The following is a 57,671-nucleotide window of genomic DNA, read 5'->3' as shown; positions in this document are numbered from 1 at the left end:
ATAATTGTACCGCTCTAATGAGCTGATATTCAGTCACTTGTTTGGTGCCAAACAAAATATTGTCGCGGATAGTACCGTGAAACAAAATGATATCTTGAGGCAAATATCCTATATTTCGACGCAAGTCGCTAGGGTGGATCTGCTGATGATTTAATCCATCAAAGCGAAGATTGCCAGAAGTAGCCTGATATAGACCCAGTAGTAATTTTGCTAAGGTGGTTTTACCAGAACCATTGCGCCCTATTATGGCTATTTTTTCACCTGCTTTGATATCCAGTGACATAGATTGTAAAGCACTGTTTTTTGTATCTGGGTAAGTAAAACTAATACTTTCTGCACTAATATTTCCAGACAGTTTAGGACGACTTGCAAGGTGGCCTTTATCCTCAAATTCGCCCTCTTGTTCCATTAAGCTATCGAGTTGTCTCAAGGCGCTAACGGTTTGATTTGAGCGTGTCATCAAACCGGCTAATTTTGCTACCGGTGAAATCGCGCGACCAGTTAACATCACCGCGGCGATAATGCCCCCCATAGAAATTAAATTGTCGGATACTCGGTAAACACCTAACACGACAACACCTATGATTGAAATTTGCACGATAAAACTAGCGAAATTGATCACCGAATTAGTGATCATTTTAGACTTAAGCAACCAACTGGAAGTATGTCCAATCATCTGTTGCCACGCATTTTGCACCACACCTTCTGCACCGTTGGCCTTAATGGATTCAATGGCTCCCAAACATTCAATTAGGTGACCATGTCGAAGACTTGAGAATTTATTACTTTCCTCGATGGCAGCGCGAAGTTTAGGTTGTGTATAAATGGTATAACCAATAATGAGCACGGAGGAAACTATGGGGAACAAAACCAAATCACCAGCGACGAGCCAGATACAAAACATAAATAACAAAGCAAAAGGCAAGTCAACCAATGCAGTAATGGTAGCCGAAGAGAAAAACTCCCTGACGTTGTCAAACTCAGTGATTTGTTTGGCCATGCCACCGATACTTGGCGCACGTTTCTCTAACGGAATTCCCATTACCTTTGCAAATAACTTCGAAGAAACTTCTATATCCACCTTTTTACCGGCCACATCAATTAAGTAACCACGTAATTGTTTTAGAATAAAATCAAAAATGTAGGCAACGCCGGCACCAATAGCCAATACCCACAGCGACTCAAAAGCTAAGTTAGGGACAACTTTATCGTAAATATTCATCACAAAAAGTGGCGAAACCAGAGCAAAAATATTTACCATGATCGAAGCGATGATGACGTCTCGGTATATTGGCGTTGCACTTTTAACGTGTTGCCATAACCAATGTTTTTTGGAGTCATTGATATGTACATCAAAATTTCTGTCGCCACGATATTGCTGCTTAATTAGAAACAAATAACCAACAAAGCTGGATTCTAATTCTTCAATCGTAAGCTGTTCTTCGCCGCCAGTTTCCGGCAAGGTGACAATGGCCTTGTTTTCTTCGAGGTCCAATTCCTGTAATACACAGGCATTTTTGTCTTTGAGCATCAAGACACAAGGCAACAACATCGAAGGTAATTCGTTTAAACCTTTTCGCACTAACTTTGCGCTAAGTCCAGCACGAGAAGCGGCTTGAGGTAGGAGTTCGGGGGTCAGATGACTGCCAGTTAGAGGAAGACCAGCCGTTAATGCTTCAGCAGAACAAGGATTGCCAAAGTGTTCGGTTAATAACACTAAACTATCTAATAAAGGATCTGAGGTTAAACGCTGCGACGCGTTTATTGTCCACTGAGTAGTCGCTTGAACCGAGGATTGCACTTAGTTTTATATTCCTTCAAACAAAACACAGCAAACATAACACAATCAATAAAGATATGACTGTGTTATGTAAAATTGCACACTAAGCGAATCCTACTATAACAATTCCGCCGAGTCGAATTCAGCAATAGGTGCGCTTGTGGCTGCAGCGTGATCACTTAATATGGTGCCGCCTCCCTCCAATAACCCATTAGTCACTGTTGCCGAAGAACTGAACTCTTGGTCGCTGTGCTCTTTTGCCAATACCTTCGCGTCATCCAAAGGCGAATCTTTTTGTGAACTGCTAAGCTCAATATTGGCTTTAGAACTGTTATCTTCTCCGATTGCAGCTAAATATGTCTCAAGTCCGTCAGTGTTTGCTTCGGTTAAAATATCGCTTAAGCCGTCTAAGTCTGGTGAGAATTTAAACGCAAGCTTGTCAGCCTGTAGTGCCACTTTTGCATCAAATGTAGTGTCAATAGTGGTGCTTGTTTGTTGGAAATCTAAATCCAGTTCATTGGATAATGGTTCTGGTGCAACAGGTTTTTTAATGTTGATAGTTAGATCCGCTGAATCTTCTTCTGGATTAACTACGTCTCCATCTTGAATTGTGTAAGTAAATACTAAGTTCATATCGGCATCAGGTATTTGCATACCTGTCGGAGTAACAAAATTATATGCCCCAGAGCTGTTGATTGTTAGAACTCCAAAACCAGTATCAATAGCATGTGAACTGACAGTATCACTAAATTGAAAAGTGCTTCCATTGTATGCCACTTGGGTGATAATTGGAGTTCCAAATCCATCAACAGATGTATCGGCATTATCACCAGTACTACCTGTAGTGACTACGTTTCCTTTAACGCCATTACGATTAGCTGTATCTGTATCACCTAGCTGTGTCAGTTGAATATAATTTACGTCATCGATAGCATCAGGTGCATAGTCAATTACGTTAATTGTAACCTCACCTATGTCAGAATCGATACCGTCACTTAAAGTATAGTTAAAACTAGGGGGCGCTGTACCCAGCACATAACCACTATTATTGTAAGTAAAACTACCATCTGCTTTGATCGATAAAGTACCGTCTTTAATCGCCACTGTCGCGGCACCTGTCGTCGCATCAAACACTAATGCGACGCCATTAACATGAGTGACACTCAAAGCTCCGCCATCGCCACCGTCAGTATCAACTGCACCATCACCATCATTATGAGTAATAACATTACCGCTTACACTGTTACCTTCATCCACGCTGAAGATATCGTCCTCAGCAACAGGTGGTGCATTCACGTTTGCCACATTGACCGTCACCGTGGCGGTATCTGTGTCGCCGTCTGCATCGGTGATCGTATAAGTGAAGGTGTCGGCGCCCACAAAATTGCTCGCTGGCGTATAACTAAAGCTACCGTCTGGGTTCACATTGACCGTGCCACCATTGACTGATGTCGCATCAAAGGCCGTCACTGTGGTCGGGTTATCACCCAAGTCATCATTGCCTATCACGCTGCCAGTTAATTCGGTATTTTCATCGACATTAAAGCTGTCGTTGACCGCATCAGGTAATAAGTTCACGTTAGCCACATTCACTGTCACCGTGGCGGTATCTGTGTCGCCGTCTGCATCAGTAATGGTATAAGTGAAGGTGTCTGCACCGACAAAGTTGCTCGCTGGCGTATAACTGAAGCTACCGTCTGGGTTCACATTGACCGTGCCACCATTGACTGATGTCGCATCAAAGGCCGTCACTGTGGTTGGGTTATCACCTAAGTCATCATTGCCTATCACGCTGCCAGTTAATTCGGTATTTTCATCCACATTGAAGCTGTCGTTGACTGCATCGGGTATGGCGTTAAGGTTAGCCCCGAGGACAGCAACACTCACTGTTGCAGTACTGCTATCTCCATTTGCATCGGTAATCGTATAGGTAAAGGTATCTGTACCTACAAAGTTTGAAGCCGGGGTATAGGTAAAATTTCCAGAGCCGTTAACATTGACCGTACCGCCATTGGCAGAGTTGCTATCAAATGACGTTACTGTAGTTGGGTTATCACCTAAGTCATCATTACCCAGTAAAGTTCCGGTTAATTGGGTGTTCTCATCCATTCTAAAGTTGTCATTAACCGCATCGGGCAGTAAATTCACGTTAGCTACATTGACCGTCACGGTGGCGGTACTAGTGTCGCCGTCTGCATCGGTAATGGTATAAGTGAAGGTATCTGACCCCACGAAATCTGTTACTGGGGAGTAAGTAAAATTACCCTCAGCGTCAACGCTTACGGTGCCACCATTGGTTGATGTACTGTCAAAACTCGTTACTGTTGTGGCTTCATCACCTAGATCATCATTACCTAGTAGACTGCCGCTTAGCGGAGTATTTTCATTTATGTCGAAGACGTCATCTACAGCTTCTGGCAGGTTATTTACGTTGGCGATATTCACTGTCACAGTGGCAGTACTTGTGTCGCCATCTGCATCGGTAATGGTGTAGGTAAAGGTATCCGAACCTACAAAATCCGTTACTGGGGTATAGGTAAAATTACCTTCTGCGTCTACTGTTACAGCACCTCCATTTGTTGAGGTGCTGTCAAATTCCGTTACTGTGGTCTCTTCGTCACCTAGATCATCATTACCTAAAAGAGTACCCGTTAACTGGGTGTTTTCTTCCATTTCAAAAGTATCATCAACGGCCTCTGGTAACTGATTAACGTTTGCAATGTTTACAGTCACGGTCGCTGTACTCGTGTCGCCGTCGGCATCAGTAATGGTATAGGTAAAGCTATCTGAACCTACAAAATCGGTTACTGGGGTATAAGTAAAATTACCCTCGGCATCTACAGTTACCGCCCCACCATTTACTGAAGTGCTGTCAAAATCGGTTACCGTGGTATCTTCGTCGCCTAAATCATCGTTACCTAAAAGAGTACCAGCGAGTTGCGTATTTTCATCCATTGCAAACTCATCATCCACGGCCTCTGGCAACTGATTAACGTTAGCAATATTCACCGTCACAGTTGCGGTACTGGCGTCTCCATCAGCATCAGTAATGGTGTAACTAAAGGTATCAGTGCCTACAAAATCTTCGACAGGGGTGTAAGTAAAGTTACCCGAACCATCAACTGCTACTTCGCCACCGTTACTAGAAGTACCATCAAATGCGGTTACTGTTGTTGCTTGGTCGCCCAAGTCATCATTACCTAAAAGAGCGCCCGTTAACTGGGTGTTTTCATCCATAGAAAAAGTATCATCAACGGCCTCTGGCAATGCATTGGAATTGTCAATTGGATCAACCAATGTAGGGACTTCTGCAATACCAGCCGCATTGTCTAGTTCAGTTGTATCGTAACCCGCGCCAGCCAATAATTGATTGCCATCTCTGGCTAAGGTGACAAAACTTGTTCCTTCGTTATTGGTTAAACCACCAGCTGCGGTATCTGGCACGTCAACCTCATCTCCTGATTCTATTAGTGCTTGAATAGCATCGATATCAGCTTGCTCGTTATCAGGTGACACCTGATTTGAGACTTGGTTTTGCTCTTGTGATACCGCAGATAGCGTATCTTGTTGCATAGATTGAACGTCAGCAATCTGTATCTCGCCAAATTCACTGCTCAATTTTTGCTGTGAACCATCTGCAAAAATTAGAGTGATTTCACTACCTTCAGAAAAAGATAAAACGGTACCAGATGTAAGATTGTCGCCTATTTGTAATCCTACACTTTCGGCCAACTCAATTTGAACGAGTCCGGTTATATCGACTATTTTTGCATCTTTTGAGGTAGTAAAATTTTTCATAGATAACATTCCTAGTAATTTACTTTCATCGCTGGTTCGCGCGAGTCACTATTTGATTTAGCAACTAAAACTACATCAGCCACAAACCGGCTCTGCCTAGTCGTTAAATTTAGTATTTAAATATGTTAATTTATCGGAATTACAGTAACAAAAAAACCGAATTATCTTTAGTACTATATGACTGTATAAGACAATATAAGGTATATTGTCTTATACATAAGTATCGGCTTTAAGGATATTTGAAAGGCTTTGTAGAATTTAAAAAGCCTGAATTTTAGTTTTTAAGTCGACGAACACTAACTAGGCCAAAAATCGCTAATGCAAAAATAGCAAGCGTTGCTGGCTCGGATACACTAACGCGTTTGAATACATAGTTAACGTAATCACCCGCGAAAAAAACACGGTCATCTACCCAAGCGGATCGGTCAGTTTGACCATTAGCAAATACACCTTGAGTATAAAAACCATCACCATTTCCATCTGCTACTATGTCTTCACTAAACATACTAATAGCAACTCCAGCCCCATCATACCAAGCCATATGATTTACTAGTTGATCACCGGTTGAAACCAAATCAAAATCAAAATCAATATCAAATGCTGCGATAGCGATATCTGCCAAAGGTAGATTCGTTACTCCAGATGCAACTGCGGCTTCTAAACCATTGTACGCTGCAGGACTATCAGAAGGCCAAGAAGGGCCATCAATCATGTCATAACTACCTACGTACTCCCAGATTAAATTTTCAGAGTCTAAATAATTTTCACCCACAATCAAACCTGCGTTAGCTTGACCAAACGCCCCTATTGACATGACAACTGCAAAAATCACTTTTAAGAATTTACTACTCATAACATTCTCCAATTATTAACATCGCTTCGTGATGCGACTAACCTTGCGGTTTAACAAGGATTTGACCGAAATAGTGGTCTTACTAAAAGTTGGCTTACTGGTTATTTTACATACTTATCGAATTTTAATCACAATACAACAGATAAATCACTGGTAATGTATAACTGTACAAAACATCTTACCGTATTGGATACTATACATTAGTATAAAACCTAAAATTGAATATTGATTAGCTTCAATTTAATTCATCGTTAAATTACAACCTGTTGTGTTATTACCAAGTCAAATAGATAATAACGAAGCCAGCTTAGATGAAACAAAGCAACATGCATGCCATCATTAAAAATCATTTTAAATCATAATGTTACATAACAATAACAATTTAACTTATCTGAACTTGTTAAAAATACTGACATAATTTCACCTTCAAGACCGCGCGATCAACTCATGTACTTCTTTTAATGAAGGCAACCTAAAAGTTTCTTGATAAAACAATCGATTGAGTCTACCCAACAAGTTAACAGCACGACTGGGATCATGAGATTTACGCCTAGAATCGCTTGAGTCTTGTAAAAACTCCCAAGGTTTTAGATTCCAATCAAGTATCTGCTGATTTGATATTTGTTGTTCCGCGATACAACTCAATATACGTTCGGTTTTGCTTTCTTGGATATTAATCGCAACATTGTGATAGGTGTTATTTAGCGGCGCACTAACGGCCTCAATTGCGTGATCAATGCCACGCCAAATTTCATCATGACTAGGGTGTTCACCTTTTGGCGCATAATAACCCATCACTTCCCATTCTATCTCAGCATTATGCTTGGCTATGGAACTGTCAACTAAGGGAGAAAATGAAAGATCCGGCCGAGCACCTATATTATATGCATCAACCGACAAGCCTATATTGATGGCAATATCACCAATAGCTTTTTTACTTAAATAGATGGCTTCGAATGCTGCGCGTTTTACCCCCATCCAACCATAAACGACTGGAGGTAAACTAGCGAATTGGCGCACTTCATCAGGTAAGTCTTCACCATACTTTTCGATAAATAACGGGGTAGGATCTAATTGCACATTTTCATCTGGCACCCAAACTTCATATTCTTGCCTGTTGTCGCCTTTACCACGACTTTTAATGCCATAAGAGAGATTGCGTGGTCTGCAGATACTTCTGTCTTCATTATCTCTATGAAAAAACTCTGAACGAAAACGTTTAATGAAAGGTGCATCTAAATTCGCTATAGCTGCGGTAGGGTAGCGAAATCCAATATCGCTATTATTCACTATATAAAACCCAGGAATTTCTCGCTGCAACACATTCTTAACCCCTGCAAAGGATTGATAGTTTTGTACTATCAAACTTCTTTCAGGCTCAATGGTTAGTCTGCGTCCATCAGCTGTGATGAATTTTGGAGTCTTGTGATACACATAGTCGTTGAGGCCAAGACTTTGCGCATAAGAATTTCGCGCCATAGCCAGCTCGCTAAAAAGCGCGTTGTGATCTCGAATATGTCTAAAAAGTGGCCTGTGCTTAACCATTAATGTCTACTAATTTGTCTAGTGTTATCAATTACTAATTATTTATATGAGGTTGCACAATAAATTACAAGCATTGTAACCACTTAGCGTCACAAAAAGAAAAGTCGGGATGTACCCGACTTCGATAGTAAACACCTAAAACTACGATGCTTTTATATGAAATTTACCGACATCAGCTTCTACTACTTGTACCTTAGTACCAGACACTAAATGTTCAGTGGCTATTAGTTTCCAGTCAATACCAGAATACCGGTAAATAGGCGTTAATTCAGGCGCCACATCTTCAACCAATACAAAACTGTGGCCCACCAGATCACCTTTGGCTTTGGTGTTATCTACCTGGGTTTGCATGCTCTTTAATGGTTTCCATAACAACACTGCTAATAATGCTGTCAAAATACCAGTGCTTAGCATGGCCGCCAACATAGTGTCAGGGACGATACCGAGATATAGTAAAGCGGCGGTAATCACCGCTGCACAACCAACAAAAAACAGCACAAACGTGGAGAAACCTAACACTGCCACTTCGATCACCAACAAAAGAATGCCAAGGATGAGCAAACTTTCAGCTAAATTATTGAATGCCCAATCCATACGCTAACCCTTGTTTAACTGATTGATGATAGTCATGGCCTGTGCAACCACGCCAGATGCTTCGGTAGCGTTATCTGGTAACAACACAACTGAAGATTCTTTCGCTATGGCCTGCTTTGCCTCAATTGCTTTAGTTGCTAAGTCAAGCTGTATGGCTTTTTGTCCTTCTTCGGTTGCCGCAGCTTCACCCACTTGGCGCAATGCTTCTGCCTGAGCGGTTGCTACAGCCACTATCGCTTTCGCCTCACCTTCAGCAAGCAATACTTGTTCTTCTTTGTCGGCTTCTGCGGCCAACACTACCGACGCTTTTTGACCTTCAGCGCGGTTTATCGCCGCTTGTCTGTCACCTTCGGATTCTAAAATTTGCGCCCGTTTCACCCTTTCGGCCTTCATTTGCGCTTCCATGGCTTCCATCACAGATTGTGGCGGCACGATATCTTTGATCTCATAACGGAGTACTTGGATACCCCAAGGACCTGCGGCATCATTGATTGATGTCACAATATTAGTGTTAAGCATATCCCTTTCTTCAAAGGTTTTATCAAGTTCCATTTTCCCCAGCTCAGAACGCATCGTTGTTTGTGCAAGTTGCGTCACCGCAAACACATAGTCGTCTACCCCGTAAGTGGCTTTATAGGGGTCAAGTACACGGAAATATAATACACCGTCGACATGCAGAGAAATATTGTCTTTAGTAATAGCGCTTTGTTCGGGCACATCAACAGCCTGCTCTTTCAAGGAGCGGTCAGCAGAAATTCGGTCGATAAAAGGTAAAATAAAATTAAGGCCGGCTTCTTTACTTGACTGGTATTTACCAAATCGTTCAATGACATAAGCGCGGTTTTGAGGAACAAATTTAATAGAGGTTTTAAGTAACACCACAACAAATACTAAGATCAATGTTTGTGCAGTAAAAATGTAATCGAGTAATACTTCCATAACAGACTTCCTTATTCGACACGGCTAAACTTGCCGCAAGTTAAGATATATGACCTATGGACACAATTATCAAGCTTTATCGGCGCCCTAGTTTAACCACGCGTAACTAAATTTCATAAATACTGAACGCTGATTTTTGGTCAAAGTTGTTAACACATCATCTTGGTAAGCGGAGTCTGAATAACCCACAAAAAACTTGGTGAGAGGATTGAGTTTATAGGAATACAAAAGCTGCGTGCCCAGTCCTTTGCTGATAGCGTCAACATCAAAGCTATAGTTTTGTTGATTACGTTCAATATCAGAATACACCAAAATTAATCGCAAAAATTGACGCTGGTCAAACTGGTAAGTAGCTCGAAAATCTGAAAGGTTTGCAGTAAATAGTTGCTGATTATCCACATCAAGATTTTGATAAGTATGACGAAGATTAAGCTGTAAACTTTTTCCTAAATTCCAATTGATGGTTGGACGCACCAATAATAGTTTACCCAATCTATTATTATCAAAATCGATCTGATCGCCGATTCGAGAAAATGTACTTAGATACCAAGTTGAGGTAGGGCGCATTTCAAAATAAAAACTCAACATTTTTTCAGTAAACAAGCTGGTGTTGTTAACAATACTCAGTTTGCTTGGATCGTCCCGCAAACCAACCCTATCGCGCTTTAACAATCCTATTTCAAAATAAGATTGCATTCGACCGTTCATACTCAGATAAGCTTCCGCTTCTTTTTCAAGAAACGCTCCATCATCATTATGGCTGATATCCCAATCACCCGAGAGTCGAATTTTGTTCCACCAAGTATTTTCACTAAACCAATTGTACCCGCCACCAATAACCGATTGATGACGATCCGCCAAAGAACCAAAACCTAAATCTGTACGAATGCCTGCTCCACGGCTATTTCGATATAAAGAAAAATCCCAATTGCGCTCATCATGATCATAACTAACGGTATAAGCTTTGCCACTAAAAGCCTCGCTATTATTCAAGCGCAGCGCGGTTTCTGAATAGTCCTGTGGCTGTTCACAGTTATCGTCACAAAATTCTTTATATAAATCTATTGGGTATTGGGTGTCAGTCCTCAATATTTGGGCACGAAAGGTGTCTTTGTCTGTCAATTGATATTTAGCGTCAATACCGTTTACGTAGTTGTAATAATCCTGTGCATCTCGCAGAGTGCTAGTCCAGCCTACTGACAAATTTTCAGATAAATCATAGCGATAACGCAGTGCGACATTGGTCGACTCTTCTTCAAAAGAAGCAATACTTGAACCTAAGTTACCCGGCACTAAAAAAGTGGTGGATTCGTCGTTAGCCACAAACACACCAAAAGTATGTTGGTCAATTCGACCGGTTACTTTGGCACCATAGTCTGGGGCGCCGACATTGCGGGTATAAACCAAATCATAATTACTTGAAAAATAGTCAGAATTCTCTAAGAAAAAGGTACGCTTTTCGTCAAAAAACAGTGCAAAGGTATCATTGATACTTAGTTGAGCAACATCAGCTTCGACTTGGGAAAAATCAGGATTAAGGGTTGCCTGTAAGGAAACTTCAGGAGTAATTCCCCATTTCAGGTCCAAACCCAACTCTTTATTGTCTGAATCTTCCCAGACCATACTATCTTCTGGCTCACGACTCTGCCCTTTACCCAAGACTAACGTTGGGATCAATGCTAAATTTTTACCTTGCTTAGCCTTTTTAAAGCCAGAAATCGCGCCCATCTGACACAAATCACATGAATTGTTTCTGTCCAGAGGCATATTTGAAATACGTAAACGATCTGTTCTCGGAAAAAAACGAACCAATTCAGCCCCCCAAACCTTGTGTTTGCTCCCCTCTTCAAAATTCAGAATACGCAACGGAATAGCAATTTCCACTTGGTATCCAGTCGCTACAATTTTACCCGCAGACTGCCAGATACCGTCCCAACTGTCGCTTTCACTACCAGTCATTTCGTTTTGAATTGAATCTGCTTGAATACCTAATGGGTTAACAAAAAACTGATATGCCAAGCGACTATCGTTAAACGTATCAAGCTTAATCCCAACTAAATCATCACTCCAGATCCCGTCTCTATCTCTATAAAACGCATTGATGTTTTCTACCTTTGGATCCTGCGCAATAAATGCCACAAAAAGAGTATGACCATTTTCAAACATTTTAACTTTAGTGGTTACCGGGGGACGGGTGTTTTCAAATGGGCTAGTTACGTAATTGAGTTCTAGTTCTTTTGCTTGTTGCCATTGTTCTTCGTCAAGCTCCCCATCAACTTTGATGTCTGCAGTTATGTTGGGAATGTCTAATAAAGCGAAATGAGGAGGCTTGGGCTTGTTTTGTTTAGCAAGCGCTACATTTACGCCGCCAATAAGCAGCAGCAGACAAATCAATAAGTTTGGCATTGACAATAGGTTCCAGTAACAGCTAGATATCCAAATTGGCGTTTTTGGACAAAAATTTGCAGAAGGGTAGTCTAATAACGCAACAAAATCTTCTTTATACGTTCAAATAACGAGTTACTTAGACGAGCTACATTTTATTCCTAGCTCCCGATACAATCTGAATCTGACGAAGCAGTAACAACCCGATTTCGACCAGCACGTTTCGCTTCATATAAGGCTTGGTCTGCAATTGCAAAGGTATGACTACTCGACCTTTCACAATGGAATTGTGCAACACCAATACTCACAGTCACAGGCCCCACTGTCGTAAAGTCATGCTGCTCTACTTTGTGTCTTATTCTTTCGGCTAAGGTTTCAGCGCTTGATAATTCAGTTCCATTGGCAATAACTAAAAATTCTTCACCTCCCCAACGGCCAAATGTATCTTGAGGGCGCAAGCTTTTCTGAATACATTCAGTGAGTTCCCGCAAAATATCGTCACCCACCAAGTGCCCATGAGTGTCATTAATGATCTTAAAATGATCCACATCTACCAATAACAACGACACCGCAGAGTAGCTCGTTACCACAGTATTTAGCTGATGTTGTAACATCCGTCTGTTACCTATTCCCAATAATCCGTCGATATTGGCGGCTTTCTCCATTTTTTGAGCATGTAAGTCTGATGCATCCTTGGTCATTTTAAGTTTGATCACACCAAACAAACAAAAAATACATACACCCTGTGATAAAGCGGCATTAAGCAATAAAGCTTGCAACACAGTATTTTTGAGCTCAAATACATCTGCATGAGCCAAATATAATAAAACCAACATTAAGCAATAAATGAATATCGCACTTATGATTGCCTGCTTATTGGACAAAAATAAAAACGAGACAAGATAAATAAGAGGTACCCACAACAAAGTGGAAGCCATAGTGTATATATTGCCGGTATTAGCCGCTTGCAAAAACGTGATGACTAGAAGAAAAAGAAGGTATGACGTTAGATAGATAAAAGTAGCAATACGAGCAATACGCGCTTTTTTAGCAAAAGTACTCAACCCAAAACATGCCGCTAAAGCCAAAATACTCGTTATATAACCATAACGATCGTAGTCAAAAATAACCTCTAGCGTTTCCTCAACGGCCCAAACAAAACAAACAGCAGCGATGACCACCAACAATACAAGATTGAAGATTTTATCACTGTTATCAACTAGCTTCTTCAGCTTATCTAAAACCAAGCGCTTACCTCTGTAGCTAGAAAAATTTGAGCTATAAAAGTTAGTTCAAATTAAACTCGCGAGTCATGTTTTCGTTTCTGTCACGATGCACTATTACATTGTCTTCAATTCGTATACCGCCAAAAGGACGCATTTTATCGACTATATTCCAATTGATGTATTTGGACTGTTCACTGCTTTTTAGATCGGCCAACAAACTATCAATAAAATATAATCCAGGTTCAATGGTAAAAACTTGTCTGGCCTCAATAGTACGAGTATTTCGCAAAAATGGATGAGCCTCAGGACTCGGCTTGGGTGTACCTCTGTCATCAGAAACATGGCCAGCTACGTCATGTACCTGTAAACCCAAGAAATGCCCTATGCCATGAGGGAAAAACGTATTAACTATTCCCGACTCAAAAACATCACTCGCAGCCAAATTCACAATACCGGCATCGCTTAGCAGCGCGGCGATTTGCTTAAACGCACTGCAATGAATCTGCACATAGGACACACCAGGTTTTAACTCGTCAACACATTGCAGGGTAATTTGATGCACCGATTCTATTAAATCTGCGAACATACCCGGCTCTCTAACATAAGTTCGGGTGATATCAGCCGCATAACCGTTAAAGTTGGCTCCTGCGTCAATTAAAAATGAACGTGAATCCGCAGGCACATCGGTAGCAACATTGGTGTAATGCAAAATCGACGCATTTTCATTGAGCGCAACGATATTGTTGTAAGGCACTTGATTGTCACCCTGCCTAACTGCGCAAAGGTAAGCTAGATTAATATCAAACTCACTCAAGCCCTGTTCAAATGCGATTTTAGCCGCGCGATGCCCATCAACTGCAATGCTATTGGCTTGTCGCATACAAATTAATTCGTAATCGGTTTTGTAAGCGCGTTGGTAATGTAGGTAATGCATTACCCTATCTGGATTCACTAAATCAAAACCTAATGCCTTAGCCACTTCTATGTATTCACCTATGTAAGCGTACTTAGTTTTATCAAAGGGTAAGTGTTTCTCTACTGCATCGGCTTGGGTTAACAAAACAATATCAAACTGCTGCGCCCAAAATTCATTGGGTTCATCTGGAACTTTGTGCCAAAAATCTTTAGGTCGATAGAACACTAACTTGGGTTTATCTACTCCATTAACTATCAACCAACAATTTGGGTTATCAATTACGGGCAGCCATGCCTTAAACTGAGGGTTCACTTTAAAAGGATAATTGTTGTCGTCTAAAAACAAACGTTTACTTTGTCCAGAGTGGATGATCAGTCCGTCAATACTCTCTCGCTGAATGGCTTCACGAGTGCGACTTTGTAACTCGAAAATATGTTGTGGATAGGTTTGTTCAATTTGGTTTAGAAGTGACATGCCAGATACTCATCAAATAATATAACGATAGAATAACATAAGCTTAAAAACTCTTGTGTTTGGATATCGCGCCAAAATATTGCTAACTCTTCGGCGCTATTTGCATAGTGGCAAGATCTTTAAACAAATTCTCGCTCCCTCCTAATTGTTGACGATATATTTGTTGGTAAGCTAAAACTGCTTTGACGTAGTTACGAGTTTCTTTATAGGGAATAGTTTCTATCCATAAGTCCAGAGGTACACTCTCTTTTTCTGGTAGCCACTGTTTCACCCTGCGCCAACCAGCATTATATGACGCAGTAGCTAGAATAGGATTATTGTCCATTTTATTCATCAGGTAACGCATATACTGGGTACCTAGTTCGACATTGATACCAGGATTAAACAAACTATTTCTATTGATTTTTTTCTTTGCCAAATAGTGAGCAGTTCCAGGCATCATTTGCATTAACCCTAGTGCCCCCGCATGCGAAGCAGCATCTGGCATAAAAGAACTTTCTCGTCTTACAATGGCGTATGCCCATGCAACATCGATATTGTTTTTCTTGGCATTACTTTGCAATTGACTATCGTATGCCATGGGAAAACGCCTGCTCAAATCATCTAAATAACCGGATTTAGAAAAACCAAAAATAGCTTGGTCGTGCCAATTTTGCTGGCTAGCCAACACCGCGGCTGTTGCTTTTTGCTGTTGGGTTAATTGGCTTTGCAAAAAAATCCATTCGCGTCTGGCACTAAGATTTCGACCCAGCTTTCTAAATTCAAAAGCTCTTTGCGCTGCCGGCATTGCCGCCATTTCATCTAAGTCTGCTTGGGCAACCAGCAAAGGATTGTCATTTAAGCTTGCCATTTCAGATAACTGTCCGCTTGCCAAAAAGCCATAGTAATGACGCTGTTTAGCAAGTGTTTTTAATCCTTTATCGGACAATTCTTTAGCTCCAACTTTTGCGTAAGCACGGGCTTGCCAATATTGAAACACATTCTCATAGGAAACATCTTTAGGGACAAAATCAATGACATCCAAGGCGTGCTGCCAGTTTCGTTTCCGTAAAACATGGGCTAAATGCCAACGCATTAATTCAGCATCAGGCTCAAAATCCATAGCCTTTTCTAACCAAACCTCAGCCTTTTCATGGTCTGCGAGGGCTAAAAAAATAGCAAAGCGATGCGTGATTTGTTTTAGTTGTGAATCTGAAAAAATAAACCTGCTAGAGAGTTTTTCCCAACTACGCAATGCTAAATCTCTGTTGCTGCTTATTAAACGCTTTAAGCCGTATACTTGTATCTCAGTTTCTTTTTCTGGAAATTTTCCCGGGAAATTTGATAGCCGAGAAACTTGGCTAGATGACCGTCGCACTTTTAACCACAGATCGGCTAAGTATTGTTGTTCTTTAGGCATTAAGGTTTTTAAGTAGGGGATAAGTGTGTGATTGCCGCCATCAGCAGCTAAAGACAACCGTTTCCATACTAGTTCCGGTGTGCGCTTACCGGCTTTGCTCCATTTTCTAAATAAGAGATCGCATTCCTTAGGCTGCGATTTACCCACCACCCAAAGCTCTTCAGCCAAATTAAATGCTTGAGTATCTATCGGATCTTGCTGCAACAGTATTTCCGCGTACTTGCAGGCTAGAGCGGCGTTGCCCATATATCGATAAAAATGCCTAAAGAGTTCTGGTTGCTGCTGTTTGCTCAAATACTGCAACCATTTTTTGCGCAGAGGCCTATCTAATGGCGTCGATTCATATTCGGACAAAAAACTCTGTATTTGATTTTTGTTCGCCATAAATGGAAATTTTTTTAAGGTTTTTAATTCAACATAAGGTTTAAGAGGATAACCGTCGAGTTGCTGCATTAATTTTTTAAATACACTGCTATTAGGATTGTGCGCTAACCTCTCAGCTTCAACAAAAAGCTTTCGTTGCTGCTCACGGTCAAGGGCAGGTGCGGCCAGTACAACTTGAGTTAACAAGATACTAGTAATTGCCAGATGAAGAAAATAACGAATAGTCACAAATTCCACTATATCAAAGAAACGCTAGATAAGATGATAGACCTGATACTAGCAAACTTGTTTACGGATAAATGCGAGTATTTAAAATAAATTACCACTTTAACTGGAATGACCAGTTGAATTAGCGACATTTACCCGCATGTTAAGACTATGACTGATTTTGTTGAAAGTTGTTAAAACTAGGTTGCTCTTTTAATTAGTTTTAACAACAATTCACAGGAACTACATTCGGAGGCCGATGGCCTGCTCCCAACCCACGCTTTGGCGATAGCCATAGGAGATGATGATGATATACGAAGGTAAAAGCCTCAAGGTTAATTTACTACAAGATGGCATTGCTGAATTAGTATTTGATGCCCCAGGTTCGGTTAACAAGTTTGATCAACAAACAGTGGCAGACTTAGATGCAGCGACTCAGGCCTTAGCAGCCAACTCAGACGTAAAAGGTGTAGTAGTTCGATCTGCAAAATCCACCTTTATTGTAGGTGCTGATATTACCGAATTTACAGGTTTGTTTGATTTGCCAGATGAAGAAGTACTGACTTGGGTAGCGAAAACATCCCAAGTATTTGACCGTTTTGAGGATTTACCTTTTCCTACCATCGCAGCGGTTAATGGTTTTGCGCTAGGCGGCGGTTGCGAAATGGCTTTAGCTTGTGATCTGAGGGTGGCAGACACCTCGGCCAGCATCGGTTTACCAGAAGTGAAACTAGGTTTAATGCCTGGTTTTGGCGGAACAGTACGTCTGCCTCGTCTTATCGGTGCCGACAATGCATTAGAGTGGATGACAACAGGACGCGACCGTAAAGCTGCGAAAGCCCTTAAAGAAGGAGCAGTTGACGCTGTTGTCGCGCCAGAAAAACTATCAGATGCAGCAATTAGCATGTTAAAAGACGCCATTTCAGGTGACTTGACATGGCAAGCCCGCCGCGATGAAAAAAAGGCTCCTCTGCAACTTAATCAAAACGAAGCCATGATGAGTTTCTCAACGGCTAAAGCCATGGTAGCAGCACAAGCTGGCAAACATTATCCAGCACCACATATGATGGTAGAAACGATTTCTAAAGCCGCAGGCTTAGATAGAGACGGTGCACTTAAACTAGAAAATCAAGGCTTTGCGATATTAGCTAAAACCGACGCAGCTAAGGCTCAGGTCGGCATATTTTTAGCGGATCAACTAGTAAAAGGGAAAGGCAAAAAACAAGCTAAAGCAGCCCAAAAAGCGATCAAACAAACTGCCGTTTTAGGTGCAGGAATTATGGGTGGCGGTATTGCCTATCAGTCTGCTGTAAAAGGCACGCCTGTCATCATGAAAGATATTAATCAGGCAGCGCTAGACCTAGGCCTAAAAGAAGCGGCGACCATTCTAGGTAAAGGCATGCAGCGTGGCAAAGTGGACGCCACTAAAATGGCCACCACGCTCAACAATATTACCCCAACACTTGAATATTCAGCCATTAAAGATGTAGACCTTGTGATTGAAGCGGTGGTTGAAAACCCGAAAGTTAAAGGCATAGTGCTAGCCGAAACCGAAACACATGTTGCTGACGATGCCATTATCTGTTCTAACACTTCTACGATTTCAATCAATCAATTAGCAGAGAGTTTGCAAAAACCTGAACGATTCTGCGGTATGCACTTCTTTAACCCTGTGCACAAAATGCCATTGGTTGAAATTATTCGCGGTGAAAAAACGAGTGAAGACACCATCTCTGCGGTTGTTGCAGCCACTCTAAAAATGGGTAAAACCCCAATTGTAGTTAACGATTGCCCTGGCTTTTTAGTTAACCGCGTATTGTTCCCGTATTTCGCTGGATTCAGCAAATTGGTGATGGACGGCGCCGATTTTGTGGCTGTTGATAAAGTCATGGAAAAAATCTTCGGTTGGCCAATGGGCCCTGCATTTTTACTTGATGTAGTAGGCATGGATACAGCTGACCACGCATCAAGTGTAATGTCGGATGGTATTCCACAACGCATGCAAAAAATTGCCAACGATCCTGTGACGCTTTTATACAAAGCGGAACGTTTCGGTCAAAAGAACGGCAAAGGCTTCTACAATTTCAGTCTAGACAAACGTGGTCGCCCTGCCAAAGTCGCAGCGCCAGAAGCGTATGAATTGTTCGCACCGCACTGCGCGGATAAGCGTGATTTCGATAAAGACGAAATTATTGCTCGGGTAATGATTCCTATGGCAAATGAAGCGATTCGTTGTTTAGAAGAAGGCATTGTTGCCAGCGCCGCAGAAGCTGATATGGCCTTGCTTTATGGACTAGGTTTCCCTCCTTTTAAGGGCGGTATTTTCCGTTACATTGAAACTATGGGCTTAGCCAACTTTGTAGCCTTGGCTGATAAATACGCCGACTTAGGTCCTATTTATCAAATATCAGATGGTGTGCGCGAAATGGCCGCATCAAACAAATCTTATTTTGCGCAGTCTGTGTAACAAATTATCAGGAGAAGATCATGAAAGAAGTCGTAGTAGTTGATTGTATACGCACACCTATGGGTCGCTCTAAAGGCGGTATTTTTCGCAACGTGCGCGCCGAAACCTTATCCGCACACTTAATGTCAAAGTTAGTTGAGCGTAATCCCAACCTAGATCCTAACGAAATTGAAGACATCATTTGGGGCTGTGTACAGCAAACCAAAGAACAAGGCTTTAACATTGCCCGAAATGCACAATTGTTAACCGACATTCCTCGTTCAACGGGTGCTGTAACGGTCAACCGTTTATGTGGCTCATCGATGCAAGCCTTACATGACGCCACCAGCGGTATCATGTCGGGTCGTGGTGATGTTTACATGATAGGCGGTGTTGAACACATGGGTCATGTGCCTATGGATTTCAATTTAGATTTTCACCCAGGCATAGCCAAACATACTGCTAAGGCTTCGGGTAGCATGGGTATGACAGCGGAATTGTTAGGCCGTCAAAATGGCATCTCCCGTGAGATGCAAGATGCATTTGGCGCCCGTTCACATCAACGCGCCCATCAAGCAACGTTAGAAGGCCGCTGGGCAAGTGAAATTGTGGCTACTCAAGGCCATGATGCAGATGGTATTTTAAAATCTATTACTGTAGATGAAGTGATTCGCCCTGACTCAACAGTAGAAACCATGGCAGCATTACGACCAGTATTTGACCCAGTTAATGGCACAGTTACGGCTGGTACCTCTTCTGCTCTTTCAGATGGTGCCTCTGCTATGTTGATTATGTCTGCCGACAAAGCCAAAGCATTGGGACTCACCCCTCGCGCGAAAATACGCGCTATGGCAGTAGCCGGTTGTGATGCAGCTATTATGGGATTCGGTCCAGTACCTGCCACTAAAAAGGCATTAAAACGCGCAGGTATGACTATGGCTGATATAGAGTTAGCTGAGTTTAATGAAGCCTTTGCTGCCCAAGCGTTATCTTGTATCAAACAATTGGGTTGGATAGATAACTACGACGACAGAGTCAACTTAAACGGTGGTGCAATCGCACTTGGCCATCCTTTAGGCTGTTCTGGCTCACGTATTTCTACTACCCTAATCAATCTGATGGAAGCTAATGACAAATCAATTGGCTTAGCGACCATGTGTATTGGTTTAGGACAAGGAATAGCAACAGTATTTGAGCGCGTATAACTCACTCTAAACTGCAAATTAAAAAGGCATTACTTTGGTTAAAGTAATGCCTTTTTTGTATGGAACAATCGTCATTCAGGTTTGAGTTAAAAACTAATCAAAGCAAGCCCAAACTTGTACGCTCGATGCCTTTGTGGGTATCTACTTATAAGAAGTGACTTTTTGTTTAACTAAATAAACTAATCGTTGTTTAACTTGAGAGGTAAGACCTAAACTAACCAAGAAAGATGAAAAAGCGGAAATAAACACAATACTCTTTAAGATTTTTACACCAGTGAAAACCATGGTTATTACCAGTATCGCCGCATAGGCTAAACCAATCATACCCAAAAACAAACACAAGCCTTTTATATCTTTATTCACGTTATATTCCTTTTATTAATACATTAATCATGGCTCAAGCAAAGGCTTAAGTCATGACTAAAAGTGTAACTAGATTTATCTAGAAGCCAGCACAATTAGTTCACACCATGTTTTAAGTATCAGCGATATTTATAATAAAGGTGTCACACTAAATGTTGTCTAAAAAACGCTAAAGTACGCGACCAAGCCAACTCAGCCATTTTAGGATCATAGCGGCTAGTGGAATCATTGTGAAAGCCATGTTGGGTATTTGGGTAAAAATGCGCGATGTAATTAACTTTATTGGTTTTTAATGCCGCTTCATAGTCAGGCCAAGTATCATTCACACGTTTATCGTTTTCGGCAAATTGAAGCATTATCGGTGCCTCGACCTGTTTAATTAAGTCACCTTTTGCAGGTGTGCCATAAAATGGCACCGCTGCGTTAACAAGATTGGGTATAGTAGCTGCCAGCATGTTGCTCACATAGCCACCAAAACAAAAACCAACCACACCTAATTTGCCATTTCCTAACGCGTATTTTTTCAAATAGTTCGCTGCGGCAATGAAATCTTGATCGATTTTTTCTCTGTCCATACTTCGCTGCATTGAGCGACCCTGATCGTCATTACCTGGGTAGCCTCCGAGTGGATACAAAGCATCTGGCGCAAATGCAATAAACCCTTGTTTTGCTAAACGCCTTGCTACATCTTTCACATAAGGATTTAATCCTCGATTTTCATGCACCACTAAGACCAAAGGTGCTGCGTTGCTGATATTATTAGGTACCACTAAATATCCCTGACCTTTAACATGCCCCTTAGGAGAGTCAAACTCTTGATAGGTGGCTTTAATATCTTGGTCGTTAAAGGATACTTGTTCTGCCAAAGCATAATTTGGCGTCAACGCACTAGTTACAGCACCAAAAGTTAAACCCGCCACAGAGAGAGAGCCCAGCCGACTCAAAAATGTTCGACGGTCAATATCACCATGTGCATAATCGTCATACCAATCAAAGGCCTGTTGAGGGATTTTGTTTGCTGAAATATGGGACATAAAGCGCTCTCCGGGGTACTGTGAATTTAATCTCAACCATCTTAGTCTAAAAACCGTATCAAAGATCAAATATCCAACGAATATATTTATGGATAAAAACATCGCTTACTTTGTCTAAAGCAAACGGATAATAGTGTATGTTTAATATTCGCAATTCGACCATTAAACATCTCGCCTACAGCTTGTTTACATAACTGACTCAAGTCGTAAAGAATACGCTACTTACGCACCTTATCCGGCCTCAAACTGAAGTGCTTGGTGGCCTAACAATATCAACCTAAATCTGTAGAATGCGCGCCTTGATAACAGAGTGATTTTTAGCCAATTATTTGCATACGAGGTATGGCAGTGAATTTTCCTACGCACAGATTTTATGAAGACGTTTTAGCACTTTTTTGTGCCGGGGTGCTTGTATCCTTCGGAGTAGTGTTATTTGGTACTCATGATTTACTAACCGGCGGCACTGCGGGCATAGCGATTGTTGGTACTCACTTAGTTGATATGAACTTTGGGCTAATGTTCTTTTTGGTTAACATCCCTTTTTATTACATAGCTTGGACGCAACTAAGTAAACGTTTCACTATTAATACCTTTATTTCAGTTTCTATGGTGTCTGTTATGACAGAACAAATAGGACATTTGATTCATATTGAAAGCATTCACCCATTATTTGCATCAGTAGCAGGTGGTTTGTTGATTGGTGTGGGGCTATTGATAATGTTTAGGCATAAATCCAGCCTGGGTGGCCTAGGAATTTTAGCCCTTTATTTGCAAAATAAATTTAACATTCGAGCGGGCAATTTTGGGTTATTGGTCGATGCTATGATTTTAGGTTCTTCAATGTTTATTTTTAATTTCGACATCGTCATTTTATCTGTGATAGGTGCAATTACATTGAATCTGTTGATTGCGGTCAATCATAAACCTGGTAGGTATCAGGCTTATTTAGAGCCGAAAAAACCGAAAAATAAAGATGCAACTTTAGAAGAAGAACTGCTAAAAATCACTGAATAACCAGCAAACAGTTTCTAATGACAAAAGGCCAAAACATAATGAATGTTTTGGCCTTTTGGTTTAACCACTATTGAGTGTAAGAGACTAACTTAAAGCCCGTAACATCCAAGCGGTTTTCTCGTGGATTCGCATTCTGTCGGAGACTAATGCTGCAGTTGACTCATCATCAGCTTGTTGCGCGCTGGATAACACTTTACGACAAGTCATCACTACTGCTTCATGGCCCGCTAGTAATATTTTTACCATTTCTTTTCCTGAAGGAACCCCGTCCACTTCTTGGATAGAACTCAGTTTTGCGAATTCTTTATAAGTGCCAGGAGCCGCTACATCTAGAGTGCGAATACGCTCGGCGATATCATCAACAGCCACTGCCAACTCGGTATAATGCTCTTCAAACATTAAATGTAGTTCTCTGAATTGTGCACCAGTGACATTCCAATGAAAATTGTGGGTTTGTAGATACAAGGTATATGAATCAGCTAACAAACATTTCAGCCCTTGGGCGATAGTTTCTCTGTCTTTTTCATTGATACCAATGTTGATATTACTCATTGTATTTTCCCTTGTTGAGTTGAAACTGAACATAGAGAATAGGTGGTTTGCGATCTAATTGCTAATGAAGATTAATAAACACCACAATCGATATAACCAATCAAAATCCATCAAATAAATTATCTTTTTGTATTAAGAGGCAAATAGCTGGTCTAGGTTCTTAAAGGCCTTAAACTCCAAGGCGTTGCCGCTAGGATCTTGGAAAAACATGGTTGCTTGTTCACCTGTTTGTCCTTTAAAGCGTATTTGAGGCTCAATAACGAAGTCTATCGCATTGCCTTCGAGGGTTTGGGCTAATTGTTGCCAATCTTTCCACGGTAGTACCACACCAAAATGCGGTACCGGCACTGCATGATTATCGACTTGATTGTGACTCGGCAAACTAGGCATAGTATTGACTACATGCGTGACTAATTGATGCCCAAAGAAATTCCAGTCAATCCATTGTTCACAATAGCGACCTTTCTCACAATCTAATAACCCGCCATAAAAACCCTCGGCTAAGCGTAAATCGGTGACAGGAATCGCTAAGTGAAATGGAGCCAGTTGCATAATAGACTTCTATATGAGCTTTTTAAGAAGCTTAAACTTCTTATCAGTGAAAGGAGGGTAACGTAGCGGCACATCAAACCAAAAACTGCGTTTCATAACGGTTTTTAAGTGACTAAAGTTGTCGAAACCAATTTTGCCATGATAAGCCCCAGTGCCACTATTACCTACGCCACCAAATGGTAAGTTTGGGTTAGCGGCAAACATAAATCCGTCGTTAACACAGACCATACCAGCACTGGTAGACGTTAGTACTTGTTGTTCAAAGCTACAGTCTTTAGTAAACAAGTACAATGCTAAGGGTTTTTCGCGTTCGTTTACGTAGGGAATAGCCTGACTAATATTGTCTAGGGTGATGATCGGTAAAATTGGACCAAATATCTCTTCTTGCATAAGTGGACTGTCGGCATTTGGGTCTAACACCAAAGTAGGCTCAATGTATTTATTTGCTAAGTCATGATTACCACCAAACACAATATCTTGGTTCGCTAAATACTTAATTATGCGTGAGCAGTGACGTTCGCTTACTATTCGCCCGTAGTCCTTCGAATTCACCACATCAGCACCGTAAAATTCTGTGATTTTGTTTTTGATCGCCGTGATTAATGGTTCGGCAAAAGGTTTTTCTACTAGCACATAATCAGGAGCCACACAGGTTTGCCCTGCATTCATCCATTTACTCCACACAATTCTAGATGCGGTAACATCTAAATCGGTCGAACTATCCACAATGCACGGGCTTTTGCCCCCCAGCTCTAGAGTCACTGGCGTTAAAAACTCTGCTGCGGCGCGCATCACAATTTTGCCGACTACATCCCCGCCGGTATATATAATATGGTCAAATTGATGTTTTAAGAGTTCAGTGGTTTCCTCTACCGCACCTTCCACCACTTTAATTGCATCGTTATCTAAATAGTCTGAAACCATTTGTGCGATTAAATTAGACATGTTCGCTGACAACTCAGAGGGTTTAATCAGTGCACAATTGCCGGCCGAAACAGCGGCGACTAGTGGTGATAAAACCAGTAACAATGGATAGTTCCATGCACCGATAATCAAAATTGTACCTAGCGGCTCTGGCAACATATAACTCTTACCTGGCTGTGCCACTATAGGAGTGGATACTTTACGCGGTTTCATCCACTTTTTTAGATGCTTGATTGAATGCTCCACTTCAGTTACTACACCACCTAGCTCAGCCGTCCACGACTCCATATCACAACGACCTAGGTCTTTTTGCATCGCAGCAAAAATATCATCCTGGTTTTCAATGACCATCTTTTTGATTTGTTGAAGCTGCGCTACACGCCATGCAAATGCTTTAGTGCTGCCTTTGGAAAACGTGTTTTTTAATGCTTGGATCTTAGGAGCAATATCAGTAACTGATGTAGGAGAAACTTCGGTGGACTGAGTAGTAGTTTGCATCGAATACCTCTAGTGGTTTATTTCGTGGTTTATCTTATCCCATAAAAAGCCAAGAGGATCACCTGTGAATTGAATTAATTGCGCTGCGGCAAGATCTTAGGCTTGAAACTAGAAGGTGATGTTTGATTCAAAGATAAAAACTCACTATATTCGGAAACCAGTTCTGACACAAAACTCGAAAAATCACTCCGGCATTAAAAGTAAACTACTTTCAGCCGTTATAAATAAGTCAGTGCGGTATAAGGAAATAAAAGATGCAATTAATTCGCTCACAAATAAGAAACAAAATTTTACTGCTATTAATTTGTGCGATGTCGAGCATTGTTATTACAGTGTTTCTAGGTTTTTCGTCTATCAAAGACGCCATTTCTGATTATTCCGAAAACGTTAACGAAGAAGCGATAATCATGTTACAAGTCGCTGATTTGAATGTGCAGTTTAAAACCCAAGTTCAGGAATGGAAAAATACCTTAATCAGAGGAAATGATCCGCAACAACTTAGTAAATATTGGGATCGTTTTAATCAATCAGCCACAAAAATACAATCGAGTTATGAGCATTTATTACAGACCATGCCTAATGATGCTGCTGCAAAACAATACATACAAAAATTTGCAAAAAGTTACCCTGAGATGATATCCGCCTATCGCAACGGCTATGATGTTTTTATGGCCTCCAATCAAGACATTACAAAGGCTGATAGCAGTGTTTCAGGCATTGATAGGATACCAACAGAAAACTTAGTGTTAGCCGTAGATGCAATGAATAAAAGTATCCTAAGTCTCAAAACAACAAATCAGTCTAGGGCTCAATCAACCTTTTTATATACAAAAGCCAGCACTGTGATCATAGTTATTCTGATTTTGTTAGTGGTCAGCTGGTTCATGAACACCAGAATAATTTCTCCCCTTAAATCGATTACCCTAGCCTCGCAAAAAATAGCCAAGGGTGACTTTACTGACGACATCAACAACACTAACCCTGACGAAATTGGTCAAGTTTCCAGAAACTTTGTACAAATTCAGGTAGGCCTAAGCCGCGTTTTGAAGGAAATTGTTAATGATATAAAAGGTTTAGGAAATATTATTGAAAATACTTTCAAGGCATTCGAAAAAGTAAAATTGGGTTTAACCATGCAAACCCAAGAAACCTCAAGACTTGCTGACAACATGCAACAGTTGTCTGACTCAAATAATTCAGTAAGCGATGCTATTTCAGAAGCCAACACCTTAGTAAATGATAGTGCTGATCTAACCGATGCGGGCCAAGCTATGTTTAAAGATAACTTAACCACAAGTCAGAATATGCTTAAGGCCACTAATCACGCCTCACTTATTATTGCTGACTTAAAAACCGACACCGACAATATTGGAAATGTCGTTAACGTGATTAACGGTATAGCTGACCAAACCAATTTATTAGCACTCAATGCAGCAATAGAAGCTGCGCGAGCAGGCGAGTCCGGACGAGGCTTTGCTGTAGTAGCGGACGAAGTCAGAAGTTTAGCCACTAAAACTCAAGAATCAACCAAACAAATATCTGACAATATTACTAAGCTGCAAGAAGAAGCAGATAGCGCAGTACAAGCTATGTCCCAAGGTAAAGATCAAGCCGAAATTAGCTTAGCGCAAACAGAAAAATCACAAGAGTTTATTGATTCGCTACACAAAATCATCATGCAAATTAGACGTTTACATGGCGTTATTGAAGTAGAAATGGACGGACAGCTAGGGCAAACCGATACCATTGATGAAGCACTAAACAATATAGAGCTGCAGAATACACAGTCATTGCAAGAAGCTGAAATTATGGAAGAAACCTCGAAAAAACTCGAACTAATCTATCAGCATATTGAAAGCTCCATAAGCGAATTTAAGATCAAATCTTAGCGACACTATTTGGCACAGCTCCTAATACTATTATCAATAGCAACTTTAGAACTTCATTGGCAAAGGTCGACGTTTACTTTTGTCTCTAATCAAGAATTAGCAAATACGCCAACACTAACGTGATAGATAGTGTGTTGAAACAGTTTTTGCTGCGTAAAGGGTTGAATCACTATTCGCCCCGCACCAGAATATAGTCGGCGAGATTCACCACAACAACTTGTTTCTATTATCCAATAACTTAGCGATTCTATGCATTCTAAAGTCTATTTCGAAGGCCGTTATACCATTCACATTAACGCAATCGCACATTTTGATAAGTACAACCTTCCATAAATTCCTGAGCGCCCCAGTGACGATAAGCATACCGGGTTGCCTAAATTTGGATAAAAGCCTAGTTAAAGAGTGTAATTCTGTTCTTTCCAACAAGTATATTGAACACTATTTACTCACACAAAAATGAAGCCTAACGAAATACTTCAACAGTTTTAAATTTCACAAACCTTACCAAAATTGACAATTAGCTATTTTAATTCCATTATATTTCACTTAGAATCAAAATCGAAACATAAATAGGTTTCATATGACACCTTAAGTTTCAATGAAACAAATGCAGTTAGGTGACGGATGTTTTAGCTATTCCATTAGCAACACTAATGACACCTGTTTAAAAATAACAAGAAAAAATAGGCGTCTATAGATTATTAAGAATTAGGCATTCACCAATAAAAACATATAGCAGAGCAATAACTTATGAAAAATTTAAAATATATATTTGTACTTAGTTTATTGGTTACGACTTTAACGGGGTGTTGGGAGCAGAGTTTAGACAGCAATGTAGAGCCTGTAGATGAAGCCCTGGTAGCAGCGGTTGCTGCAGCAGAAGCAGCTGCCGAAGCAGAGGCCGAAGCTGCAGCCGAGGCCGCTGCAATTGCCGCAGCAGAAGCGGCCGCTGCGGCCGCAGCTGAAGCAGCAGCCAATGCTAATGTAGCACTAATCTCAGAAACAGATGATGATATAAGCCCTCTTGGTAATGATATAGATTATGTATCTTACAAAATAGTCGGCAGCGACTTAGTGATATCACAAGCCCACAAAGCACCTAAAGACGCTTGGCACACCATAAGGGTATATTTGAACACTGATGATAGTGATACAACAACTACACCTATGGGGGGTGGCGCGCCAAGTCTGACAGGTCTAGTTGCTGAGTATGGTTATATTTTTGAGTATACTGGTGAAGGCTGGAATACCTATAAAAAATACGTGGATCAAGGCATTTGGGCTGATGCTGAATCACTCGCAACCGCTACCGGTGGTGATACCGTACTGACAACTATCACCATCCCGCTAAGTGAAATTGGTGAGCCAGCAGACGTATCAGCACTTAAAGTCATGTTTGTAGGTACAGGTAGTGGCTGGGGAACAGACCAAGCGCCAAATGATGCAATGTTTCAATTCACCAAACCCACGGTAATAGAAATATCAGAGACAGATGATATCGGTATGCCAGGTAACGATATTGAATCGGTATTAGCCACGGCAGACGATACAAACTTAGTCATCACGCAAACTCATAAAGGCCCCAAAGACGCGTGGCACACCATCCGAATATATTTAAACACGGATGATAGCGATACCACTACTACGCCTATGGTTAGTGGAGCTGCCAGCTTAACTGGCCTAGTGGCAGAGTATGGTTATAGCTTTGAGTATACTGGCGAAGGATGGAATGTGTATAAACAAGACGTATCTGCCGGTACTTGGAGTGATGTTGAATCTGCAGCAACAGCAACAGGTGGTGATACTGCCATCACCGTAATGACTATCCCGTTAAGTGAAATTGGTAATCCCGCTGACCTAGCAACTGTCAAAATGATGTTTGTAGGCACAGGTAATGGCTGGGGTACAGACCAAGTTCCTAATGAGGTGATGTATGAATACTCTGCTGACTCAGAAACAATTGAGTAGCTAGTCGCACCTTAATGGTTAACTTACTAAAGTGGTGTCTTTTAACAGGCATCACTTTTATTTAGCCTACACGGGGTGAAACCTCTATCGCACTACATCTAGCTTTTTATCTAACTGCCTCATTGGCAATCTCGCCACATTATTTCCAGCACTCAGGTTGAGCCTGACAAAGACACAGCAGAGCAATAACTTATGAAAAACTCTAACAATATATTGGCTCTTGGTTTACTGCTTACCACTCTAGTAGGTTGCGGCGGCGGTAGCGGACAAAAAGCAGAGATTGACCAGCCCATAGCTCCTACACCAGAACCCACTCCCGAGCCAGAAACTGAACTTCTAGCCGGCTTTACCGTGATTAAAAAGCAATACATAAAATCTGAGGATGAGATTGCTAACCCTGGCAGAGGTTTTTATCAACACACAGAAACTCAAATGAGTTCCTTTAGTCCATTAAGCAAAGCCGAATTAATCGCAAATAGACACAATTATCGAGCCTCTGATGGGAGTTATAGCGTAAATAGCACCCTTATTTTACGAGCCTTTATTTTAGATAACTATGTGAGCAACCCTGTTTTGTCTAATGATACCTTGACCAACATTCAAAACGATTTTGATACTGCCAGAGAGGCAGGCGTTAAACTGGTGGTGCGTTTTTATTATCATAAAAATACCACTGCACCTTACGGCGATCCTGAAAAAAATATTATTTTGGCCCATATTCAACAACTAAACCCCATTTTGACTGCTAACGCAGATGTTATATTAGCGCTTCAGCAAGGTTTTATTGGTGCATGGGGTGAACAGTACTATACCGACAATTTTAGCCCCGCCGGCGATGTGACAGCCAGTTATACCGACCAAAACTGGATAGACAGAAATGAGATTCTTGAGGCTCTGCTAGCGGCCACCGCCGAGCCCACTATGCTGCAAGTCAGAACGCCACAGGCGAAACAAAAATTCATATACGGCGCAGCAGCCCCTATCACTTCAGGGCTAAATGGAACAACTGAGAGTTTAACGGCTGATGGCGCTTTTAGTGGCCAAGCCATTGCCCGCGTAGGTTTTCATAATGATTGTTTTTTAACTGACGCTTCTGATACTGGCACCTATGCGGATTATGGCACTGCCGGCGGACCAAAAGAGGGCAATGCAGTTGGTATATTTAAAAACTACCACAAGAATGACAGCCAGTTTGTGATTGTAGGCGGGGAAACCTGCAAAGACGAAAGTTGGGCAACGCCGCCTGTTCCCTATGCCAATGATTGCAGTGATAACATAGTAAATACTATGGACGAGCTTAACTATAGTTTCTTAAATAGTGATTATAACAACTCCGTCAACAATGATTGGACTGAAGGTGATGACGCCTGCATGGAAGAGATCAAAAATAAACTAGGCTACCGCCTAGCTATGACCCGCTCTACTGTAGTCACTGCAGCTAACGCAGGAAATTACGTGCCATTTTTATTATCCATTGATAACGATGGGTTTACCTCACCAGTAACACAAATGGAATTACGCCTGATTTTCAAGCATCAAACATCTGGTTTAGAAACGACCTTAGTTTTAGATACGGAACGCAATGATATACGCACTTGGTATCCCGGCACGACTGAGCTGGGCGAATATATTAAATTACCCGAAGATTTGGCCGTAGGCCATTACGACTTATCATTACACATCGCAGATATGTCAAATAATGGCGCAGTAGCCACCCGCCCCGAATACAGTATTCAGTTAGCAAATATTGACGCATGGGATGCTGAAACCGGTTATAACACCTTAAACCAAAGCATTACTGTTGGGGCTTTTGTTGCAGGTGAAGATAAAAACACTGAGCCAACAGCACCTTTAATTGAAACCAAGACCGAGCAGCCAACTGAGCCCGTCTCTGTAAATATATCAATTGATGGTGCATCTGATGATTGGGAAAACATTCCCACACTTGCTAGTGCTGAAAACCAACAAACGACGTCTTTAAAAGTGGTGGCTGATGAAACCTATCTATACCTCGCTATTACGGGTAACGATATGGGACCTTACTTCGATCTATTTATTAATTCTGACGGCGATAGCACCACAGGTTTCCAATCTTTTAATTGGGCGTTATCGGGCGCAGACTATTTAATTCAACAAGGTACAGACGGCGTGATTAACTTACATAAATCCACGGGCCCAGATTGGAGTTGGGAACAACAAACAACCATCAGTATTGAAGCAAATAGCAGCAATAGCTTTATCGAGTTAAGGATGGAAAAAGCCGATTTTGAAAGGCTCAACGGCACGATTAACGTTGGAGTAAATGACGTGGATGCCCAGTGGCAAGTGCAGTCTCGCTTACCGCTAGATTCAGAAGTTATGCCAGCTTATATTTTGCCTGAAAATGAGTAGTGCCTAAGATAAGCCGTGATGTGAAAAGCAGATAACCTGATTTTACTTAGCGGCTTTTTTGTATCTCAACAAATGTGCAGGTAAACAGGAATGGAGTTCCTGAAGTTAAGCCTAATAGTCGCCAATGAGCAGGTCCTGCAAAAACTCCAACCGTCAAATACCTCACTCAAAGTTTGGTAAATTTTACGTTTTATTTATTAGAAAACTTGATCATTTTTTAATGTAGAGCGCATATTCCCATCGCATTTTATTAAAAGAATAACTTGAAAATAGTTTTCACACTAACTGAGCGATCAATGGACATTGGCCTACCGCAATCGAACGCCTGCGTTGCCCAAATACAAGTAAGCAGCCGGTCAAAATTACACATTAACATCCATGCCGATCATCTAATGCGTTATTGACAGATCGGTTTCATGTTTCTACGCAATTAGCTCAAACAACTCGAATTTTTTATGGAACCGCCCGATTTGAAGGCACTCAATTTTCGCTCCAGACAAGCGCTAAATACGGTAATACTCTTCCTCACCATATTTTGTCGATTATCAACTTTCAAAAACTATTAACAATAATAGTCAGGACAGAAAACGAACATTTAGTTTGACCAAAAATTCTAGTTTTTCTTACACTATTCAAAGAAAAGCTTTTACTTTCTGCATTTTATAAGAGTTTCAGCCAATTTTCATACCTGTCTCCGCAACATAATTTTAACCTATCGTTAACCTTTAGTTGAAATTTAGTATTAGCTCTATTCCAACCAATACTAAACAAGTGAATCTTTATTAATGAACCGAGTTTTTTCTAACGCACCATATCAATGTGTTATCGCTTGTTGCCTAATGTTAATTAGCACTAGTCAGATATGGGCGACTGAAACTAATAGTAGCCTGAAACTATTTTTTCAACACCCAGGTGATAATTGGGAAAATGACTCTTTACCATTAGGTAATGGAAAAATCGGTGCAACTATTCTGGGTCATGTTGTTAAGGAGTCTATTCAGTTTAATGAAAAAACCCTCTGGACGGGTGGGCCTCATTCATCTACAGGGGACGGATATGGTTTTCCTCCCTATTCAACAGAAGACTATTTATCCCGCTTAACAACTATACAGCAAGAAATCAATATCAACGGTAGTATGCCCCCCAAACAAGTTGCAGAGGTGTTGGGTTATGATCTAAAGAACTACGGCAGTTACCAAAGTTTTGGTTACTTACATTTGAGTTTTGATGCGACTCACGCTAAATACACTGAGTACACGCGACAATTAGACTTAAACACAGCCATCGCCTCAGTTAGTTATTTGGTCAATGACATTCGGTACTTACGTGAATATTTCGTCAGTTATCCAGATAATAGTTTGTTGGTTAAAATAAGCGCTGATAAAGCAGGTAGCATTAATTTAGCAGCGCATATTAGCGTACCTAAAAATAGAACCAGTCAAACACAGTTTCTGCATAAAAATGAATTATTAACCAGTGGGCAATTAACAGATAATAAGCAGCAATATGCCGCAATCTTAAAAATCACTCATGAAAACGGCAATGTAAAACAGGAAGATGATCGGTTTGTAGTCGCCAATGCCGACTCAGTAGTTTTACAGTTAAGCGCGGTGACAAATTACGAATTACGCCACCCTAACTACATCGGTACTGATGCTATTAGCCGTGTGAAAAACAACGTAAATGCCAGTAAGGATCTTTCCTATGCAGAATTTAAACAGCGTCACTTATCTGATTATCAAACATTATTCTCACGAGTAAGCTTCGAGTTAAATCAAGCCGCGCCTATGGCGATGGATAAAATGGTTAATGGGTATCCTTTTGAAGATCCAAAATTAAATCAATCTTTAGAGCGTATCTATTATCAGTATGGGCGGTATTTATTGATTGCCTCTTCACGAGCAGGCAGCTTGCCCGCCAATTTGCAAGGAATATGGAACCAAGACATTCAAGCCCCTTGGAGCGCTGATTACCACTTAAATATTAATTTACAAATGAATTATTGGTTGGCAGATATGACCAATTTACCCGAGACATTACCTCCTTTGTTTGACTATCTAGACAATTTAATGATTCCAGGCAAACAAGCTGCTGAACAATTATTTAACTCTCCAGGATGGGTCGTCTTTTTAAATAGTAACCCTTGGGGCTCGATTGGGCTGATAAAATGGCCTACAGCGTTTTGGCAACCCGAAGCCGCTGCTTGGATGGCAAATCAATATTTTGACCATTACCTGTACACATTAGATAAAACGTTTTTAGCAGACAAAGCCTATCCCATCCTAAAAAGTGCCAGTGAATTTTGGATAAAGAATTTAGTACCTCACCCTAAAACAAAACAATTAGCAGTCAACCCAAGTTATTCACCGGAGAATGGGAATTTTTCTGCGGGAGCCGCTATGTCTCAGCAAATTATTTTTGACCTATTTATGAAAACGTTTGCAAGCGCAGAATTATTAAATGATACGGAGATGCTGAATATATTATCCGCGGCCCTAGAGAAACTCGATATGGGTTTAAAGATTGGCAGTTGGGGGCAATTGCAAGAATGGGCACAAGATTGGGATAAGGAAGACAACAAACATAGACATGTGTCACATCTATACGCCCTACACCCGGGGAGTTATATCTCCAAAAACAACACTCCAGAATTAGCCAAAGCCGCAGTCACTTCACTTAACGCTAGAGGTGATGGAGGAACCGGTTGGAGTAAAGCGTGGAAAATTAATTTCTGGGCGCGCCTGTTTGATGGCAATCGCGCCTATAAACTATTACAAGAACAATTACACTCTTCCACTCTGGCCAATTTATGGAGCAGTCATCCGCCATTTCAAATAGATGGTAATTTTGGCGCAGTATCCGGTATGACTGAGATGTTGTTACAAAGTCATCAAAACACAATTCATTTATTACCAGCCCTCCCCCAAGCTTGGCCAAACGGCAAAATCCAAGGACTTAAAGCCAGAGGGAATGTACAAGTGGCCATGAAGTGGCATAACAATGCCTTACAAAAAGCGCGCATTACACCCTTGCAAAACAGCGAAATCAAGCTGAAAAACAGTCACTTTACGGATGCCCTAAGAGTGTTATCAAACGGCAAAAATATCCCGTTCAAAATCAATAATAAACATGAAGTCAGTTTTAGTACCTTAGCAAACCAAGAATACCTTGTATTGGTCAATCAACTAAGTCCAACCCCTAAGGAAAGTACACTACTAAAAGTCACTCTCAAATAAACTAAGAAACCAAAGTGAGAATACAAAAATGAAAAACATTCTAACAACTAACGTCAATAACCAATCGATATTTAGACGCTCTAAAGCGCAAATCAGCATTTTGGCCGCTTTGGGTTTATTAACCCCCAATATAGCTTTTACCCAAGAACAAAATGCTGAAGAAGAAAGCACCGAAGTCATTGAAGTGAAGGGACTTCGCTCTAGCATAGTCTCAGCACAATTAGTCAAAATGAACTCTGATAAAATTATGGATGGCATTAGTGCAGATGATATAGGAGCGTTACCCGACCGAAGTGTCACCGAGACATTACAACGAGTGGCAGGGGTAGCGATTGACCGCTATATGAGCCAAGGTGATCCTGAGCACTTTTCAGTGGAAGGCAATGGTGTAATTGTTCGAGGATTAACCCAGGTTCGCAGTGAATTAAACGGCCGTAGTACCTTCAGTGCAAACGGTGGACGTACACTGAGTTTTGGTGATGTGCCGCCTGAACTACTAAGTGCAGTGAATGTATATAAAAGCCCATCAGCAGACCAAATTGAAGGCGGATTGGCAGGTACTATTGACTTAGAAACGCGTCTACCTTTTCATAGTGATAAGCAACAAATTTCTTTTAACTTATCAGCAAACTACGGTGACAAAGTTCAAGATACCACCCCAGAATATTCATTTTTATATAGTAATTCTTGGGATACTGACTTAGGTAAATTTGGTTTATTAGCTGACGTAGCCTATTCAGAACTCTCTACTAGAAATGATTCAATGTACGTCCGCCCATTCTTCGCCCGCGATGATATTGCTGGAAAAGAAGGCAGCGCGGTATATATTCCTCGTGGAGCCGATTGGCGCTCCATGGACTTTAATCGAGAACGAACAGGTAATTACTTGGCGTTACAGTGGAAACCTAGCGAAAATCAAGAACTCACATTGACTTACTTCAACAGTAACTATGAAATGATGTGGGACGAAGATGCTATTTTTGTTAGCAACGATGTCACGGCTTTACAAGTAGATGCGAGTCAAAACCCTCAATATGACGCTAATGGTGTGATGACTGTAGGTAGACTGACCCAAGAAAATGGTATCAATATGGGGTCTGATATTCGTGTATCTAAAGAAGAGTCCGAAACCACCGATTTTGCATTAACTTACAAATATAGTGGCAAAGCATTTAACTTTAGCTTTGAAGCACAAAAAGTCGAAGCGACGACCAAAAAACTTGATTCAACCGTCGCTGTTGCCGTTAAAGTTCCCTATATTGATTTAGATTTAACTGGGTCTTTACCAACGGTTACATCAAATGCGGCCCATTTAGCCAATGAAGACAACTATTTTTGGGATTTCCTAATGGATAACCAAGTAGACAACAAAGCTGATATGACGGCATTTCAAGCTGACTTTGACTACTTCCTAGATAACGATGTGTTTCATACCGTTAGGTTTGGTGCTCGTTTTAGTGACTCTAGCTCAGATAACTTAGATAGCGGTTATAATTGGGGGGCTATAGGAAACTGGCTTATTGATGGCGGCGCGGTTATTAGTGGTGCCAACCCTTCAGCTTCTGACTTAAACCTTAATGAATTTAAAGACTTTTTCTCTGGTGATGTGCCTAGCCCTGCGAATATTTTTGCACCACTACGCAGCTATGCTGAAGGTTTCCCAGATAGTTATGCCGAAGTGAAAAGTAGAATCGAATATGTTGATTGGGCTCAAGGCGCAACTTGGCAACCTCGTAATCTTCAAGATGACCAATGGTTTAACGATCAATCTGAAAAAACCAAATCTGTGTATGCAATGGTTGATTTTAGTCTTGCAGATCTAGCTTACCCAGTACATGGTAATGTGGGAGTACGTTATGTCAAAACGGATAATGTTGCCCAAGGTCATGCAATCTTTGTTGATAGTTTATTGGTACCAGGTGGCGCCAATATTCCATTCGATGCTGAGCACTCATACGACAACGTATTACCGAGTTTAAACGTACGGGTAGAATTATCTGACTCGCTACTATTACGCTTCGCAGCAGCTAAGGCCATGGCTCGTCCAGACTTTAGTTCATTACAAGCACGAACGGTGTTTGATGTGACCTTCAAAGAAGAATCACGGAGTAAATTGGACCCTGAAGGTAATCCTATTGATGGTGCAAATATAGGCTTAAGCGACTTTGAATTTAGCTCATCATCATCCACTAATCCCAAGTTAGATCCAATGGAATCGACCCAATTTGATGTATCGTTAGAATGGTACTACGAAGAAGGTAGTTCGGCTTATTTAGCTTTGTTTACAAAGGATATAACAGGTTATCAAGTCACTGAGTTTGGCAACGAAACTCAAAATATAGCGGATGTAGGTCCAGTTGATTTTGTCACTCAACGACCAGAGAGTAGCGGCTCTGCCGATATCAGCGGTTTTGAACTGAGTCTAAACCACTTCTTTACTACTTTACCCGCGCCTTTCGACGGCTTAGGCATACAAGCAAACTACACCTATGTTGATAGCTCAACTGAAATTGAACCAGACGGAGCCCCTCTTGACACAGACGGCAGCAACTATGGCACTCAACCCTACAAAGGGCTGTCAAAAAATGCCTACAACTTAGTTGGTATATATCAAAAAGGTCCCCTTACTATGCGTTTAGCCTACAATTGGCGAAGTGAGTTTTTAACATCAATTGGCGCTAATGGTTTCAACGGTACCACTCGTATTTCCTCTGAAGGCTTTGTCAGGTCATCAGACGCAGAAGGAGCAGATAGTACTTGGCGTTTACCCATATTTAATGAAGCCGCTGGTTATCTAGATGGGTCAATTTCCTACGCCATTAACGATAACATTACGGTATCTCTTGAAGCCAACAACTTAAGCAATACCATCACTAAAAATACCATGCGTCAAAATGGTGCCGGCGATCATTACTCTGCCTACCATCAAAATGACACAAGGTATGCCTTATCTTTAAGAGGCAATTTCTAAAGAGTTCAGTTTTGTGTGTGGGGTAGTGTTCATTGTACCGAGAGCGCCGAGCTTTTGGTGCGGTGTTCACTGCCCATTTTAAGCAAATGTTAAAACTAAATGTTATCGGAGGTACTGTGCAATCTACTCCAATTAAACACATTGTCATTGTTGGAGGTGGTACCGCAGGTTGGATGGCAGCGGCAGCATCGGCGAATCGTTTACCCAAAGCATTTTGTAAAATCACTCTGATCGAATCAGATAGTATTGGCACCGTAGGTGTAGGTGAGTCCACCATTCCGCATATACGCCAATTTAATCAAACCCTAGGTATAGATGAAGCAACCTTTATCAAAGCAACAAATGCTACGGTAAAGCTAGGAATTAAATTTGATAATTGGGGAGAAATAGGCCAAAGCTATTTTCATCCATTCGGTGAATATGGAGAAATAACCAAGGGCATCGAGTTCCATCATTATTGGCTTAAAGAACAAGCCTTAGGCAAGTGCAGTTCCATAGCGGACTATTCTATTGCGGCTACTTCAGGTCTTAATGGAAAATTTCCTGTATCAACCCAAGCCAAACAAACCCAGTTTTCAGATTACAATTATTCATACCATATAGACGCTACCAGCTACGCGCGGTTTCTACGAAAATATAGCGAAACTAGAGGTGTCGTCAGAATCGAAGGTAAAGTTAGCAATGCCCACAAACATCAAAATGGTTTTTTGCGGAGTGTTGAACTAGAAAATGGCCAAACAATAGAAGCAGACTTTTTTATTGATTGTAGTGGCTTTAGAGCACTATTGATTGAAAAACAAATGCATAGCAAGTTTATAGACTGGAGCGAGTGGCTGTTAACCGATAGTGCAGTTGCTGTGCAATGCGAGCGGAATATACCGCTCCATCCCTACACTATCGCCTCCGCGCAATCAGCCGGCTGGCAATGGCAAATACCGTTACAACATCGAATGGGTAACGGATACGCCTATAGCGCTAAACATATAAATGATCAACAAGCGACGGATCAACTTATGTCGTCACTAACAGGAAAAGCCACAAGCGAACCTAGGATCATTCGATATAAGCCAGGTCGAAGAGAATGCAGTTGGGTCAAAAATTGTCTATCAATTGGACTTTCTAGCGGATTTTTAGAACCCCTTGAATCCACCAGTATCTATTTAATTCAACAAGGAATCAGTAAATTTTTAGAGCTATTGCCCAACAAAGATTGTGCTCAACCCATAATCGACGAATACAACCAAGCCCTGAGCCACTCTTACGAAGTTATTCGTAACTTTATTATTCTACATTTTCACCTAAATCAACGTAGCGACTCAGAATTTTGGCGATATTGTCAAAACATGTGCATTCCAGAGGAGTTAAAAAATCGTTTAGATTTATTTGCTGAATCAGGTAGGACAGATATTAGTCAGTTTGGTGTTTGGCCTGCGGTGTGTATTGGTCAAAACTTGCGGCCTAAATACTACGACTCAAGACTCGATACATTTGGTAATGATGAAATATTGCAGTATATGCAACAAACAAAATCAAAGATTAGTCATGCTTTAGCCAACATGCCTTCAGCAGAAGAGTTTATAGCTGACAGACTTAAAATTGCCCAAGAAGCGAAGGTATCGATTTAATGACTTATGCCAATACTAGCATTCAAAACAATGACCCCATTAAAAATATAGTAGTTATTGGCGGTGGTTCGATAGGTTGGTCGGCGTCTGTGGGTTTAGCCCGTGGATTACAAGGACAAAACTGCCAAATTAGCGTGGTAGATCTTCCCACAATTGAACCAGCACTTATCTCAGCTGCCCCCCACATTTTTGACTACCACAAAATTTTAGGTATACAAGAAAAGTCCTTACTGCAATCTGGTCATGGAAAGCTCACTTTGTCTCAGGGTTTTAAAGGATTTGATGCAGTTCATGAAGAAATATTTAATGGCTACGAGAACAGCTTACCGGAATTTTGCAGTATAGAATTACACCAAGTGTTGAATTGGCTGAATATAAATGACTATACGCCTTATTCACTGGCCTCTAGTGCATCCAAAGCTAAACGTCTTGCATTACCTAAGAGTGGCGTCGACCCTATCCAATCGAACTTTACTTGTGGCATGAATATTAATAATGCTGTGTATACGAAATTTATGCAGGGAGCAGCCGGACAGTTGGGCGTAAAAAGATACTCTGGCGCAATTTCAAACATTACAACCCATGCAAGTAACGGGTTCATTAATGAACTCACCCTAACAGATGGCACTGTTATCAAGCCAGATCTGGTTATTGATAATAGCGGTTTTGAATCGCTAATCATGGCTAATACCCTCAAGGTAGAATACACACATTCGCCCCTAAATTCGGTCATAAATAGGCAGGTTTCTAGCCAAAAAAACACTAGCTGTACTGCGCTACCCTATGCACTGCATAGCATTCATGAACTTGGTTGGATGGAGTCAGTCGTAATGAATAACCTCGAAACGACCACCTTGCGTTATGATTTGACCAAGGTAAATGACCATACCGCTAAACAAGCACTATGTGATATTACCGGCCAAGAAGAACAGCAAATACACAACACTCCATCTGGGCAACGCACCTCATTCTTTTACAAGAATTGTGTGGCCATAGGTGACGCAGCTGGATTTGTAGGATCTCCATCAGTTGAAAACCTAGTCATGTCACAACGCATGATCAGCAAATTACTCGATCTTTTTCCTAACAAAGCCTGCCTTGAGGCGAACCAAAATGAATATAACCGAAGAGTAGCCAAAGACTTTGAACAGGCTTTTGACTATTTGCATATGCACTATTTATGGGCCGCTAAAACACACCAACAAGTGCCTTGGCTGCAAGCGCTGCCAGAGCTAAATTCTCGGTTGCAACAAAGCATAGATCTTTTTAAAAGTAGTGGACGAGTGGCGTATGATTTAAACCCACTTATTCCACGTCAACGGTGGATTAATTTACTGCAACGCAGCTTTAAAAATGACGGGGCTCATGACCCACTACTAGGCTCGCTTCCCCAAGAAAAAGCCCACACCTTTCTACGTCAAATTGAAAACAAAATACAAATACTGATAAGGGAATTTAGAGCCTACAACTAAGGTTATGCCAACTTAAAAACAGCCATTAATGAAATAAGTCATTGAATAACAGATATACGGAGTTTCCTCTTTGAAAACAAATTTTTCACCCTTCAAACAGAAGACCAACCTTTTGAGTCTAATTTTTCCCTTTTTAGCATTGAGTCTAAATGCGTGTACTTCGGCAGATTTCTCAAATATGCCATCGACTGTGGATCATGTCTCTCTTCCTAAAGTTGTCACAGTAAAGGGTAAACATGCCTTTTTAGTGGATGATAAGCCCTACTTGATTTTAGGGGCACAAACTAATAATTCAGCAAATTACCCTGCAGCCCTCCCCATGGTGTGGCCGGTAGTTGAAAAACTTCATGCGAATACCTTAGGGATCCCCATCGCGTGGGAACAGATAGAACCTGTAGAGAATCAGTTTGATTTTAGGTATCTCGACTCCCTTATCGCTCAAGCCAAAGAGCATGATGTTCGCCTAATTTTGTTATGGTTTGCGACATGGAAAAACAACGCTCCGCATTACGCACCAGCTTGGGTTAAGTTAAATAATAAACGTTTTCCTCGTGTCATTACCAAGGACGGCGAAACCCTTAATTCTCTCTCACCTCACGGACAAAACACACTGGAAGCCGACAAAAAGGCATTCATCAGGTTAATGACCTATTTAAAAGAGAAGGATCCGCAACATCAAGTCATCATGGTGCAAGTACAAAACGAAGTAGGTACCTATGGTAGTAAGCGGGATTTCTCTCCCCTGGCTGAAAAAGAGTTTCAAAAAAATGTGCCTGCCTCTCTGGTGCAAAAATTGGGTTCCCAAAATGGTTCGTGGAAAAGTGTATTTGGTGAAGATGCGGATGAATTTTTTCATGCGTGGCACATAGCTCGCTACGTCAATGAAATAGCTTCAGCTGGAAAAAGTATCAAGTCACTCCCTATGAATGTAAATGTGGCGTTACGTAATCCATTCAACCCGGGTGACGGTTATTCTATGGGCGGTCCCACTGACAATGTCATTGACTTATGGAAAGTAGCTGCACCTGAAATTGATATGATTTCGCCCGACATTTACTTTCGAGACCATAAAACAGCCAGCAAAGTATTAGAACTTTACTCTCGTGACGACAACCCACTATTTGTGGCTGAAATAGGCAACGACCAACCCTATGCACGATATTTTTGGTCTACCTTAGGTGAACAAGGGATTGGCTTTGCGCCCTTTGGTATGGATTATACTGACTACGCTAACTTTCCATTAGGGGCTAAATCTGTCACTGATGAAGTGCTAGCCCCCTTTGCTGAAAACTATGCGTGGATAAAAGACTGGGCGTCTAAGTGGGCAGAGCTAAGTTTTAATAATCAAACATGGGGCGTGTCTGAACCCAATGATTCCGTTAAAGACAAAGCCGTTTGGAATGCAAAAACATCTGCCATTTCTGCTCAAGAAAATGGCAAAAATTTCACTCAGAATCTAGATTTAGGCTTATGGAATGCTGAGATTACCTATGGCCGTGCGATGTTTTGGATCGATCCACCTACTGGTAATCACCCTTCTTCTGGCGGTGCGTTAATCGCCAAACTTGCAGATAACGAATTTCTTGTAACAGCCATGCGCGCTCGCGTGACCTTTACTCCATCTGACGAAATTAAAGATAGCCCTTATATGATAGAACGGGTGGAAGAAGGTTATTTCAATCATCAAGGAGAATGGGTGATGCAACGTGTTTGGAACGGCGACCAAACTGACTGGGGACTTAACTTCACTTCAAATAGACACATTTTAAAAATCAAACTAGCTACACATATCTTGTAGCAGGCCTATGCTGGCCATGTTTTAAATAACTCAACTCAATAAGAATGATTATGAAACCTCAAATAACAATACCGCTAACAGTCGCCACCTTTATAGTTTTCTCTAATTGCCAACCTACTGCTAGTGATAAAGAGATCGTACACAACAACAAAATCCCCTTATACCAAGGAGTTCCTCTGCGCACATGGCAGATTGAGATAAATAATGACCAGCAAACTCAAGTAATAACAGGCGCAAATAGTCAGTTACCTGACCAAACGGTGTTAGCAAAATCAATTAACAAAAATACACAAAACGATGCCCTGCAATTGACCTTTAACGATACTTGGTACGCAAGTATGTCATTCACTGGCGGTGAACCATTAGATTTATCACAGTTTATGTCCACTGGCGTTGTGTCCTTTGATATTCGTCTCGACGATATAAAAAATGCAGCATTAGATCTTAAGATGAGTTGCGGCAAAAACTGTGAAGCAAGCGTTAGATTAAGAGAGTGGGCCCTTGAACAAGATCCGACTAAGTGGCACCACCTAGCTATTCCTCTTAATTGTTTTACCCAAAAAGGGGGGGAATTTTCAGCCGTGAATCAACCTTTTACCTTAGTTACTGGTAACCAAGGTAAACTCAGCATAGGTAATATTGAAATTATACAAACGGGCGTTGCGAATTTTAGCTGCCAAGATTTGAGTCAGATATCTACAACGCCAGCAACCCTAAATGAAAGTTGGTCAGTTGATTGGTGGTTACCCCGTCATAAAGAAAAACTCGCAAAGCGCTCGCAAGAAGTTGAGTTACTTATGATAGGTGACTCTATTACCCATGGCTGGGAAGATAAAGGCAAAACTGTTTGGGATAAAGAGTTTTCAGACATCAATACCATTAATTTAGGCTTTGGTGGTGATAGAACTGAAAATGTACTCTGGCGTTTAGAACATGGTGCTATAGACAATATCGCCCCCAAGTTAGCTGTTATCATGATTGGCACCAACAATACGGGCCATAGGCTTGATCCTCCAGAAGAAATCTACCAGGGTATTGATGCTATAGTCGAAAAAATTCAGCAAAAATTACCCAAGACTAAAATTGTAATATTCTCGATTTTTCCAAGAAGTGCCCAAGCCAATGACAAGTTGCGAATTAACAATAATCAAAGCAACCAATTGTTAGGTAAACTCAAAGACAAATACCCGCTAGAAGTGCTAAATATCAATCAGGATTTCTTAGATGCCAAGGGCAATTTAAGCACAGAGATAATGCCAGACTTACTGCACCCAAACGAGCAAGGTTACCAAATATGGGCCAACAAATTAAAGCCTGTTTTTGCTAAGTATATCACCGCTGAGTAGCACTGAATAAACCGGTATACCGTAGTTATTTTGCTTTGCAATAAATACGCTATAGGCACAACCATTAACATCTAAAGCAGGGCTTATTTATGCACCAACAAGGGTAATCTATGTTGACACAAAACCAATACCTTGTTTAGATGACAGCATATTAAATTAAGGGCTTTTAACACTCAAAATGCTCAAGTTTTATAAGAAAGCATTCATATTTTTTATTGCGCTACTTTTCATCACATCTAGTGTCGGTTACCTCTCTGTTAAAACGACCTTCTTACAAAGTCAGCTCATTCCCAAAAACACCAGTATTTTCCCCTGGCATACTCAAATAGGCTCGGATGCAGAAGATGGCGGTCAGTCAACAGTCAATATCATAGATAGCTTATTTAGTTTAAACTTTAATATTAAAGTGAGTAGCTCGGTGCAATATCCGGTTGCCATGACAGAGCTGGTATTCGAAGATAAAACAGGTCAATGGTCTTACGTTGATTTTTCTAGGTTTGACTCGATTAGTTTTAGTGCCAAATGTGAACCCGAAAATGTACTAACCTTTGCCCTGTACACGGAAGACGATCAGATCACAAATGTAGACGATAAACGCTCTTATCGGATATCAACCTCCTATTTTTCTTGTGATCAAAAATGGCAAGACTTCAACATAGATCTCACTCGACTAGAAACACCAGAGTGGTGGTATAAATGGTTCGATCACGAGTTGAGTAAAAAAGAATATAACCTACAGAAAACCGCCAGACTTTCTTTTGGCAGTACCATTCAATCCCCCAAAGACGTTGAGTCTAATATTCACATCAATAACTTACAATTGCATGGCCGTGATTGGTTTTTTCTATACGCATTTGCCGGGCTTTTTGCTTGTATCTGGATTGGCAGTATTGTTTGGTTACACAGAGAATACACTAAAGCGCTGCTATCCGATTTAAAAGCAAAAATACAAAAAGACCGTCCCCTTGTAGCCTATCAACAACTTACTATGGAGCCACAAAAAAACAAAGAAGCGTCAACCATATTGCGGTTCATGGCAACTGAATATGCAAACATGGATTTACATTTAGATACTATGGTTCAAGAGATAGGAATTAACAGAAACAAAATTAACGAAATACTTAAAAACGAATTGGGTTATACCTTTAGTGCCTACCTTAATAAACTTAGGTTAACCGAAGCGGCTAGATTATTGTCAACTCAAAAATCCGCTAACATTTCAGAAATTGCCTATTCGGTTGGTTATAAAAACGTCCCCTATTTTAACAAGTTGTTTAAATTGGAGTACGATTGTAGTCCGAAAAAATTTAAGGATACCTACTTAACCTGAGCTCAGGATACTTAGATAACCAATCTTCATACAATCAAGATTAAGTATTTGTTGAATCAAACATGGGTATTCTATTGCGAATTCGAGCAACCCAGGGTAAGTCCATTTAAAACCCGCCAAAAAGGGAAAACAAAAGGTATTATTGTCAATTTTGCGACAAAAACTAACACTATCTGCATAATTCAATAGTTATTACGGATCCTGCTATACCCATAACTCAAAGTGGCAATAAACTGGTTTTATAAGTCTAAGTCGCTATTGCTATCACACAACAAGAATCAAGCAACTATGATAAAAACCTCTCAAATAAAGACGGCTTTGTTTTCAGTCATGTTAATTTTTGGCATTACAGGCATAAGCAGTTGTGGCAGTTCGGGAAGTGCTACCCCGTCAGATACATCTACTGTGATAACTCCTCCGGTTGTGTCCACTCCAATAGAGCCAACCGCACGTTACCCCGATTACAACTCCAGCCCTTTACCTGATGACAGCTCAGGTATGGAAAGTAATGCTCAACAATTAGCGGCTAACATGACCTTAGGTTGGAATATTGGCAACACCTTAGAAGCCATTGGTAGCGAAACCGCTTGGGGTAACCCACTCATTAGCAGGGATCTAATTCAGTTAGTCAAAGACAGTGGATTCAACGCTATCCGTATTCCTACTTCTTGGGATCAGTACTCTGATCAAGAAACAGCTGAGATTGAGGTAACTTGGCTTAATCGTGTAAAAGAGGTGGTGCAATATTGTGTCGATAATAATTTGTACGTCATCCTTAATATTCATTGGGATGGAGGCTGGTTAGAAAACAATATTACTACAGAAAAACAACAAGAAAACAATGCTAAACAAAAAGCATTTTGGCAACAAATAGCGACTCACTTAGAAGAGTTCGATGAACATCTAATTTTTGCCAGTGCCAATGAACCCCATGTTGAAGACGCTGAACAAATGGCTGTTTTATTGTCATACCATCAAACCTTCGTAGACACAGTGCGTGCAACAGGTGGTAAAAATTCCAATCGAGTTTTAGTGGTACAAGGTCCAAAGACCGATATCGAATTAACCGATCAACTATGGGGTGACATGCCTAACGATTCAGTCACCGATAGACTAATGATGGAAGTGCATTTTTATACACCTTATCAATTTACCTTAATGAACAAAGATGAAAGTTGGGGAAATCAGTTCTTTTATTGGGGAAAAGATTATCAATCTGTCGATGATACTCAGCGTAATACGAACTACGGTGAAGAAGCCGCGGTCGACCTACTATTCAAATCAATGAAGGAGAAATTTGTTGATAAAGGAATCCCTGTTATTTTGGGAGAATACAGTGCAGTGCGCCGTAATGGGCAACTAACTGGCGAAGCATTAAACTTACATTTAGCCTCTCGAGCTTATTACCACGAATATGTCACCCAACAAGCAATAATGAACGGACTGGTCCCTTTTTATTGGGACAGTGGTGGTTTAGACACTTTTGCAGCAGGTATTTTCGATCGTAGTGACTTAACAGTATTTGACCAACAAACATTGGACGCACTTCTCAAGGGTGCCATCACTCCTTAACTAGAGTTTGTGCTCTTCCAATCCTAAAGGCCTGATGAAATTTATCGGGCTTTTTATTACTCAAACCACTTCCCAATTCACTTTGATTTATCAATTAAACCCATGTTTAATTTACAAATTCTAAATCAAACAAAAATTAAAAGGATTAGTCGTTAATTTTTCTTTCACTATTCAAATAAAAAGTATCACTTTCTGCATTTTATAAGGGTTCCAGTCAATTTTCATACCTACCTTAGTCAACATATCTTTAACCTAGCGTTAACTTTACACAAACACCTAGTTGACGCTACTGGGTCAGAAATTAAACAAGTGATCATAATGACTCGACTCTTTTTAAATTCGCCTTATATAAATTTAGTCACTTATTGTTTAATCATATTAAGTTCGAGTCTGTTAGCTGCGAGGAGTATAGGTAAAATAAAACTTCATTTTTCCTAAAATCAAAATACATGAACCCTCATATTTTCTAAATTGACATCTATTTTATAATCTTAAGGGAGTGAAAACCCGCTATTTTTCGTCTACTAATCAACTGCCTTACATCATTCAGAATTTAGAAAAAGCGCTTCTCGCTGTTGTGCAAACCAGCTCTGAAATACTCACGCTGTTAGCCGAATTCTTTATACGTTGTTAGTTATGTTCACTTATACACTTAGTGTTTGTTAACGCTATGAAACATACTGCTCACTTTGCGGTATCTAAAGGTAAGGTTACTTCTTACTAAAATAAATGATTTGCTAAATAGGCGGGCTAACCCACCAAAAAGCAATAGGGGAAAGACAATGCTAAACAAACATAAATTTTCGTTACTTATCGGTGCCTTGATCAGCCCGATGGCACTCACTGCTGCAGAAATGGAACCATGGCAGAAAGCCGAAGTAACAGAGGTTTGGGAGCCTACACCAGAGATCGTAACGGTCGATAAAAATAATATACCTTCAGATGCCACAGTACTGTTTGACGGCACGTCTTTAAATCAATGGCAAAGTGCGAAAGAAGGCGAAGCTAAATGGTTACTTAAAGACGGTGCCATGACAGTAGTGGCTGGTACCGGCGATATTAAAACCAAAGCGACATTTTGTGATGCCCAATTACATGTTGAGTGGAAAATGCCAACCCAAATCACCAACGAAAAAGGTGAGTTGTTAACAGGACAGGGCCGCAATAACAGCGGGGTTTTCTTGCAGCAGCGCTATGAAATTCAAATACTCGACTCGTATAACAATAAAACCTATGCCAATGGTCAGGCTGGTGCAGTGTATAAACAACATATTCCTCTGGTAAATGCCACTAAGGCGCCAGGCGAATGGCAAAGTTATGACATTATTTTTACCGCACCAGTGTTTGATGCGGCTGGAAAATTAAAGTCCAAAGCAAAAATGACAGCCTTGCATAATGGCGTGCTAGTGCAGAATCACGTTGAAATACAAGGTGTCACTGAGTGGATCGGAGCGCCAACATATAGCGCTCATGGTTGCGATTCCATTCGTTTACAGGATCATGGAAACCCAGTGAGCTTTCGTAATATTTGGATAAGAGAATTATAAACAAATAATTTAACAGCCTCGACTTACCAGCAGTCGATTGTATAAGTAAAACAGATTCGAGAACCTTAGAATGAAAATAATTACCCTTCTCCAGCTTACATTGGTCCTAAGCATATTTAGCCATAATGTGGTTGTCGCAGATGTTTCGCAGCAGTTTAAAGACAACCCAGACTGGTCAATGGCCAGTGCTGTTAGTGCAATCGACAATAAACTACAAATAGCCGCTGCTACTGAGAGTGACAATTCAATATTTGTGACCACTGGAAGCAGTAAACCTTTAGAACATAAATCCTACTTAGGTGATGCGTTAATCAGTCTTGAATATTTATTACCTAAAGACGGTAGAGCTTTTTTAGTGGTGCAGCGCCGCTATGATGTTTTGATGCCGGCGAATAACAACGAATGGCAACATATGCAGGTGAAATACCGTACTTCACGATATGACGATGCTAGCAACAAAGTCGACCCAGCAATGGTGGTAGAAGTGAAGGTTAACGGTAATGTTGTAGAAAAAAATGTCATTTATACAACCTTTAGTCAACATGCGTTAACCAATTGGGATAATCCTATGGATGGTTTGGCAATTGTGGCGGATGGCAATCCTTTAGCGCTGCGCAATGTGAGTGTGCAACGAGCTGATTTTTCTGCAATAACGCTACCGGTGGAATCGGGCGGGGATACCAATGAGGCCGAGTTAATCGATTTTGTGGCTACGGGTAAAGATAGTTTTGAGTCTGTTGGCTGTAATGTTTGTCACAGTGTTGATGCGGCAAACGCGCAAGCGACTACTGGCCCTAATTTATATGGGTTGTTTACCCTCACCCCAAGAGAACGAGAAATTGTGGAAGGGGGGGAAAACCATCGTTTCCAAATAAAAGCGGATCGAAAGTATCTTCATACCAGCATCCGTACACCAGCTTCTCAATTGGCGGTCGCTGAACATGGTAAAAACGCAGGCCAAGCTTATATGCCAATTATGCCGGCGTTTTCAAAGCAAGTGTTAAATGACCAGCAAGTCGATGCTATTGGTGCCTATCTGGCCACACTTAACTCAGGAGGCGCACAAGGGCCCGTAGTTAAGTTAATGTCTCAAGAAGGACAGGCTGAATACGATCCGCTAAAGGATGATTTACAACTATTGGTAGACCGCCGTACTCGAATTCAACGTGGCCCCCTCGAAGGTACTTCAGGTCGCGCTATTCATGTAGGTCAGGTTAATAGTATTAATTACAGCTTTGACCCACGCATACTTGGAATCAGTAAAATATGGCAAGGCGGTTATTTAGACATGGGGGGGGAGTTCCAAAACCGAGGAGGTAAGGGTTTAAAAACCGGCTATCAAAGTATGGAAATTAACATGGGTGCGCAAAATGTATTAATGGCACCTTTGAATCAAGCGGGTCAGCCTATTGATTTTACTTTCCAAAGTGCAATATTTGGTGATAAAAAACGCATTTTAGCCGAACTATATTCAAAAGAAGATCATGTGGATAAGTTAGCTAAAGTGAATGCCCAATTTAAAGGCTATGACATCGATTCTTCAAAACCTGCTGCCGCACCAGTATTTCATTACCGCGTGGGCAACAATGAATTATCTGTCAAAACTGAGATTGACAGTAAAGGCCTAGTCAAAGTGTTTGTTTCTGGGACATTACAAAACAGTCAAAGCTTTGCAATTAACAATGAATTACTGTCAGACCTGAATGTCTCCAGTGGTACCTTGGAAAAAGGTAAATGGACCTTAGCGAACGGTGAAGTTAACGGACTACTAACCGCAAAAATACCTGTTTCCAGCAATCCATGGAAAGCACCTAAATCTACTTTTGATTTTATTCAGCAACCTTTAAAAGTGCAAGCTGCAGAAGCCAATATGCCTGCAGGGTATAGTATTGAAAACTATTATGCGCCTAAAGACCATTATGGACGTGAGCAGTTATTTGAGGCCTTGGGGCTGGCGGTAGCCGAAGACGGTACCATAGTAGTCGCAACTCGCACTGCCGGTATTTGGCGACTGAAAAACAACCAATGGACTCGTTTTGCTGAAGGCACTTTTGATAGTCTTGGTGTACAAATCGAAGATAAACATGGCTTGCAGTTGGTAGTGGGCCAAAAAGCAGAATTAACCCGGATTTCTGATACTAATGGTGATGGCATTGCTGATAGTTACCAAACTATGTTTGATAGCTTTAGCTACCACGGTAATTATCATTCCTATATGCATGGCCCAGTGCGTGGCGGTGATGGCGCTTATTATCTAAGTATCAACTTAGCTGATGGGGGTGATGGTGGCGCGTATAACGCTGGAGGACCTTATATGGGTTCAGCTGGTGGCTATGCTGGCTGGCATTTCCGTGTTGATCAGAAAAATAGTGCTCAGACCTGGGCGAATGGTATGCGAAGCCCAGCAGGTATAGGCACTGCACCGGATGGAAAGGTATGGTATTCGGATAATCAGGGTGAGTATATGGGCACCTCGAAAATCTTTATTGTGGAAAAAGATGGTTTTTATGGCCATCCATCGAGCCTAGTTGATTTGCCTGGAATGACCCCTGACTCCCCTGAAATCTTATGGGAACAAGTGTTAGATAAAAGGGTCAAGCCGATCATTTTGCTACCTCACAACCGAGTAGCGAATTCGCCAGGTAACCCTGCATGGGATACCAGCAAGGGTAAATTTGGCCCTTATTCTGGACAAATGCTGATGGGGGACCAAACACAGTCTAATTTGTTTCGTGTTGCTACTGAACAGGTAAATGGTCAGATGCAGGGCAGTGTCATGCCGTTTATCGATGGCTTGGAGTCTGGTGTGATGCGGCCAGTATTTTTAGACGATGGTAGTTTGTTGTTAGGACAAACTGGCCGTGGTTGGCAAGCTAAAGGTGGTCATGTTGCCAGCTTGCAACGCGTGATGTGGGATGGTAAAACTATCGCACCAGCTATTAAGCAACTGCTGGCTACTGATAAAGGTTTTACTGTACAGCTAACCCAACCAATAGCTAATTCTGTTAACGTGGAGACATTACTTAAAGCGATTAAACTGGATTCGTGGGTATACCATGATGCTCCGAGATATGGTTCAGATGAAATGGGGCATCATCAAGAGGCTGTAAAAGCGCTAAATGTGAGTGATGATCGCCAATCGTTTACTATAGAATTGGCCACCTTGACTCACCCTTCTGTGCATCCTCAACAAACGGCGCGGGTGTATCACCTTTTGTTACAGTCTAAGGCTTTATTTAATCTAGTGAGTTCTGAAACAATGACGGCTTACTACAGTTTATATTCATTTTCTAAATAGGAGCGATAGGCTCTCATTCGATTTCTGCCAGCTTTCGCTGGCACTTTTTGAATTACCTGAGACTTGTTTTGAAATGACTTTATCTTGGGTTAGCCATTAGTATGGTTATGAACATGTCGGTTTAAGTCGAAGAAAACAATATTATTGAAAACCGCATTGTCACTGACAGTTATAGTGCCGTTGAACAAGCACAAATTACATACGAACCTGGTATCCCGGAACTACTGAAGTGGGCGAGTATGTAAAATTTCCCGATGATCTAGCCTTAGGTCAGTACGACTTATCATTATATATTGCTGATGTGTCAAATGACGGCGCAATAGCCACCCGCCACGAATACAGTATTCAGTTAGTGAATATTGACGCATGGGACGCTGAAACCGGTTACAACACCTTAAATCAAAGCCTTGATGTTGAGGCTTTTGTTGCAGGTGAAGATAAAAATACAAAACCAACTGAGCCTTTAATTGAGCCCGACAACGAACCCGAAAATGAGCCTGTAAATATTGCTATATCAATTGATGGTGCATCTGATGATTGGGAAAACATTCCCACACTAGCTAGTGCTGAAAACCAACAAACGACGTCTTTAAAAGTGGTGGCGGATGAAACCTATCTATACCTCGCTATCACGGGTAACGACATGGGACCTTACTTCGATCTATTTATTTATACTGACGGTGAAAGCGGCAGCGGATTTCAATCCTTTGATTGGCCGATATCCGGCGCAGACTATTTAATTCAGCAAGGTACAGACGGCGTGATTAACTTACATAAATCCACTGGTACAGGTTGGAGTTGGGGCGGGGAAACCTCTGCTCTAACAAATAATTCAGCCTTACTTAGCGTTTCAAATCGCCTTATTTGCCATTTCTTACATTAGCTGGCCAATAGCTACAATGGTGGTTATTTAGCTGAACTCTAATTGAGCGACATATACCTTTCATCTATGCATGTCTTTATTAGTCGTCAGGTTCAAAATTTTCTTTTTTTGTAGACCAATCATCACCTCATATGAATAGAAATTATTGTTCTTAGGCTTCGGACTGCTGCATATTATACCTGAAGTATAATCATCATCGGCAAATCCATCCTTAAAATAGACACGGGCTCCAATTTTGAATATTCCACTGAGCGAAATTGGTGTAAGAAAATCAGGGAGATAAGTAAGTCTTTCTCTTTCATACTAAAATTTCACTTGCGTATTCCTTAGTGATATCAGGTACTCAATGTTAGGCCTTGTCAAATTCAGTTTGGACTGAATCGGATTATGATTTAACCCTTTGTCTTCATTAACCATACAGTTGTTACTTATCACAGGTACGCCTGATTGATTACGAGTGTCTGTTGTTATAGATTTTACTCATTCATCTTCTTCTACTAAGGTCATTAGAGAGGTGTTACCTCCAGATGCAGTAGTATCGATACTGACCGTTTTTTCTGTTAATAACCTTTGGATTAAGTGGTCATAATACTCAGCGGTAATAACAGGCAATATTGTACCTGCTCGTTCGGCTAACATATGTACCATATAGCTGGAACGATCACTTTCACTGTCTATTACCACACCGGCTAGGGCGTCTTCGGCTAACAAAGCCTCTAGATGGTGCAACTTAGCCACCTGAAATACATGTTTAGGTGCACCAGTTGCAAGGAACTGTTCGCGGAATTCTATTGCTTCTGCGTAAAACAGCTCAGAAACAACTGAAATCACAACATTTCCGGTTGCTAAAGCCGTTACGATAGATAAGACCCAATATTCGAATGTGACGTTTTTATCAGCGAAACACACTAGAACCCCTCTAGGCTCTAGGTATAACACATTGGATTCACCCGTTGGTCCAGGTAAAACCTTAGGTTTTTTGAGACGTCTTTCGATACTGATTAACTGCGAGCGAGCCGCCGCTAAAGTGGAGTTTAAATCGTCGGCTAGTTCTTCAACCGTGTCTACTTTAGCAATGGCTGCTAATAATTGACGGACTGAAGATACACGGGTATTTAAATCTGTTAGGCGCCAATCATGCTCGATACTGCAGGCATGTTTCATGAACTGGGCTGCCTCTTGCTTAGCATCACTATTACTTTCTAACGCTTTATCAGTGTCTGCCGATATTTCACCAATGGCCCGTGGCGTTGATTTTTCAAGCATGAGGCGTGTTAAATAATTAGGACCACCGGCTTTAGGGCCAGTTCCAGATAGCCCGCGGCCGCCAAAAGGTTGAACCCCCACGATAGCGCCAATCATATTACGGTTAACGTAGACGTTTCCGGCCCGTGAGAGTTTAATGAGCTCTAGCGCTCTAATATCAATTCGAGTGTGAATACCCATGGTTAGACCAAACCCAGTAGCGTTTATTTTTTCCACGGTTTGTTCTATTTCATCTGCTTTGAAGCGCACTATGTGTACACAGGGGCCGAATACTTCACGCTTGAGAACCGAGATATCAGAAATTTGATAGAGCTTAGGCGCAAAAAATGAGCCCTTGTTAGTAGGTACTTTGCATTCGTATAACAGGGTTCCATTGTGTAGCATATCTTCGGCATGGGCTTGTAAATTGGCCAAAGCTTGTTTGTCAATAACTGGGCCAATATCGGTAGCTAGATACGCAGGATCACCTACACTTAACTCATGCAGTGCGCCGATCAACATTTCGGTTACTGTGTCGGCTATTTCTTCTTGCAAAAACAATACACGTAATGCTGAACAGCGTTGCCCAGCACTTTGGAAGCCTGAGGCGATAACATCATCAACGACTTGTTCAGGTAAGGCAGTTGAGTCAACAATCATACAGTTTTGGCCACCTGTTTCGGCGATGAGAGGCACTTGTTCACCACCTCTTTGTGCCAAGGCGTTAGCAATGATATTACCGGTAGCGGTTGAACCAGTAAACATAACCGCTTTGATCCGCTCATCTGGCAATAGGGCGTCTCCTACATCGGGGCCTGATGCGATCACTGCTTGCACTACACCCGCCGGTAAACCGACATATTCCATTAATTGTAATGCGTGTAGGGCAATTAAACTGGTTTGCTCTGCTGGTTTGGCAATCACGGTATTACCGGTTACAAGTGCGGCAGCGACTTGTCCTAAAAAAATAGCCAAAGGAAAATTCCAAGGGCTAATACAAAACACTACGCCTCGTGGCGCTAATCTATCATCTTCTGCAAGCTCTTCTGCCCTAGCAGCATAATAGCGACAAAAATCAACTGCCTCTCGGACTTCGTCAACGCCGTCTGAAGCAACCTTTCCAGCTTCTTTTATGCAAAGGGCTATCAGCTCGCCCATATTACGCTCAAGAATCTCTGCGGTACGGCGAAGCAAATCGGCTCGTTCGCTCATCGGAGTTGCCGACCAAGTTTCAAAGGCATTGTGTGCGGTAGTTAATTTATCTGCCATCTGCTGCTGAGTATCGAAGTGATGAAAACCTATAATTTCATTTGAATTGGCAGGGTTGCGAACTGCATGCGCACCTTCAGGCACTTGGCCTTCTTGCAATAAATGTTGTTCATACCAGCTATCAAGGTTGTCTTTAAGGGCAGTAATCTGATTGATATCAGTTACATCAAGCCCTTTGGAATTGTTTCTCTCACTGCCAAACAAGGCGATCGGTTTTTGAATTTGGTCGTTATATTTATGTTTCAACCTTTGGGTTTTTTCAACCGGATCTTCAAGTAAAGATTCAACCGGTCTGGTTTCGTCAACGATAGCGTTAACAAAAGAGGAGTTTGCCCCGTTTTCAAGCAAGCGGCGCACTAGGTAGGCCAATAGATCCTCATGCTCCCCTACCGGTGCATAAATACGACATTGAATTTCTTCTTGGGACACAATTTGATCGTATAGACTGTCACCCATACCATGCAGACATTGAAATTCAAAACCTACTTTGTCATCACCAGCTAATTCAACTATCACTGCAGCAGTGTAGGCGTTATGAGTAGCAAATTGTGGGTAAATAGTGTCACGAAAATCAAGTAAACGGTTCGCACAAGCATGATATGACACATCTGTAGATGACTTACGGGTAAACACCGGGAAATGCACTAAACCATCTTTTTGGGCATTTTTTATTTCTGTATCCCAATAGGCGCCTTTTACTAAGCGCACCATCATTTTACGACCCACTTTTTGTGTCAACTCACGTACCCAGTCAATCACAAACATGGCGCGTTTTTGATAAGACTGAACAGCTAATCCAAAGCCATCCCAGCCAATAAGATCTGGGTCACTGAATACTTGCTCAATAATATCCAAAGAAATGTCCAAACGTTCAGATTCTTCAGCATCCACAGTTAGGCCAATATTAGATTCTTTAGCCAGCAAACACAGCTCTTTAAGCTTAGGTGGGATCTCCGCCATGACTCTATCCCTGTGAGTAAATTCATAACGGGGATGGATAGCAGATAATTTTACGGATATACCAGGACTCTTTCGCGGGCCTTTACCTTCTGCCGCCTTACCTATGACTTTTATGGCTTGAGCATAAGCGTCAAAATATTCGTCAGCATCTTTTTGAGTTCTGGCGCCTTCACCGAGCATGTCATAGGAATACACATAACCTTTACGCTCTTTATCTTGTGCTCGCTGAACCGCATCCTCAATGGTTTCGCCCATAACAAACTGTTGGCCCATAACTTTCATGGCGATATTCATGGCTTTACGAATGACTGGCTCGCCAACTTTGCCTAAGGTTTTTTTCAAAATACCAAATTGATTGTGTTGATTGGCATAATTAACTAAACCACCGGTTAGCAGCAAACCCCACGACGAAGCGTTAACGAATAATGAGTCGCTGTTGCCTAAATGTGAGCTCCATTGACCTTTAGATAATTTATCACTGATCAATTTATCTTGTGTCTTTTTGTCCGGCACCCGCAATAATGCTTCAGCAAGACACATTAACACTACGCCTTCAGATGAAGATAAAGAATATTCGTTTAACAATGCATCAACAACACCGGTGCCTTCTTGGTCGTTGCGAATTTGTAGCACCATTTTACGTGCTCGCTCCCAAGCGCGACTGCGAGCTAGCATGTTAACTTCTGCATCTGGCAGAATATGTTCGATGGCAAGATCTTCATCAATTCGATAAAAATTTCGAATTGTTTGACGAATGGCTGATTCAGTGACTAAGTTACCGTCGAACAACATTTGCAACTCCAGGATGGTAGATAATTTATTTAAGGTTTTTAAGACGCATTGGTCGGCGCTTCTATAGCAACTTCACTAGAAAAGGACAAACTGCCCCAGAAGTTGTGGACGGCTGATAATAGAAAAGGCACAAGAATTATTAGTAAGGAATATTTAAGCGAGTGCTCTATGCCATAACTAACGAATAGATCACTAATGATGCCTGTGAGAGTTGGACCTAAACCTTGGCCCAATATTGCTGAAAAGACCAACATGAGAGCAGAAGATAGAGCACGGTACTTTGGTTCTGAAAGAGACTGTACTGCTGAAAAGTTTGCCCCAAGCCCTGCGGTTGACATTATCCCGCCAAAAAAACTAGCCACTAGAGACAATTTGTAATCTTCAAAAATAACCGCAAACAAAAAAGTTACGAAAGCGAGTAATGAAATCAATGCAGGAAATTTCAATTCCCATGCGCGGTCTTTTTTAATCAACTTGGTTGAAAAAATTGCGCCTAAAACTGTACCAACTACAAGCCCCCCGCCTAAGGATAATCCGAACCACATTCCAATTTCAGAACTGTCGAGGCCATGTTCTCTATGGTAAAATTGAGGTAACCACAGCATAAATGCGTAACTAGAGAAGATAAAAAAGGTGTAGCCAATAATCAAATGCCTGAACGAACGCTTTTCAAACAGTTTCTTTGTTGCTGCAAACACCCCCTCAGTTAAAACTTCATTACTAATCTCAACATGACTTCGCTTAGGTTCTTTTACAAAAAGTTTTACTGCGATTGCTAACAGTACACCGGGCAAGCCAACGATAATAAATGTATATCGCCATCCTATTGATTCGGCCAAAATACCAGTACTACCAAGGCCAATCGCGAATCCAAGAAAACCGGCAAAATAAAACAAGCCTATGGCAAATGCCCTTCTAGACGGCTCAAAATAATCTGACAAAATTGAGAATGAAGCTGGGAAACAGCCTGCTTCACCACCTCCCACTCCAA

The 57,671-nt window shown here is 41.2% G+C and carries 34 protein-coding genes (2 of these 34 only partly in view); 17 read left to right on the top strand and 17 right to left on the bottom strand.

From position 1 onward, the window contains the following. The 10 genes from ABJK37_RS21210 to ABJK37_RS21165 all read right to left on the bottom strand — a co-directional run. Positions 1 to 1,801 carry the 5' portion of a type I secretion system permease/ATPase gene (locus ABJK37_RS21210; protein WP_348358003.1) on the bottom strand. Its footprint begins 374 nt before the window's first position, so the window shows 1,801 of its 2,175 coding nt (coding positions 1–1,801); the start codon lies at positions 1,799 to 1,801; its stop codon lies off the left edge, out of view. Between the two features lie 96 nt (positions 1,802 to 1,897). Continuing rightward, the gene (locus ABJK37_RS21205) at positions 1,898 to 5,578 is read right to left on the bottom strand and encodes an Ig-like domain-containing protein (protein WP_348358001.1); all 3,681 of its coding nucleotides are present in this window, start codon (positions 5,576 to 5,578) and stop codon (positions 1,898 to 1,900) included. A 274-nt stretch (positions 5,579 to 5,852) separates the two neighbouring features. Then, positions 5,853 to 6,431, bottom strand: a complete 579-nt coding sequence (locus ABJK37_RS21200; RefSeq protein WP_348357999.1) for a PEP-CTERM sorting domain-containing protein — start codon at positions 6,429 to 6,431, stop codon at positions 5,853 to 5,855. 426 nt (positions 6,432 to 6,857) lie between these two features. Beyond that, on the bottom strand, positions 6,858 to 7,976 hold the full coding sequence (locus ABJK37_RS21195) for a hypothetical protein (protein WP_348357997.1): 1,119 nt from the start codon (positions 7,974 to 7,976) through the stop codon (positions 6,858 to 6,860). Positions 7,977 to 8,117: 141 nt separating this feature from the next. Beyond that, on the bottom strand, positions 8,118 to 8,570 hold the full coding sequence (locus tag ABJK37_RS21190) for an NfeD family protein (protein ID WP_348357995.1): 453 nt from the start codon (positions 8,568 to 8,570) through the stop codon (positions 8,118 to 8,120). Between the two features lie 3 nt (positions 8,571 to 8,573). Continuing rightward, positions 8,574 to 9,509 carry a slipin family protein gene (locus ABJK37_RS21185; protein ID WP_348357993.1) on the bottom strand — a complete coding sequence of 312 codons (936 nt, stop codon included), beginning with the start codon at positions 9,507 to 9,509 and terminating at the stop codon, positions 8,574 to 8,576. An 87-nt stretch (positions 9,510 to 9,596) separates the two neighbouring features. Then, entirely contained in the window at positions 9,597 to 11,915 is a 2,319-nt protein-coding gene (locus tag ABJK37_RS21180; RefSeq protein ID WP_348357991.1) for a DUF5916 domain-containing protein, read from the bottom strand. 140 nt (positions 11,916 to 12,055) lie between these two features. After that, on the bottom strand, positions 12,056 to 13,141 hold the full coding sequence (locus ABJK37_RS21175) for a diguanylate cyclase (protein ID WP_348357989.1): 1,086 nt from the start codon (positions 13,139 to 13,141) through the stop codon (positions 12,056 to 12,058). 40 nt (positions 13,142 to 13,181) lie between these two features. Next, positions 13,182 to 14,510: a Xaa-Pro dipeptidase gene (gene pepQ, locus ABJK37_RS21170; protein WP_348357987.1), complete on the bottom strand. Its 1,329-nt coding sequence runs from the start codon at positions 14,508 to 14,510 to the stop codon at positions 13,182 to 13,184. A gap of 82 nt (positions 14,511 to 14,592) precedes the next feature. Then, positions 14,593 to 16,521, bottom strand: coding sequence for a transglycosylase SLT domain-containing protein (locus tag ABJK37_RS21165; RefSeq protein WP_348357985.1), 1,929 nt, complete (start codon positions 16,519 to 16,521; stop codon positions 14,593 to 14,595). Between the two features lie 286 nt (positions 16,522 to 16,807). Between ABJK37_RS21165 and fadB the strand changes: the two genes are divergently transcribed. Continuing rightward, positions 16,808 to 18,967 carry a fatty acid oxidation complex subunit alpha FadB gene (gene fadB / locus ABJK37_RS21160; protein ID WP_348357983.1) on the top strand — a complete coding sequence of 720 codons (2,160 nt, stop codon included), beginning with the start codon at positions 16,808 to 16,810 and terminating at the stop codon, positions 18,965 to 18,967. A gap of 20 nt (positions 18,968 to 18,987) precedes the next feature. Then, entirely contained in the window at positions 18,988 to 20,151 is a 1,164-nt protein-coding gene (gene fadA, locus ABJK37_RS21155) for an acetyl-CoA C-acyltransferase FadA (protein ID WP_348357980.1), read from the top strand. 141 nt (positions 20,152 to 20,292) lie between these two features. Here fadA and ABJK37_RS21150 read toward each other — a convergent pair whose 3' ends face one another. Beyond that, positions 20,293 to 20,514: a hypothetical protein gene (locus ABJK37_RS21150; RefSeq protein WP_348357979.1), complete on the bottom strand. Its 222-nt coding sequence runs from the start codon at positions 20,512 to 20,514 to the stop codon at positions 20,293 to 20,295. 143 nt (positions 20,515 to 20,657) lie between these two features. Continuing rightward, positions 20,658 to 21,548, bottom strand: coding sequence for a dienelactone hydrolase family protein (locus tag ABJK37_RS21145; RefSeq protein WP_348357977.1), 891 nt, complete (start codon positions 21,546 to 21,548; stop codon positions 20,658 to 20,660). 342 nt (positions 21,549 to 21,890) lie between these two features. On the opposite strand from ABJK37_RS21145, the gene ABJK37_RS21140 reads away from it, so the two are divergent. Next, positions 21,891 to 22,562: a YitT family protein gene (locus ABJK37_RS21140; RefSeq protein WP_348357975.1), complete on the top strand. Its 672-nt coding sequence runs from the start codon at positions 21,891 to 21,893 to the stop codon at positions 22,560 to 22,562. An 84-nt stretch (positions 22,563 to 22,646) separates the two neighbouring features. Here ABJK37_RS21140 and ABJK37_RS21135 read toward each other — a convergent pair whose 3' ends face one another. The 3 genes from ABJK37_RS21135 to ABJK37_RS21125 all read right to left on the bottom strand — a co-directional run bounded on the left by ABJK37_RS21135 (position 22,647) and on the right by ABJK37_RS21125 (position 25,088). Further along, a complete protein-coding gene (locus ABJK37_RS21135) occupies positions 22,647 to 23,114 on the bottom strand; it encodes a Dps family protein (protein ID WP_348357974.1) in 468 nt (155 codons plus the stop codon). A gap of 132 nt (positions 23,115 to 23,246) precedes the next feature. Then, entirely contained in the window at positions 23,247 to 23,666 is a 420-nt protein-coding gene (locus ABJK37_RS21130; protein WP_348357972.1) for a VOC family protein, read from the bottom strand. A gap of 9 nt (positions 23,667 to 23,675) precedes the next feature. Next, the gene (locus ABJK37_RS21125; protein WP_348357970.1) at positions 23,676 to 25,088 is read right to left on the bottom strand and encodes an aldehyde dehydrogenase family protein; all 1,413 of its coding nucleotides are present in this window, start codon (positions 25,086 to 25,088) and stop codon (positions 23,676 to 23,678) included. A 254-nt stretch (positions 25,089 to 25,342) separates the two neighbouring features. Between ABJK37_RS21125 and ABJK37_RS21120 the strand changes: the two genes are divergently transcribed. The 14 genes from ABJK37_RS21120 (at position 25,343) to ABJK37_RS21055 (ending at position 52,414) form a co-directional block, all read left to right on the top strand. After that, positions 25,343 to 26,977 carry a methyl-accepting chemotaxis protein gene (locus tag ABJK37_RS21120; protein WP_348357968.1) on the top strand — a complete coding sequence of 545 codons (1,635 nt, stop codon included), beginning with the start codon at positions 25,343 to 25,345 and terminating at the stop codon, positions 26,975 to 26,977. Positions 26,978 to 27,727: 750 nt separating this feature from the next. After that, positions 27,728 to 28,945, top strand: coding sequence for a hypothetical protein (locus ABJK37_RS21115; RefSeq protein WP_348357967.1), 1,218 nt, complete (start codon positions 27,728 to 27,730; stop codon positions 28,943 to 28,945). A gap of 192 nt (positions 28,946 to 29,137) precedes the next feature. After that, positions 29,138 to 31,336: a DUF4832 domain-containing protein gene (locus ABJK37_RS21110; RefSeq protein WP_348357965.1), complete on the top strand. Its 2,199-nt coding sequence runs from the start codon at positions 29,138 to 29,140 to the stop codon at positions 31,334 to 31,336. Positions 31,337 to 32,175: 839 nt separating this feature from the next. Continuing rightward, positions 32,176 to 34,572, top strand: a complete 2,397-nt coding sequence (locus ABJK37_RS21105) for a glycoside hydrolase family 95 protein (RefSeq protein WP_348357963.1) — start codon at positions 32,176 to 32,178, stop codon at positions 34,570 to 34,572. A gap of 28 nt (positions 34,573 to 34,600) precedes the next feature. After that, positions 34,601 to 37,543, top strand: a complete 2,943-nt coding sequence (locus tag ABJK37_RS21100; RefSeq protein WP_348357961.1) for a TonB-dependent receptor — start codon at positions 34,601 to 34,603, stop codon at positions 37,541 to 37,543. A 116-nt stretch (positions 37,544 to 37,659) separates the two neighbouring features. Next, complete coding sequence (locus ABJK37_RS21095; protein ID WP_348357959.1) at positions 37,660 to 39,168, top strand: tryptophan halogenase family protein; 1,509 nt, start codon at positions 37,660 to 37,662, stop codon at positions 39,166 to 39,168. Continuing rightward, on the top strand, positions 39,168 to 40,640 hold the full coding sequence (locus tag ABJK37_RS21090) for a tryptophan 7-halogenase (RefSeq protein WP_348357957.1): 1,473 nt from the start codon (positions 39,168 to 39,170) through the stop codon (positions 40,638 to 40,640). The genes ABJK37_RS21095 and ABJK37_RS21090 overlap by 1 nt, the downstream gene beginning before the upstream one ends. Positions 40,641 to 40,752: 112 nt before the next feature. Next, complete coding sequence (locus tag ABJK37_RS21085; RefSeq protein ID WP_348357955.1) at positions 40,753 to 42,438, top strand: DUF5597 domain-containing protein; 1,686 nt, start codon at positions 40,753 to 40,755, stop codon at positions 42,436 to 42,438. 50 nt (positions 42,439 to 42,488) lie between these two features. Further along, on the top strand, positions 42,489 to 43,784 hold the full coding sequence (locus ABJK37_RS21080; protein WP_348357953.1) for a putative glycoside hydrolase: 1,296 nt from the start codon (positions 42,489 to 42,491) through the stop codon (positions 43,782 to 43,784). Between the two features lie 178 nt (positions 43,785 to 43,962). Next, positions 43,963 to 45,114: a helix-turn-helix transcriptional regulator gene (locus tag ABJK37_RS21075; RefSeq protein WP_348357951.1), complete on the top strand. Its 1,152-nt coding sequence runs from the start codon at positions 43,963 to 43,965 to the stop codon at positions 45,112 to 45,114. A 288-nt stretch (positions 45,115 to 45,402) separates the two neighbouring features. Then, entirely contained in the window at positions 45,403 to 46,686 is a 1,284-nt protein-coding gene (locus ABJK37_RS21070) for a glycoside hydrolase family 5 protein (protein ID WP_348357949.1), read from the top strand. Between the two features lie 833 nt (positions 46,687 to 47,519). Beyond that, positions 47,520 to 48,233 (top strand): DUF1080 domain-containing protein, encoded by a 714-nt coding sequence (locus ABJK37_RS21065; RefSeq protein WP_348358242.1) that lies wholly within the window; start codon positions 47,520 to 47,522, stop codon positions 48,231 to 48,233. A 70-nt stretch (positions 48,234 to 48,303) separates the two neighbouring features. Further along, positions 48,304 to 51,531, top strand: coding sequence for a c-type cytochrome (locus ABJK37_RS21060; protein WP_348357947.1), 3,228 nt, complete (start codon positions 48,304 to 48,306; stop codon positions 51,529 to 51,531). A gap of 229 nt (positions 51,532 to 51,760) precedes the next feature. Further along, a complete protein-coding gene (locus ABJK37_RS21055; protein WP_348357945.1) occupies positions 51,761 to 52,414 on the top strand; it encodes a hypothetical protein in 654 nt (217 codons plus the stop codon). 480 nt (positions 52,415 to 52,894) lie between these two features. Here the strand turns inward: ABJK37_RS21055 and putA are convergent, their stop codons facing one another. Next, complete coding sequence (gene putA, locus ABJK37_RS21050; protein ID WP_348357943.1) at positions 52,895 to 56,680, bottom strand: bifunctional proline dehydrogenase/L-glutamate gamma-semialdehyde dehydrogenase PutA; 3,786 nt, start codon at positions 56,678 to 56,680, stop codon at positions 52,895 to 52,897. 38 nt (positions 56,681 to 56,718) lie between these two features. Next, positions 56,719 to 57,671, bottom strand: partial view of an MFS transporter gene (locus tag ABJK37_RS21045; RefSeq protein WP_348357941.1) — the 3' portion only. Its footprint extends 337 nt past the window's final position; the window shows 953 of its 1,290 coding nt (coding positions 338–1,290); the start codon falls outside the window, past its right edge; it ends in the stop codon at positions 56,719 to 56,721.

The organism is Paraglaciecola sp., assembly GCF_039964565.1.
In the GTDB taxonomy this organism is placed as follows: Bacteria; Pseudomonadota; Gammaproteobacteria; order Enterobacterales; family Alteromonadaceae; genus Paraglaciecola.
Note: the sequence above shows the minus strand (reverse complement) of the source record. Positions and strands in the feature narration are given on the sequence as shown.

What these genes read in the sequence shown, in the direction of transcription:
- ABJK37_RS21205 (WP_348358001.1), bottom strand. Translation starts at nt 5,578, where the DNA reads ATGAAAAATTTTACTACCTCAAAAGATGCAAAAATAGTCGATATAACC.
- ABJK37_RS21200 (WP_348357999.1), bottom strand. Translation starts at nt 6,431, where the DNA reads ATGAGTAGTAAATTCTTAAAAGTGATTTTTGCAGTTGTCATGTCAATA.
- ABJK37_RS21195 (WP_348357997.1), bottom strand. Translation starts at nt 7,976, where the DNA reads ATGGTTAAGCACAGGCCACTTTTTAGACATATTCGAGATCACAACGCG.
- ABJK37_RS21190 (WP_348357995.1), bottom strand. Translation starts at nt 8,570, where the DNA reads ATGGATTGGGCATTCAATAATTTAGCTGAAAGTTTGCTCATCCTTGGC.
- ABJK37_RS21185 (WP_348357993.1), bottom strand. Translation starts at nt 9,509, where the DNA reads ATGGAAGTATTACTCGATTACATTTTTACTGCACAAACATTGATCTTA.
- ABJK37_RS21180 (WP_348357991.1), bottom strand. Translation starts at nt 11,915, where the DNA reads ATGCCAAACTTATTGATTTGTCTGCTGCTGCTTATTGGCGGCGTAAAT.
- pepQ (WP_348357987.1), bottom strand. Translation starts at nt 14,510, where the DNA reads ATGTCACTTCTAAACCAAATTGAACAAACCTATCCACAACATATTTTC.
- fadB (WP_348357983.1), top strand. Translation starts at nt 16,808, where the DNA reads ATGATATACGAAGGTAAAAGCCTCAAGGTTAATTTACTACAAGATGGC.
- fadA (WP_348357980.1), top strand. Translation starts at nt 18,988, where the DNA reads ATGAAAGAAGTCGTAGTAGTTGATTGTATACGCACACCTATGGGTCGC.
- ABJK37_RS21145 (WP_348357977.1), bottom strand. Translation starts at nt 21,548, where the DNA reads ATGTCCCATATTTCAGCAAACAAAATCCCTCAACAGGCCTTTGATTGG.
- ABJK37_RS21140 (WP_348357975.1), top strand. Translation starts at nt 21,891, where the DNA reads ATGGCAGTGAATTTTCCTACGCACAGATTTTATGAAGACGTTTTAGCA.
- ABJK37_RS21135 (WP_348357974.1), bottom strand. Translation starts at nt 23,114, where the DNA reads ATGAGTAATATCAACATTGGTATCAATGAAAAAGACAGAGAAACTATC.
- ABJK37_RS21130 (WP_348357972.1), bottom strand. Translation starts at nt 23,666, where the DNA reads ATGCAACTGGCTCCATTTCACTTAGCGATTCCTGTCACCGATTTACGC.
- ABJK37_RS21125 (WP_348357970.1), bottom strand. Translation starts at nt 25,088, where the DNA reads ATGCAAACTACTACTCAGTCCACCGAAGTTTCTCCTACATCAGTTACT.
- ABJK37_RS21120 (WP_348357968.1), top strand. Translation starts at nt 25,343, where the DNA reads ATGCAATTAATTCGCTCACAAATAAGAAACAAAATTTTACTGCTATTA.
- ABJK37_RS21115 (WP_348357967.1), top strand. Translation starts at nt 27,728, where the DNA reads ATGAAAAATTTAAAATATATATTTGTACTTAGTTTATTGGTTACGACT.
- ABJK37_RS21110 (WP_348357965.1), top strand. Translation starts at nt 29,138, where the DNA reads ATGAAAAACTCTAACAATATATTGGCTCTTGGTTTACTGCTTACCACT.
- ABJK37_RS21105 (WP_348357963.1), top strand. Translation starts at nt 32,176, where the DNA reads ATGTTAATTAGCACTAGTCAGATATGGGCGACTGAAACTAATAGTAGC.
- ABJK37_RS21100 (WP_348357961.1), top strand. Translation starts at nt 34,601, where the DNA reads ATGAAAAACATTCTAACAACTAACGTCAATAACCAATCGATATTTAGA.
- ABJK37_RS21090 (WP_348357957.1), top strand. Translation starts at nt 39,168, where the DNA reads ATGACTTATGCCAATACTAGCATTCAAAACAATGACCCCATTAAAAAT.
- ABJK37_RS21080 (WP_348357953.1), top strand. Translation starts at nt 42,489, where the DNA reads ATGAAACCTCAAATAACAATACCGCTAACAGTCGCCACCTTTATAGTT.
- ABJK37_RS21075 (WP_348357951.1), top strand. Translation starts at nt 43,963, where the DNA reads ATGCTCAAGTTTTATAAGAAAGCATTCATATTTTTTATTGCGCTACTT.
- ABJK37_RS21070 (WP_348357949.1), top strand. Translation starts at nt 45,403, where the DNA reads ATGATAAAAACCTCTCAAATAAAGACGGCTTTGTTTTCAGTCATGTTA.
- ABJK37_RS21065 (WP_348358242.1), top strand. Translation starts at nt 47,520, where the DNA reads ATGGCACTCACTGCTGCAGAAATGGAACCATGGCAGAAAGCCGAAGTA.
- ABJK37_RS21060 (WP_348357947.1), top strand. Translation starts at nt 48,304, where the DNA reads ATGAAAATAATTACCCTTCTCCAGCTTACATTGGTCCTAAGCATATTT.
- putA (WP_348357943.1), bottom strand. Translation starts at nt 56,680, where the DNA reads ATGTTGTTCGACGGTAACTTAGTCACTGAATCAGCCATTCGTCAAACA.